The sequence below is a fragment of the Bradyrhizobium sp. Cp5.3 genome (assembly GCF_000426265.1).
Classification (GTDB): domain Bacteria; phylum Pseudomonadota; class Alphaproteobacteria; order Rhizobiales; family Xanthobacteraceae; genus Bradyrhizobium; species Bradyrhizobium neotropicale.
Genome location: NZ_AUFA01000013.1, coordinates 111,149 through 166,712, shown reverse-complemented (window position 1 = coordinate 166,712; position 55,564 = coordinate 111,149). Strand labels below are relative to the sequence as shown.

57 protein-coding genes (2 of these 57 cut by a window edge) are annotated in these 55,564 nt (G+C 64.5%); 28 read left to right on the top strand and 29 right to left on the bottom strand.

The window, feature by feature from the left end; translation table 11 throughout:
* Positions 1-1,341, bottom strand: the 5' portion of a protein-coding gene (locus tag K289_RS0120940) for an outer membrane protein (RefSeq protein WP_156918084.1). The gene continues 117 nt to the left of window position 1, outside the view; only the first 1,341 of its 1,458 coding nucleotides appear in the window; the start codon lies at positions 1,339-1,341; its stop codon lies beyond the left edge, outside the window.
* 344 nt (positions 1,342-1,685) lie between these two features.
* Here K289_RS0120940 and K289_RS0120935 point away from each other — a divergent pair, with 344 nt between their 5' ends.
* The gene (locus tag K289_RS0120935; RefSeq protein ID WP_198024746.1) at positions 1,686-2,630 is read left to right on the top strand and encodes an AraC family transcriptional regulator; all 945 of its coding nucleotides are present in this window, start codon (positions 1,686-1,688) and stop codon (positions 2,628-2,630) included.
* Between the two features lie 14 nt (positions 2,631-2,644).
* Here K289_RS0120935 and K289_RS44790 read toward each other — a convergent pair whose 3' ends face one another.
* The 3 genes from K289_RS44790 to K289_RS50590 all read right to left on the bottom strand — a co-directional run bounded on the left by K289_RS44790 (position 2,645) and on the right by K289_RS50590 (position 5,130).
* Positions 2,645-3,202, bottom strand: coding sequence for an NYN domain-containing protein (locus K289_RS44790; RefSeq protein ID WP_051310702.1), 558 nt, complete (start codon positions 3,200-3,202; stop codon positions 2,645-2,647).
* 93 nt (positions 3,203-3,295) lie between these two features.
* Positions 3,296-3,883: a hypothetical protein gene (locus K289_RS44785; protein ID WP_371260842.1), complete on the bottom strand. Its 588-nt coding sequence runs from the start codon at positions 3,881-3,883 to the stop codon at positions 3,296-3,298.
* Complete coding sequence (locus K289_RS50590) at positions 3,877-5,130, bottom strand: YadA-like family protein (RefSeq protein WP_371260841.1); 1,254 nt, start codon at positions 5,128-5,130, stop codon at positions 3,877-3,879. Before K289_RS50590 ends, K289_RS44785 begins: the two co-directional genes overlap by 7 nt.
* A gap of 379 nt (positions 5,131-5,509) precedes the next feature.
* Here K289_RS50590 and K289_RS44780 point away from each other — a divergent pair, with 379 nt between their 5' ends.
* Positions 5,510-6,484 (top strand): AraC family transcriptional regulator, encoded by a 975-nt coding sequence (locus tag K289_RS44780; RefSeq protein ID WP_051310699.1) that lies wholly within the window; start codon positions 5,510-5,512, stop codon positions 6,482-6,484.
* Positions 6,485-6,604: 120 nt separating this feature from the next.
* Complete coding sequence (locus K289_RS0120910) at positions 6,605-7,753, top strand: M20 family metallopeptidase (protein WP_027553326.1); 1,149 nt, start codon at positions 6,605-6,607, stop codon at positions 7,751-7,753.
* Between the two features lie 102 nt (positions 7,754-7,855).
* Here the strand turns inward: K289_RS0120910 and K289_RS51650 are convergent, their stop codons facing one another.
* The 11 genes from K289_RS51650 to K289_RS0120855 form a co-directional block, all read right to left on the bottom strand.
* Complete coding sequence (locus K289_RS51650) at positions 7,856-8,011, bottom strand: hypothetical protein (protein WP_027553325.1); 156 nt, start codon at positions 8,009-8,011, stop codon at positions 7,856-7,858.
* A gap of 87 nt (positions 8,012-8,098) precedes the next feature.
* Positions 8,099-8,680, bottom strand: a complete 582-nt coding sequence (locus K289_RS0120900; protein ID WP_027553324.1) for a flavin reductase family protein — start codon at positions 8,678-8,680, stop codon at positions 8,099-8,101.
* A 32-nt stretch (positions 8,681-8,712) separates the two neighbouring features.
* On the bottom strand, positions 8,713-9,549 hold the full coding sequence (locus K289_RS0120895) for an ATP-binding cassette domain-containing protein (protein ID WP_027553323.1): 837 nt from the start codon (positions 9,547-9,549) through the stop codon (positions 8,713-8,715).
* A 7-nt stretch (positions 9,550-9,556) separates the two neighbouring features.
* A complete protein-coding gene (ssuC, locus tag K289_RS0120890) occupies positions 9,557-10,363 on the bottom strand; it encodes an aliphatic sulfonate ABC transporter permease SsuC (RefSeq protein WP_027553322.1) in 807 nt (268 codons plus the stop codon).
* Positions 10,360-11,526: an FMNH2-dependent alkanesulfonate monooxygenase gene (gene ssuD / locus K289_RS0120885; RefSeq protein ID WP_027553321.1), complete on the bottom strand. Its 1,167-nt coding sequence runs from the start codon at positions 11,524-11,526 to the stop codon at positions 10,360-10,362. The genes ssuC and ssuD overlap by 4 nt, the downstream gene beginning before the upstream one ends.
* The gene (locus K289_RS0120880) at positions 11,523-12,476 is read right to left on the bottom strand and encodes a sulfonate ABC transporter substrate-binding protein (RefSeq protein WP_027553320.1); all 954 of its coding nucleotides are present in this window, start codon (positions 12,474-12,476) and stop codon (positions 11,523-11,525) included. Before K289_RS0120880 ends, ssuD begins: the two co-directional genes overlap by 4 nt.
* A 38-nt stretch (positions 12,477-12,514) precedes the next feature.
* On the bottom strand, positions 12,515-13,465 hold the full coding sequence (locus tag K289_RS0120875) for a sulfonate ABC transporter substrate-binding protein (protein WP_027553319.1): 951 nt from the start codon (positions 13,463-13,465) through the stop codon (positions 12,515-12,517).
* A gap of 420 nt (positions 13,466-13,885) precedes the next feature.
* Positions 13,886-15,055 carry a cytochrome P450 gene (locus tag K289_RS0120870; protein WP_027553318.1) on the bottom strand — a complete coding sequence of 390 codons (1,170 nt, stop codon included), beginning with the start codon at positions 15,053-15,055 and terminating at the stop codon, positions 13,886-13,888.
* Positions 15,056-15,174: 119 nt separating this feature from the next.
* Complete coding sequence (locus K289_RS0120865; RefSeq protein ID WP_027553317.1) at positions 15,175-16,047, bottom strand: L,D-transpeptidase; 873 nt, start codon at positions 16,045-16,047, stop codon at positions 15,175-15,177.
* Positions 16,048-16,409: 362 nt separating this feature from the next.
* Positions 16,410-17,849 (bottom strand): DUF1254 domain-containing protein, encoded by a 1,440-nt coding sequence (locus K289_RS0120860; RefSeq protein WP_027553316.1) that lies wholly within the window; start codon positions 17,847-17,849, stop codon positions 16,410-16,412.
* Positions 17,850-17,942: 93 nt separating this feature from the next.
* Positions 17,943-19,148, bottom strand: coding sequence for an LLM class flavin-dependent oxidoreductase (locus K289_RS0120855; RefSeq protein ID WP_027553315.1), 1,206 nt, complete (start codon positions 19,146-19,148; stop codon positions 17,943-17,945).
* A 274-nt stretch (positions 19,149-19,422) separates the two neighbouring features.
* Between K289_RS0120855 and napE the strand changes: the two genes are divergently transcribed.
* The 6 genes from napE (at position 19,423) to K289_RS0120825 (ending at position 24,809) form a co-directional block, all read left to right on the top strand.
* Positions 19,423-19,608: a periplasmic nitrate reductase, NapE protein gene (gene napE, locus K289_RS0120850; RefSeq protein WP_027553314.1), complete on the top strand. Its 186-nt coding sequence runs from the start codon at positions 19,423-19,425 to the stop codon at positions 19,606-19,608.
* Positions 19,609-19,633: 25 nt separating this feature from the next.
* Positions 19,634-19,948 (top strand): chaperone NapD, encoded by a 315-nt coding sequence (locus tag K289_RS0120845; protein ID WP_027553313.1) that lies wholly within the window; start codon positions 19,634-19,636, stop codon positions 19,946-19,948.
* Positions 19,949-19,964: 16 nt separating this feature from the next.
* The gene (gene napA, locus K289_RS0120840; RefSeq protein ID WP_027553312.1) at positions 19,965-22,469 is read left to right on the top strand and encodes a nitrate reductase catalytic subunit NapA; all 2,505 of its coding nucleotides are present in this window, start codon (positions 19,965-19,967) and stop codon (positions 22,467-22,469) included.
* A gap of 2 nt (positions 22,470-22,471) precedes the next feature.
* Positions 22,472-22,942 (top strand): nitrate reductase cytochrome c-type subunit, encoded by a 471-nt coding sequence (locus K289_RS0120835; protein WP_027553311.1) that lies wholly within the window; start codon positions 22,472-22,474, stop codon positions 22,940-22,942.
* Entirely contained in the window at positions 22,939-23,592 is a 654-nt protein-coding gene (locus K289_RS0120830; RefSeq protein ID WP_027553310.1) for a NapC/NirT family cytochrome c, read from the top strand. The genes K289_RS0120835 and K289_RS0120830 overlap by 4 nt, the downstream gene beginning before the upstream one ends.
* 101 nt (positions 23,593-23,693) lie before the next feature.
* Positions 23,694-24,809, top strand: coding sequence for an ATP-dependent RecD-like DNA helicase (locus K289_RS0120825; protein WP_027553309.1), 1,116 nt, complete (start codon positions 23,694-23,696; stop codon positions 24,807-24,809).
* 48 nt (positions 24,810-24,857) lie between these two features.
* Here the strand turns inward: K289_RS0120825 and K289_RS0120820 are convergent, their stop codons facing one another.
* Entirely contained in the window at positions 24,858-26,543 is a 1,686-nt protein-coding gene (locus tag K289_RS0120820) for a caspase family protein (protein WP_027553308.1), read from the bottom strand.
* A 249-nt stretch (positions 26,544-26,792) separates the two neighbouring features.
* Between K289_RS0120820 and msrA the strand changes: the two genes are divergently transcribed.
* The 4 genes from msrA to K289_RS0120800 all read left to right on the top strand — a co-directional run bounded on the left by msrA (position 26,793) and on the right by K289_RS0120800 (position 28,742).
* Entirely contained in the window at positions 26,793-27,497 is a 705-nt protein-coding gene (msrA, locus tag K289_RS0120815; RefSeq protein WP_027553307.1) for a peptide-methionine (S)-S-oxide reductase MsrA, read from the top strand.
* Positions 27,498-27,548: 51 nt separating this feature from the next.
* Entirely contained in the window at positions 27,549-27,968 is a 420-nt protein-coding gene (gene msrB, locus K289_RS0120810) for a peptide-methionine (R)-S-oxide reductase MsrB (RefSeq protein WP_027553306.1), read from the top strand.
* A 107-nt stretch (positions 27,969-28,075) separates the two neighbouring features.
* Positions 28,076-28,240 (top strand): DUF3309 family protein, encoded by a 165-nt coding sequence (locus K289_RS44775; protein WP_082907797.1) that lies wholly within the window; start codon positions 28,076-28,078, stop codon positions 28,238-28,240.
* 214 nt (positions 28,241-28,454) lie between these two features.
* A complete protein-coding gene (locus tag K289_RS0120800) occupies positions 28,455-28,742 on the top strand; it encodes a hypothetical protein (RefSeq protein WP_027553305.1) in 288 nt (95 codons plus the stop codon).
* A gap of 75 nt (positions 28,743-28,817) precedes the next feature.
* On the opposite strand, the gene K289_RS0120795 is transcribed toward K289_RS0120800, so the two are convergent.
* Positions 28,818-29,375 carry a DUF4112 domain-containing protein gene (locus tag K289_RS0120795; protein ID WP_027553304.1) on the bottom strand — a complete coding sequence of 186 codons (558 nt, stop codon included), beginning with the start codon at positions 29,373-29,375 and terminating at the stop codon, positions 28,818-28,820.
* Between the two features lie 61 nt (positions 29,376-29,436).
* Complete coding sequence (locus K289_RS0120790) at positions 29,437-29,862, bottom strand: DUF5413 family protein (protein ID WP_027553303.1); 426 nt, start codon at positions 29,860-29,862, stop codon at positions 29,437-29,439.
* Between the two features lie 180 nt (positions 29,863-30,042).
* Here K289_RS0120790 and K289_RS0120785 point away from each other — a divergent pair, with 180 nt between their 5' ends.
* From K289_RS0120785 to K289_RS0120775, 3 genes are all read left to right on the top strand, one after another.
* Entirely contained in the window at positions 30,043-30,285 is a 243-nt protein-coding gene (locus K289_RS0120785) for a hypothetical protein (protein ID WP_027553302.1), read from the top strand.
* A gap of 36 nt (positions 30,286-30,321) precedes the next feature.
* Complete coding sequence (locus tag K289_RS0120780) at positions 30,322-30,552, top strand: hypothetical protein (RefSeq protein WP_027553301.1); 231 nt, start codon at positions 30,322-30,324, stop codon at positions 30,550-30,552.
* A 255-nt stretch (positions 30,553-30,807) separates the two neighbouring features.
* A complete protein-coding gene (locus K289_RS0120775; RefSeq protein ID WP_027553300.1) occupies positions 30,808-31,083 on the top strand; it encodes a hypothetical protein in 276 nt (91 codons plus the stop codon).
* A gap of 79 nt (positions 31,084-31,162) precedes the next feature.
* On the opposite strand, the gene K289_RS0120770 is transcribed toward K289_RS0120775, so the two are convergent.
* Positions 31,163-32,794 carry a hypothetical protein gene (locus K289_RS0120770; RefSeq protein ID WP_027553299.1) on the bottom strand — a complete coding sequence of 544 codons (1,632 nt, stop codon included), beginning with the start codon at positions 32,792-32,794 and terminating at the stop codon, positions 31,163-31,165.
* 37 nt (positions 32,795-32,831) lie between these two features.
* The gene (locus tag K289_RS0120765; protein ID WP_027553298.1) at positions 32,832-34,124 is read right to left on the bottom strand and encodes an adenylosuccinate synthase; all 1,293 of its coding nucleotides are present in this window, start codon (positions 34,122-34,124) and stop codon (positions 32,832-32,834) included.
* 322 nt (positions 34,125-34,446) lie between these two features.
* On the opposite strand from K289_RS0120765, the gene mgtA reads away from it, so the two are divergent.
* Both mgtA and K289_RS0120755 read left to right on the top strand, forming a co-directional pair.
* Positions 34,447-36,945: a magnesium-translocating P-type ATPase gene (mgtA, locus tag K289_RS0120760; RefSeq protein ID WP_027553297.1), complete on the top strand. Its 2,499-nt coding sequence runs from the start codon at positions 34,447-34,449 to the stop codon at positions 36,943-36,945.
* Between the two features lie 161 nt (positions 36,946-37,106).
* On the top strand, positions 37,107-38,039 hold the full coding sequence (locus K289_RS0120755; protein ID WP_027553296.1) for a DMT family transporter: 933 nt from the start codon (positions 37,107-37,109) through the stop codon (positions 38,037-38,039).
* A gap of 49 nt (positions 38,040-38,088) precedes the next feature.
* Here K289_RS0120755 and K289_RS48755 read toward each other — a convergent pair whose 3' ends face one another.
* Positions 38,089-38,283, bottom strand: a complete 195-nt coding sequence (locus tag K289_RS48755) for a DUF3551 domain-containing protein (protein ID WP_245283967.1) — start codon at positions 38,281-38,283, stop codon at positions 38,089-38,091.
* On the opposite strand from K289_RS48755, the gene K289_RS52370 reads away from it, so the two are divergent.
* Entirely contained in the window at positions 38,206-38,394 is a 189-nt protein-coding gene (locus tag K289_RS52370) for a hypothetical protein (protein WP_027553295.1), read from the top strand. The genes K289_RS48755 and K289_RS52370 overlap by 78 nt on opposite strands.
* A gap of 39 nt (positions 38,395-38,433) precedes the next feature.
* Here K289_RS52370 and K289_RS0120745 read toward each other — a convergent pair whose 3' ends face one another.
* Positions 38,434-38,823 (bottom strand): DUF1330 domain-containing protein, encoded by a 390-nt coding sequence (locus tag K289_RS0120745; protein ID WP_145927437.1) that lies wholly within the window; start codon positions 38,821-38,823, stop codon positions 38,434-38,436.
* Between the two features lie 105 nt (positions 38,824-38,928).
* Between K289_RS0120745 and K289_RS0120740 the strand changes: the two genes are divergently transcribed.
* Both K289_RS0120740 and K289_RS0120735 read left to right on the top strand, forming a co-directional pair.
* Positions 38,929-39,864, top strand: coding sequence for a DMT family transporter (locus K289_RS0120740; RefSeq protein ID WP_027553293.1), 936 nt, complete (start codon positions 38,929-38,931; stop codon positions 39,862-39,864).
* Between the two features lie 117 nt (positions 39,865-39,981).
* A complete protein-coding gene (locus K289_RS0120735; protein WP_027553292.1) occupies positions 39,982-40,959 on the top strand; it encodes a tripartite tricarboxylate transporter substrate binding protein in 978 nt (325 codons plus the stop codon).
* A gap of 252 nt (positions 40,960-41,211) precedes the next feature.
* Here the strand turns inward: K289_RS0120735 and K289_RS0120730 are convergent, their stop codons facing one another.
* Entirely contained in the window at positions 41,212-42,897 is a 1,686-nt protein-coding gene (locus K289_RS0120730; RefSeq protein WP_027553291.1) for a methyl-accepting chemotaxis protein, read from the bottom strand.
* 259 nt (positions 42,898-43,156) lie between these two features.
* Between K289_RS0120730 and K289_RS0120725 the strand changes: the two genes are divergently transcribed.
* The 5 genes from K289_RS0120725 to K289_RS0120705 all read left to right on the top strand — a co-directional run bounded on the left by K289_RS0120725 (position 43,157) and on the right by K289_RS0120705 (position 49,038).
* The gene (locus K289_RS0120725; protein ID WP_027553290.1) at positions 43,157-44,200 is read left to right on the top strand and encodes a C-terminal binding protein; all 1,044 of its coding nucleotides are present in this window, start codon (positions 43,157-43,159) and stop codon (positions 44,198-44,200) included.
* A gap of 84 nt (positions 44,201-44,284) precedes the next feature.
* Positions 44,285-45,622 carry an ABC transporter substrate-binding protein gene (locus tag K289_RS0120720; RefSeq protein WP_027553289.1) on the top strand — a complete coding sequence of 446 codons (1,338 nt, stop codon included), beginning with the start codon at positions 44,285-44,287 and terminating at the stop codon, positions 45,620-45,622.
* A gap of 130 nt (positions 45,623-45,752) precedes the next feature.
* On the top strand, positions 45,753-46,709 hold the full coding sequence (locus K289_RS0120715; RefSeq protein WP_027553288.1) for a carbohydrate ABC transporter permease: 957 nt from the start codon (positions 45,753-45,755) through the stop codon (positions 46,707-46,709).
* The gene (locus K289_RS0120710; protein WP_027553287.1) at positions 46,702-47,598 is read left to right on the top strand and encodes a carbohydrate ABC transporter permease; all 897 of its coding nucleotides are present in this window, start codon (positions 46,702-46,704) and stop codon (positions 47,596-47,598) included. Before K289_RS0120715 ends, K289_RS0120710 begins: the two co-directional genes overlap by 8 nt.
* Before the next feature lie 84 nt (positions 47,599-47,682).
* Positions 47,683-49,038 (top strand): esterase-like activity of phytase family protein, encoded by a 1,356-nt coding sequence (locus K289_RS0120705; protein WP_027553286.1) that lies wholly within the window; start codon positions 47,683-47,685, stop codon positions 49,036-49,038.
* A 252-nt stretch (positions 49,039-49,290) separates the two neighbouring features.
* Here K289_RS0120705 and K289_RS0120700 read toward each other — a convergent pair whose 3' ends face one another.
* The 6 genes from K289_RS0120700 to K289_RS0120675 form a co-directional block, all read right to left on the bottom strand.
* On the bottom strand, positions 49,291-50,121 hold the full coding sequence (locus K289_RS0120700; RefSeq protein ID WP_027553285.1) for an energy transducer TonB: 831 nt from the start codon (positions 50,119-50,121) through the stop codon (positions 49,291-49,293).
* Complete coding sequence (gene exbD, locus K289_RS0120695; protein WP_027553284.1) at positions 50,121-50,570, bottom strand: TonB system transport protein ExbD; 450 nt, start codon at positions 50,568-50,570, stop codon at positions 50,121-50,123. The genes K289_RS0120700 and exbD overlap by 1 nt, the downstream gene beginning before the upstream one ends.
* A gap of 3 nt (positions 50,571-50,573) precedes the next feature.
* Positions 50,574-51,356 (bottom strand): tonB-system energizer ExbB, encoded by a 783-nt coding sequence (gene exbB / locus K289_RS0120690; protein WP_027553283.1) that lies wholly within the window; start codon positions 51,354-51,356, stop codon positions 50,574-50,576.
* A 27-nt stretch (positions 51,357-51,383) separates the two neighbouring features.
* Positions 51,384-51,899: a heme utilization cystosolic carrier protein HutX gene (gene hutX, locus K289_RS0120685; RefSeq protein WP_027553282.1), complete on the bottom strand. Its 516-nt coding sequence runs from the start codon at positions 51,897-51,899 to the stop codon at positions 51,384-51,386.
* A 24-nt stretch (positions 51,900-51,923) separates the two neighbouring features.
* Positions 51,924-52,256 (bottom strand): antibiotic biosynthesis monooxygenase, encoded by a 333-nt coding sequence (locus K289_RS0120680; protein ID WP_027553281.1) that lies wholly within the window; start codon positions 52,254-52,256, stop codon positions 51,924-51,926.
* 137 nt (positions 52,257-52,393) lie between these two features.
* Entirely contained in the window at positions 52,394-54,790 is a 2,397-nt protein-coding gene (locus K289_RS0120675; protein WP_027553280.1) for a TonB-dependent hemoglobin/transferrin/lactoferrin family receptor, read from the bottom strand.
* A gap of 251 nt (positions 54,791-55,041) precedes the next feature.
* Here K289_RS0120675 and K289_RS52365 point away from each other — a divergent pair, with 251 nt between their 5' ends.
* Positions 55,042-55,248, top strand: coding sequence for a hemin uptake protein HemP (locus tag K289_RS52365; protein WP_027553279.1), 207 nt, complete (start codon positions 55,042-55,044; stop codon positions 55,246-55,248).
* A gap of 6 nt (positions 55,249-55,254) precedes the next feature.
* Positions 55,255-55,564, top strand: partial view of a hemin ABC transporter substrate-binding protein gene (locus tag K289_RS0120665; protein WP_027553278.1) — the 5' portion only. 644 nt of this gene lie beyond the right edge of the window; the window shows 310 of its 954 coding nt (coding positions 1-310); its start codon is at positions 55,255-55,257; its stop codon lies off the right edge, out of view.

Here is a 55,564-nt window from a genome sequence, read left to right as displayed (position 1 = left end):
AAGATCGAGATAGAGGTATTCGGCTTTCGCCGTCCAGCGGCCTGACAACGCCGCTTCAATACCGGCACCTGCAGTCCAGCCGGATTTGGTATCGCTGAAGTGTCCCGACGCGAGTGCACGACCGAAGAATTCGTCGAGATAGCTGGTGTCCACACGGCCCAACGCAGCACCGCCGGTGCCGTAGATGAGAACCGGGCCCATCGCGTAACCCGCGCGGCCGCGGAATGTGGCAAACCAGAGCAGAGCGGCATCGAAATCGAGCTGCCCAAGGGGATCGCAGAACACGCAGCCGGCCCGACGCTGATCATTGAGCTGGAAGTCTGCCTCGACGCCAAGAACAAGGTTCTCCGCCTGCCAATTCAAGCCAGCCTGAACTCCGCCGTTCAGGGAGCGCGGCGCAAAGGTCGTCTGGTCGGCGTCTTCGCCCCCCTCGCCGTAAGCACCCAGGCCGCTCCCCACCCCAAAGCCGATATTGCCGCCCAGATAGAAACCAGTCCAGCTAGCCGGGGTCGGCGCCATGGCATAAGCGTTTGCAAGGCTGGCATAAGGGCCATGCGGGACGTCGTTCATGAGGTAGTTCAACCCAACGCGGAATACGTGCTCTCGAACGTCGGTTGAGAAATCCCTGGTCGGAGCGGGCGCAGGAGCGGGGTTGGCAAGCGAATAGCTCATCCGACCAAGGTCCGCATAGAGGTACTCGATCCTGGCGCTCCAATGCCCACCGAGAGCCGCTTCCATGCCGCCGCCGGTCGTCCACCCGGCCTTGGTCTCGCTGAAATTGCCTACCACCATTGGAAACGGGTCCAAGGCCGAACTGAGCGATGTCTTGACGCGGGCGAAGGCGGCGCCGCCGGTAGCGTAGAGCAGAGCTGGTCCGAGGCTATAACCCAGACGACCGCGAACGGTGGCCAACCAGGAAAGCTCTTGGGTCGCGAGGAAGATATTGGTCGAACCGCACGTCGAGACGCAAATCGGCGATTGCCTCAACCCACTTGCCTGGATGTCGCCTTCGACCCCCAGGACCCAGCCTCCTGCCTGGAAGTTATAGCCAAGCTGGGCGCCACCCAACGCACCCGCAGACCCAATCACGAGTCGCTGGCTACTACCCGGGAAAGACGACAACTCCATTGGGTCGGACGCGGCGCCATACCCCAGATTCACGCCGGCATAGAACCCGGTCCAATCATAGCCCGGGCTTGGTGCGATCGGCGCCTTCACATAGGGCGTCGGCGCGAGATCGGCAGCCGATGCGGCGGCCATGCCGCCGACGAGGAGGAGCGAGATGCCGAGCCGCAGGCTCGTCGCGAACGATCTCATGAGGGAAAGAAAAGGAGGACGCACCGATGTAAGCTCATTTCACGGAATCGAGCGGATTGCTCATCGCTCACAGAGATAGCCGCTGCCTCCCGGATGCGTTTGATCCCAGGCGAAACGCCGTTTGCACAGGGACGAACAATCCCCTGTTCACCCGCGCAAGATGCATTCCGGCAACACCCGGGCGGACCGAACGCTTGTCCTTAGGCGAACATTGCTTGTCTTATGACGCACAACTTGGCTCTGTGCCCCCGCCTCGAGGCGCCCCCGATATCGCCCGGATCAGATTCAGATGGATTTATCGAACGCTCTTGCGGCACACTGCGACCAGTCGACGCGCGCCTCGCAGAACCGTTCGCATGCAGCAATTGTTGAGATTTTCAACCGACGCGCTCCCGGCGCGTGACCGTCTTGCGGTCTGGAGTGAGGTGTTCGGGCATCATATCGCAAAGACCCAGTTCGAGCCGGTGGATCCCCTTCACTATTCGCAAACGGCGACGCTGCGAAGCGTGGCAGGGTTGTCACTGATTTCGGGAAGTTCGGTCGCGTTCCGCGCGACACGCAATCGGCGATTGGTCGCTGACGGAAATGATGATCTTGCGTTGATCGTCAACACGATGGGTAAGTCAGGGTTTCGTCAGCTTGGTCGCGAGACCGAGATCGGCGCAAACGACGCAGTCCTGATGTCGAACGGCGAGGAGGGAAGTTGCGTCTATCCCGACGCCACCCGGTATGTCGTGATCGGCGTTCCGCGCAATGTCATCTCGGGATTGATGAAAAACGCGGAGTCCGCATTGTGCCGTCGATTGCCATCTTCCGACACGCTACATCTACTGCTCTCGTACATCCGGTCGGTCGATCAACTGGCGCTCGACACCCCCGGCCTCTCTCGAGTCGTCACCACGCACATCCAGGACCTGATGGCACTGGCGATCGGCGCGACCGGTGATGGGGCGGAGCTCGCGCGCGGCCGGAGCCTGCGCGCCGCAAGGCTTGCCGCCATCAAGCTCGACGTCAGGAAGCTCTTCGGCCGCGCCGACCTGTCGGTGGTCACGGTGGCATTGCGCCATGGCGTGACGCCGCGCTACGTGCAAAAACTGTTCGAGAGCGAAGGCACCACCTTCACCGAATACGTCGTCGAACGACGGCTGGCGGAAGCGCGGCGCATGCTTGGCGATCCTCGGTTTTCCGACCACGCCATCGGCGATATCGCACTGCGCTGCGGCTACGGCGACATGCCGCATTTCAGCCGCTCCTTCCGTCGCCGCTTCGGCATGACGCCGACGGACGCAAGGGCGCACCGCGAGCGATCCTGAGCCAACCGGCGGGTCTACGGAGGTTTCAGCCTCGCTGGTGAGCGCGCCGACTGGTCGCGGCCGAGCAACTCTCGCAGCTCCATCAACTCGATGAAGGCGTCGGCCCGGCGGCGTAGCTCCTCCGCGATCATGGGCGGACGACGTGTCGAGACCACGGTGACGCGGACGCCACGCCGCTGCACCGCCTCGACCAGCGAGCGAAGAACGCCGTCGCCCGAGAACAGCACCATCTCGTCGATGTATGCGGCGAGCTCCATCGCGTCGACCGCGAGCTCGACATCCATGCTGCCCTTGATCTTGCGGCGGCCGCTGGCGTCGATGATCTCTCTGGTCGCCTTGGTGACGACGGTGTAGCCGTCATAATTCAACCGATCGATCAGGGGGCGAAGCGGGACATGCTCACGATACTCGGCGATCGCGGTGTAGTAAAATGCGCGCACCAGATTGCCGCTCCGCTTGAATTCGTCGAGCAGGCGTCTGTAGTCGATATCGAAGCCGAGCGCCCTGGCCGTCGCGTGCAGATTGGCGCCATCGATGAAGATCGCGGTCCTATTAACGGGAAACGGCGACACGATTGCGACTCACTCTGCTGGAGGATGCGGCTGAAACAACTCGGACATCGGAACAAACTCCTTGGTGATCCACGCTGCTCCAAGACCTCTTGGCTATTGGGGCCGCGCCGTGGTCGGCACCTGCGCCTTCTGGCCGGCCGCGGGGGCGGTGGACTTGGTCCCGGCAGGCGGATTGGCGGCCGGCAGGTTGGATGCCATGGGCGCGGCGGGCACCGGAGATCCCAGCGAGACCGAGATGCCGAACAGACGCCATTGCCCGTTCACGGGGGCATAGAGCAGCTCGAAGCTGATCTGCTGCGGCACCGATGGAAAGAACCCGGCCATGTGCATCATGCCGCTGGCCTCGATCTGCGGCAGCATGGTGAGCTGCGGATCGATCGCAGTGACGCCTGAGATGTCGAGATGATCGTTGCGCTGCTTTGCAAATATCTCCGCCAGGCGCTCCGGGGTGTTGCTCTGGAAGCCCGGCGCACCGAGCTCGCGCAGCACGGTGTAGTTGCCGGTCTTGTTGGCCTGATCGAGCGCGATCAGCGCGGTGCGGATCAGGATCAAGACGCCGTTGCGATCGATTTGCGCGGGCTTCGGCGCCGGCGTCTCGGCTCGCGCGAGACCACACGAGGCGACTAGCGCCAGCGTCGCGAGCAACCGCGCACAGCGAAAAGGCAGCCTGCGTCTCACCACGCGAAGGTCACGCCTGCCCTGCTGCCGACGCCGCCCTGCGCGAAGCCGGCACCGACGCCGAGGTTGATCACCGCATAGTCGTTGACGCGCATCTGCGCGACGACGCTGCCGGCGTTCTGGCCACGGAAATTGCCCCAATTGGTCGAGATCGCAAAGCGCTTGTCGGAGGGCAATGCGGTGGCCCCCATGGAGATCGCGATCGCGGCGCCTTCGAAGGACTGCTTCATTTGCGATTGCAGCACGCCGACGCTGGATTGCAGCGAATCGACCTGGGACTGCAATCCCGAAACATTCGGAAGCGTGACGTTCGACGCGGCAAGATGCCCTGCCGCGTCCGTCGTCACCACCGAGACCGGGCCGGTCTGCGCAGCAGAGCTTGCCGCCGAGGTGAGGCCCGCTAGCTTGTAGGTGTTCGCCGCCGTGCCGACGGCCACCTGGTTGTTGGCGGACGCGGCGGCGCCATTGCCGATGGCGGTCGAATTCAGGAAGCCCGCCGTCGCGCCGCTACCAATCGCGGTGCCGTTTGTACCGCCGACCGAGGCGTTCGCACCGATCGCCGTACTGTTGCTTGCGCCAGCCGCGGCCCCCACGCCGATGGCGGTCGCGTTCGTGCCTCCGGCGATGGCCTGGTAGCCGTAGGCCGAACTGCTGGCACCGGAGGCGATGCTGTAAGCGCCCATCGCCGACGAATTACCGCCGTTCGACCGGGCCGCCGTTCCGATCGCGACCGTATTGCCGCCGTTGGCGGTCGTAGAGGCGGGCGTCGCCGCGCCATCAACCGTGCCGGAATCCGAGCCGATCGCAATATTACCGCCATTGCCCGTCAATGTGCCGGCCGTCGCATTGGCGCCACTGGCTATATCGCCCGCGGAGAGTGCTGAGCTTCGGTAGCCGTAGGCCGAAGCGCCGGTTCCTGAAGCGTTACTGCTCGAGCCCGTTGCAGTGGAGTTGTTGCCCGCGGCCGAGCTGTGGTCACCCACGGCAATCGAGTCGAGTCCCTGTGCGGAACTAAATACGCCAACCGCGGTCGCTACAGCGCCAGCCGCGCTGGCACGTCCGATTGCCGTCGCTCCAATAGCGGTTGCCTTGCTGCCCGTTCCAACTACAACTTCGTTGTTAAATACATCCTCGGCGCTCGCGGCAGGACTCGTGCCGCCCGGTCCTGTCACCGTCTGCGCCTGCGCCCCCGATGCGGCGACGACGACAAGCGCGGCAGTCGTGGCAATTGCCTTGAGGGACCATTTCATCTGCTCAACCCTTCCTCGCGAGCGACGCCAGGCGTGGCCTAACCCCGTCGCATTCGTACGTGCACGCTCCGCAGCAACGTGACTCGCCACGATTGATCGACAGCTAGCGCAAGTGACGCACATCCGTTTGTCCCGAAGCGAAGCCACGCTTGCACGCACGCGAATTTGCGTCCGTTTGTTGCCGGCGATGCAGTCCCGCAACAGCGTCGCGCCGCCCGAATTGTCGACCTGCGAACAAGTTTTGTCGTGAAGCGAAAGCTTGCTTCGCCGTTGCTGCGAACTCCGGTGCCTTGTGCCAAAGCATTCGAACCGCCGTCGACACTGACGCAACTATTCGACGGGAGGCGGCGATGCCGCCGCACTTGGAAACCGATCTCTCATGCAGAGCTTTCTGAAATTCTCGACCGACGCATTGCCAGAGCGCGACCGCATCGCGATCTGGAGCGACGTGTTCGGGCGCTACATCATCCGCTCGCAGCTCAGGACGGTTGGCAGCGAAGCGTTCTCCCAGCACGCCACGTTGCGGCAGCTCGGAAGCCTGTCGCTGGCGTCGACCGCCTGCAGCGGCTTCTACACGCGGCGCACGAGCGTCGAGATCGCCGACGGCAACGACAACCTGAATCTCATCATCAATCTCACCGGGATCGCGGAGTACCGGCAGCTCGGCCGCGAGACCGTGGTCCAGGCTCGCGAAGCGATCCTGATCTCCAGCGGCGAGGAGGTCGAAGGCCTTTATCCGGGGCCCTCGCGCGCGCTGGTGGTCAGCGCGCCGCGCCAGGCCATCGCAGCGCTCGCCGGCGACCCCGAAGCCGTGTTGTGCCGGCCGCTGCCACAGACCGATGCGCTGCGTCTCTTGATCTCCTACGTCCAATCGGCGGAGACGATCACGCTCGATTCACCCGGCCTCGGCCAGGCCTTCGCCACCCATCTCCAGGATCTGGTGACGCTCGCCATCGGCGGCACGCGCGACGGTGAGCATGTCGCGAGCCGCCGCGGCTTGCGCGCAGCGCGGCTGACCGCGATCAAGGTCGACATCGGCAAGGCGCTCGGTCGCGACGATCTTTCCATCGGCGCGCTGGCGCTGCGTCACGGCGTGACGTCGCGCTACATCCAGAAGCTGTTCGAGAGCGAGGGGACGACGTTCACCGAATATGTCATCGAGCACCGGCTGCTCGATGCGCGACGGATGCTGACCGACCCGGCCTTTGCCGACAACGCCATCGGCGACATCGCGCTGCGCTGCGGTTTCGGCGATCTTCCCTACTTTACCCGCTCGTTCCGCCGCCGCTTCGGGATGACCCCGACGGATGCGAGACAGCAGGCGACGCACGGTCGCGGAGGCGGCACGGGCTGAGTCGGCTCGCGAACAGGCGGTAAGCTCCCCCGCTGCGCTCATGGCCGGCCAGCGTAGCTGCGGCTATGTCAAGATCGGCTCAGGCCCTATAAGCGCGGCAGAGCAACCACGCGAGGGACCATGGCAGAGACCCAAATCACGGAATGGCTGGCGTCGCAGCGGCAGGCGATGATCGATCTGCTCAGCGAGGTCGTGAATATCGACTCCGGATCCTACGACAAGGAAGGCGTCGATGCGGTCGGCGCGCGGTTCGAGCGGCATCTTTCCGAGCACGGCATTTCCGCCTGGCGGGAAGCCCACGGTACGTTCGGCGATGCGATCCATGCAGAGGTCGCCAAGCCCGGCAGCAACGAGAAGCCGGTGCTGTTGATGGGCCATCGCGACACGGTCTTCTCCAAGGGCGAGGCCGGGCGGCGCCCATTCACGATTCGGGACAAGCGCGCCTACGGCCCCGGCGTCGCCGACATGAAGTCCGGCCTCGTCATGAACGTGTTCGTCGCCGCAGCCTTCCAGAAATTCGGCGGCAATCCGCATCCGATCAAGGTGCTGATCACCTCGGACGAGGAGATCGCCTCGCCCTCGTCGCGCCCGGTGATCGAGCGCGAAGGGCGCGCCGCGCGTGCGGTCTACAATTCCGAGCCGGGCCGCCCGACCGGTAACATCGTGACCAGCCGCAAGGGCGGAATCTTCATGCATTTCGGCATCACCGGCAAAGCCGCGCATTCCGGCGCCAATTTCGCCGCCGGCGTCAGCGCGATCGGCGAGCTCGCGCACAAGATCGTGCAGATCCACGCGCTGACCGATCTCACCAAGGGTATCACGCTCAATGTCGGGCTGGTCTCCGGTGGCCAGTCCGTCAACACAACGGCGCCTTACGCGGAAGGCCAGATCGATCTGCGCTACATCAACCCGGCGGATCGTGCCAGCGTGATGGCCGAGATCGAGCGGATCATGGCGACGCCCTACGTGCCCGGCACCAGCGCTGTGCTGACGATCAAGGGCGAATTCCTGCCGGCCGTGCAGAGCGAGGACTCCAAGGCGCTGTTCGAGGGCTACCAGGCAGCGGCAAGAGACGTCGGCCTCACCACGCTGCAGGGCGAGTTCTCTGGCGGCTGCGCCGATTCCGGCTTCACGGCGGCGGTCGGCACGCCGACCATCTGCGGCCTCGGACCGGTGGGCGGGCTTGCGCACACGCCGGAGGAATATCTCGAGCTCGACAGCATCGTCCCGCGCGCGCAGGCGCTCGCGCTGGCGATATTGCGGGGATAGTCCCGTAGGGTGGGCAAAGCGAAGCGTGCCCACCACAGCTATGGCAATTTCCGAGAGATGGTGGGCACGGCGCAAATGCGCCTTTGCCCACCCTACGAGATCTCACGAATAGTTCGGCGCGTCCGGCTTGCGGAAGATGTGGATGGGGTCGCCGGGAATGATGGGCTCGCCGCGGAAGGTTGCATAGGCGTAGAGCGCGAGATAGGCGATCGCCAGCGCGCCGACGGCGTAGAAGGCCCAGGTCGCCACGCGCTTCATCGTTTTGCTCCAATGCCTCCCGGCGGGAAGGCTCAAGGGAGCGCTTCTAGAGCGATGACGGGGAAAAGACCAGCCTCGCTCCGGCGATCAAATGCCGCGCCGGCTGCGCGAGGGAACACTGACGTCCGCGAGCTTTGCCGCGTCTTCGTCCTGATCGACCGCCACATATTGACCGTGCCAATAGGCCAGCGCGGCGCTGCGGGTCGAGCTCCTGATCTGCCGCACCCGGCCGATGACGATGCCGTGCGAGTGACGTTCGAGGATCTCCTCGACCTCGCAATCGAAGGCCGATAGCGCGTCGGCGAGTAGCGGAACGCCCGAGACACCCGTCACCCATTGGGCACCCGCAAAGCGATCGGCTCCCTTCAGGCCACCCTTGCCGGCAAAGCGCTCGGCGATGTCGAGCTGGTCGGCATTGAGGATGCTGACGCCGAAGGCGCCGTGACGCCGGATCAGCGGGAACGAGGATGCGTCGCGATTGATGCTGACGAGCAGCGTCGGTGGATCGACCGTGAGCGAGGTCACCGAGGTCACCGTCATGCCGGTGATGTCCTTGCCCCGTCCGGCGGTGATGACGCTGACGCCGCCGGTGAGGTGGCGCATGGCGCCGCGGAAATCGGCAGACGAGACGACAATTTCAGTCATGAGATCGCGGGGGACTACATTCATGGCGTGCTCCCCGAAGCGGGGTCCTCCCTTATTTAGGTACGATCGTCCGCCGACAAAAGGTGGCTCAGGATCGAGCCTTCGAGGCCCGCAAGCTCGACCGAGCCGCGCTGGCGTGGCCGGGCTGCGTTAACCAAGACATCATGGGCGATACGGCCCTCCTCGATGACCAGCACCCGGTCCGCCAGCGCGACCGCCTCGGCGACGTCGTGGGTGACCAGGATCGCTGTAAAGCCCTGATCGCGCCAGACGCGCTCCAAAAGCCGCTGCATCGAGATGCGGGTGAGCGCATCGAGCGCGCCGAGCGGCTCGTCGAAAGCGAGCACGCGCGGACGCGAGACCAGAGCCCTCGCCAGCGCCACGCGCTGCTTCTGTCCGCCCGAGAGCACCGAGGGCCATTGCTCGCGCTTGTCGGCAAGCCCGACCTCGGCAAGCGCCTTCTCGGCACGCGCGTGCGCGTCACCGGAGGCGCGATCGCGGCCAAGGCCGACCTCGACATTGGCGAGCACGCGCGCCCAGGGCAACAGCCGCGGCTCCTGGAACATCACACGAATGTCCTCGGGCTGGATCTCGCCGCCGAAGCTGATGCTGCCGGCGTCGATCTTTTCCAGGCCCGCGATGAGGCGCAGCAGCGTGCTCTTGCCGCAGCCGCTCTTTCCCACGATCGCGACGAACTGGCCGGCGGGAATGTGCAGGTCGATGCCGCGCAGCACTTCATTGTCGCCGAACGACTTGCGCAGACCCCGAATGCTGAGCGGCGGGCCGCTGGTGTGAACCGGGCGCTCCTCGCGCACAACGCGGGCATGCGGCGCGAAATTGGCGCGGCTTGCGAGCTCGGTTTCGGGAAGGGAAGTGCGAAGAGCCGTTTTCATGTCACTCTCAACGTTTCTGAAAGGCGGGGTGCCATGCGAGCGTCAGGCGCTCCAGCACGCGGGAGGCGCTGTCGGCGAGCTTGCCGAGCAGGGCGTAGATCAGGATCGACAGCACGACGACATCGATCAGCATGAACTCGCGCGCCTGCATCGCCATATAGCCGAGGCCCGAGGAGGCCGCGATGGTCTCGGCGACGATCAGCGTCAGCCACATAATGCCGAGCGCGAAGCGGATGCCGACGAAGATCGAGGGCAGCGCGCCCGGGAAGATCACCCGGCGGAACAATTCGCCGTCGGTCATGCCGTAAATGCGGCCCATCTCGATGAGCTGGGGATCGACGGTGCGGATGCCGTGCAGCGTATTGAGGTAGATCGGGAAGAACACCCCGAGCGCCACGAGAAAGAGCTTCGCGCTCTCGTCGATGCCGAACCAGAGGATGACAAGCGGGATCAGCGCCAGATGCGGCACGTTGCGCACCATCTGCAGCGTGGTGTCGGTGAGCTTTGCCGAGAGCTGCGACAGGCCATTGGCAAGGCCGAAGGCGAAGCCGATGCTGCCGCCGATCAGGAAGCCGATAGAGGCGCGCCAGAACGAGACCCAGATGTTGCGGACGAGCTCGCCGGAAAGCAGCAGCTTCCACCCCGCGAGCACCACGTCGCTCGGCGCCGGCAGCACCCGCGTCGGCACGAAGCCGGTAACGCTCGCGAGCTGCCAGATCGCGATGATGGCGAGCGGCACGATCCACTGGATCAGGCCGTCGACGCGCGGCAGGCGGACGCTGCACGGAAGGGAGATGCTGTCGATAAGGCTCATGATTGCGATGCCTGTTGGTGCGGGCGGTAATCGTTGCCGACGGTCTCGCCGAACGGACCGTTGTTGGGATGAAGCCGCGTCACGTTGCTGCCATGCGCTAGCGAGAGCAGCGGGAAGACCAGCTCGGCGAAACGGTAGGCTTCTTCGAGATGCGGGTAGCCCGACATGATGAAGGTATCGATGCCGATGTCCTGATACTCCCGAATGCGCGCCGCGACCGTCTGGGCGTCACCGACCAGGGCCGTTCCGGCGCCGCCGCGCACGAGACCGACACCGGCCCAGAGGTTGGGACTGATCTCGAGCTTGTCGCGCTTGCCGCCGTGCAGCTGCGCCATGCGCTGCTGGCCGACCGAGTCCATGCGGGCAAAGTTCTTCTGTGCGGCCGCGATGGTCTCGTCGCTGACATGCTTGATCAGCTCGTTGGCGGCTCGCCACGCCGCTTCATTTGTCTCGCGAACGATGACGTGAAGACGGATACCAAAGGACAGCTTGCGACCTCGCGCGGCTGCGACCGCCCTCACCTTCGCGATCTTCTCGGCAACCTGCGCCGGTGGCTCGCCCCAGGTGAGATACTTGTCGACGGTATCGACGGCGACGTCGATGCCGGCATCCGATGAGCCGCCGAAATAGAGCGGCGGCCGCGGCGACTGCACGGGGTGGAACAGCAGCTTACCGTCCTCGATGCGGATGTGCTTGCCTTCGACATTTACCGTCTTGCCCGCGAGCAGGTCGCTGTAGACGTTCAGGAACTCGCGGGTGACCTCGTAGCGCTCGTCATGGCCGAGGAAGATGCCGTCGCCCTTGTTCTCGACGGGATCGCCGCCGGTGACGACGTTGATGAGGAGCCGGCCGTTCGTGATGCGATCGAGCGTCGCCGTCATACGCGCTGCGACGCTCGGCGATTGCAGGCCGGGCCTCACCGCCACGAGATAGCGCAGGCGCTCGGTGAAGGGCGCGACGCTGGAGGCGACGATCCAGGAATCCTCGCAGCTTCGCCCGGTCGGAAGCAGCACGCCGAAATAGCCGAGCTGGTCGGCGGCCTGCGCGATCTGGCGCAAATAGTTGAAGTTGACCTCGCGGCCGCCGGTGGCGGTGCCGAGATAGCGGCCGTCGCCGTGGGTCGGCAGGAACCAGAGGATGTTGGCGTTCGCTTGCTTGCTCATGAACCTGGCCTCCGCGCCACGTCGGAAATCTTGATTGCTTTCGGAATCAGGTTGAGCGCGAAGAACGCGTCGGCAACCTGCTGCTGATCGGCGATCACCGCATCGGTGATCGGCTTGATGCCGTAGGCCTGACGCCTGAGCGCCACCTCGACCACGGGCACCGACAATCCGATCGACGGCGCGAGCTGCTCGGCGACCGCATGGATGTCGCCCTTGGCCCAATCGTCGACCGCGCTCAGCTCGGCGAGCACGGCGTCGACGAGTTTCGGGTTGACCTCGAGAAACTTCTTCGAGGAGAAATAGAACTGGTAGTTCGACACGATGTTACTGCCGTCGGCGAGCGTGCGCGCGCCGGTGGCGGCCTCCGCCGCCGCCTGGAACGGATCCCAGATCACCCAGGCATCGACCGCGCCGCGCTCGAAAGCGGCGCGCGCATCGGCCGGCGCCAGGAACACCGGCTCGATGTCGGAATATTTGACGCCCGCCTGCTTCAGCGCCTTCACCAGAAGATAATGAACGTTCGAGCCCTTGTTCAGCGCGACCTTCCTGCCCCTGAGGTCGGCCACCGATTTCAGCGGACTGTCCTTCGGCACCAGGATCGCCTCGCCCTTCGGCGCCGGCGGCTCATAGGCGACATACTGGATCGGCGCACCGGCGGCCTGCGCGAAGATCGGCGGCGCCTCGCCGGTGTTGCCGAAATCGATAGCGCCGACATTGAGCGCTTCGAGTAGCGGCGGCCCCGACGGGAATTCGGTCCATACCACCTTGTAGCCGTCGGCCGCGAGCTTCGGCTCCAGCGTGCCCTTGCTCTTCAACAGCACCAGCTTGCCGTATTTCTGGTAGCCGATGCGGACGACCTTGTCCTGGCCGTAGGATGTCCCGACCGCGGCCGCGACGATGCCGATCGACAGCACGATGGCCGCGATCACGCGTTGAATGATGCGCCTCATGTTCAAACCTTTTGCAATGGGAAGATTGGTCGGCACGATCAGGTCGCCGTGCTGCGCCAGACGATATCGCGGATGACGATCGGCTTCGGGATCAGGCCGAGCTTGTAGAAGCGGTCGGCGACGCCCTGCTGGGTCGCGACGATGTCGTCGGTGACAGGGCCGACCACGAAGGCCGAGCGGTTCGCGGCGATGGTCTGGATGTCCAAGGGAATGCCGGTGACTGCGGCCAGCGATCTTGCGACCTCGTCGCGGTGCTGTTCGGCCCATCTCGCGGTCGCAGTGGTCACGTCGACGATCTGTTGCAGGATCGGCCCGTGGTTCTTCGCGAAATCGCGGTTGGCGATGTAGAAGGAATTCGTCTTGGTGACCTCGCGCGCGTCGATCAGGATGCGGCCGTTCTGCTTGGTCTCGCCGATCGCGAAATACGGATCCCAGATCGCCCAGGCCTCGATGCTGCCATTGGCAAATGCAGGGCCTGCATCCGGCGGCGTCAGATAAACGGGAGTGATGTCGGCATAGGTGAGGCCGGCCTTCTCCAGCGTCTGCACAACGATGTTGTGGGCGCTGGAGCCCTTGGTGAAGCCGATGCGCTTGCCTTTCAGCTCAGCGATCGAGTGGATCGGCGAATCCTTCGGGACCAGAATGCCCTGGCCGTTGGTGATGGGCTGGCCCGCGGCGTAGACGATCGCGGCGCCCGCGGCCTGGGCGAACACCGGCGGAGAATCGCCGACCGCGCCATAGTCGACGCTGCCGACATTCATCGCCTCCATCATCGGCGGGCCCGAGGAGAATTCGACCCATTTCACCTCGATGCCCTGCGGGGCGAAATGTTTTTCCAGCGCAGCCTGCTGGCGCGTGATGACCAGCACGCCGTTCTTCTGATAGCCGATACGAATTTCCTTCACGGCGCTTTGCGCGAAGCCGCGCGGCGACAGCGCCGTCAGCGCGGCCGCGCCGGCAGAGAGTCTCAAGAAGTCCCGACGTTGCATTCCAAGCTCCCGGCCGCATGCGGCCGTCCATTCATTCCCGTTGCAGGAATGATGGTGCGGCCTGCCGGAGGTGTCGAGACGCGCGGAAAAATAGCGATGCGCGCACTGTCGCGCGTGCGACGCGCATGATTAATCTTTCAAACGGTCAGGCGAATGCAGGGAGATTTTTTCCGCACACAAATGTGACGGTCGCGCGCGTCGCAACAGTGCGTGATGAGCCCACCGAAAATCAGGACGAGCCCGGCTCAGCCCGAGGCTCTCGTCACCCGACGACAAAAATATCGAAAACAACCCCATGCAAAGTAGCCGCTGGCCACCGCGAAGGCCTGCTTATTTTCCGAATCGGCTTGACCCGTCGGGCAAAACAGGGGCACGATGCCATCATGGCCGCGCGTGGAATGGGTAGGACCCTTTCCGGACCTAGCTCAGCCATCTCACCGGCAGATTGAGCAGCCCGCGAAAAGCCCAGCCACCGATCCGCACCGGCTCGTCGTCGACGATCTCGATCCTGCTGGCGCGCGCGAACACGGTCGGCAGCGCGACCTCGGCGATCATGGCGCGCGAGGCCCAGGCGCCGGCGCAGAAATGCGGGCCGGCGCCGAAGGCGACGCTCTTGCTCACATCGCGTCGCACGTCGAACTGGTCGGCGCGCTCAAAATGATTCTCGTCGCGGTTGGCCGAGCCGAACATCAGGAACACGCGCTCATCAAGCTCGAACGAGACGTCGCGGATGGTCCATGGCTTTGCGATCCGCCGCGGCGACATGCCGATCGGCGAGATCCAGCGGGCATATTCCTCGAACGCCTGGAGCCAGGACACCTCGCCCTTGCGCACGAGATCGAGCTGCTCGGGATGGGTCAGAAGCGCCCACAACGTGCCCGCAATGGCCTTGCGCGGCTCGTTCTGGCCGCCCGAGATCGCGAGCTTGACGTTGGCACGCACGCTCTCCATCGGCATGCCGGAGGCGAGGAGGACGCCAAGCAGGCTCTGGTCGGGGTTCTTGCGCATCACCGGCAGCATGTCGTCGATGACAGCATCGATGCCGGCAGTCGCAGCATGGCAGCGCGCCTCAACCGCGGGATCGCCCGCGTAATTGGCGATGCCGTCGATCATGGCTTGCGACCAGGCATCCATCTCGCCGAAGCCGATATTGGTGAGACCGGTGATCGACTTCAGGCATTCGCCCGAGAAGGGCAGCGCGAAGTCACGCATGAAATCGATCCGCGCGCCCGGCTCGATCGTGTCGATGATGCGGTCGGCATGGGCCTGGAACTGCGCTGTCCAGTGCGCCTTCACCGTCCTCGGCGACACCGTCGGAAACGCCGCCCGCCGTTCGACCTGGTGCGCCTCGCCGTCCTTGCGCATCATATTGTGGCCCATGAGCTTGTTCATGAGTCCCTGCGGCTGGTGCGAGGAGAACACGTCGATCTGCTTCTCGGAGATCGAGATATCGTCGCGGCTCGCCAGAAGCGTCGAGCCGAGCTGCGGCACGAAGGCGATCGGCGCTTCCTTCCGCATTTTTGCGAGCATCGGATAGGGATCGGCCCAGAACGAGGGCGGGTCGATGTCGATGCGCGGCGCGGTGCTCAAGACAGCCTCCCCTGATGCTCGTATGCTTCAGGCCAGACTAGCGAACTCCGCAGCCGGCGTCTGTCCCTAGCGATAGGGACGGACGGAATTGGGACGCAGACCAGGCACGGAGCACCGAGTTACTTGACCTCGGCGATCCTCGGTCCGGATGACAGCATCTGCGCGTTCGCTGCCGAGAGCCGGTTCGCCGGCGACGTCGGGTCCGGCGACCGGAAAGCGGCGTCGGACGGCGCTCCCTGGGATGGTCGACGAGCAACGGTTGCCGGAAGCACGATCACCTTCGCCCCGACCTTCACCCGGTCGTAGAGGTCCACGACGTCCTCATTGGTCAGCCGGATACAGCCGGACGAAACCCGCTTCCCGATCGTATCGGGCTTGTTGGTGCCGTGAATTCTATATTCGGTCTCGCCCAGATACATCGCCCGGGCGCCGAGCGGGTTGGTCGGACCGCCCGCCATGAACCGCGGCAGATAAGGCTGACGCACAACCATCTCTGCAGGCGGACGCCAATCCGGCCATTCTGTCTTGCGGGCCACAGTCTGTTCACCGGACCAAGTGAAACCTTCGCGGCCGACACCGATGCCGTAGCGCATCGCTTGCGTGTCGTTCAGGACCAAATAGAGGAATGTGTTCTTGGTATCGATGATCACGGTGCCCGGCGCCTGGTGGCTGGCATAGTCAACCACCTGCCGGACAAGTGCTCCGGGACCGTCAGCGGCTTTTGGTGGTTCGACCAGAGGCGCGGGGGCTGGGATCGCAGCCGGAGCAGGAGCCGGTGCTGCCGCTGCTGCACGAACTGAAGTTGCCACGTAAACCGGCGTTGACGACGCCTGGGCCTGGGGTGCGGACGGCTTCCGTGCCGGTTGCACGCTCGCCGGGTGATCCAGCAAACCGTACCCCGCTGCGGCGACAGCCACGACGCCAAGTGCGACTCTCGCGGTCATTGGTAGTGCGAGCGTCTCCGCCTTTCCACGTTTGGCCCGCTTACCCATACTCTTTCCCCAGGTCGCTATGCCCTGAAGAGGTACCCAGCAAAATTTAAGAAACTTCGAAGCGATGTCGCCCAGGCTGGAGCCGTCAGCGATGGTTAACGCCGAACTCTTGCTCGCCAACATGAAAATGGGACTACCGCTTGATATTTGGGTAGCGACGTGGACAACGCTTTTTATCTCCGGAAAACGGACATCTCGACGTACTAAGCGCGAAGGTCAGAAACGGCCCAGTTGCAGACATTGGCTGCGGCCGACCGAAGGCGGCTTTCAGAGTTCGAATAGCGGGAAGGAGACGACTGTGACCCCGACGGTGAGACACCAGGGGCCACAGCCGAGCCTTCGGGCACAATGACGATAGCGACTTAGCTGGCCGCGACTTTTCGCACCGGCGGGACCGTCCAGGTTCCATTAATGATGGAAGGAGACTTCTCGTTCGGCCAGTACATCCGTAGCATCAATACGAACTTGCCAGCCGGAGCCGGAAGCCAGTTGCTCTCCTTGTCGGGACCTGGCGAGTCCTTCTGGATGTAGAGATCGACGGAGCCGTCGGCGTTTGCCTTCAGGTTCTGACGCGGGCTGATCGAGTACCTATTGATCGGATTCTGCACGAAAAAATAGTCGGCATCGTACATCGTCAAGGACCAGAATCCGCCGACCGGCGGAAGCTGGCCCTTGGCAAAGCTCATCACGTATTTGTTCTTGCCTTCGTAGTCCTGGCCATCGGCATCCTTCAGCGACGTCGGATACACGGCATCCTGGATGCGGTTGGCACCAAGGCCGATTGCGGTCACGAGAGCCCGATTGAGGTAGTCGGTGCCGTAGATCCCGGTTTCGCTGTCGTAGGCCCACCCATTCTTGTTCCGGATCGACTTGCCAATCTTGAACTGGAGCATGATCCGGTCAAACGCGATCTGCGGTATACGCTTGGCGAAAGCGGGGTCGAACTTGCTGGTGTCGAATTCCTTGCCGGGTACGAGGCCGATCTTGGCGAACTTCGCCAGCTCTGGAGCATCTGCTGCCGCGGGAGGGTTTTGCTTCATGAGCTGCGCCAGCAGGGTAAAGTAGGCGACGGCATCCATCGCATTCACCTGCTCACGGACGGCCGTCTTCATGTCGACTGAGGGATCGACCTTGCCCGGCGGGGGGGTATATGGCTTGCCATACGAGCTGAGCGGAACAAGCTTGCACTGATCCTGTAGCGCGTGGACCGCTGCATAATCCTCGGGTGTCCCCGTGCAATAGATGCGTCCCAATATCCAGACGATGCTGGTGGGTGATCTGTACTCCTTCACGCCGGATGGCAGCGTGCCTTTCCAACCCGGGCCGGTGATGACGTAAGTCTGCGCCTTGTCGCCAGTGGTCCTCTTGCCAGGCACCTGGAACACGTTGGTCCACCCGTCCAGCATCGGGAAAAGGAAGTAGCGATCCTTCATGTCGGGAAGGCTGATAACCCAAGGCTCGTCGCCGACATCAACAAATGCCGTTGTGTACAGTGTGTCGGCGTTTGGTGCAGTTACATCGCGAAAGCTGGCGTCCGGGTACTGACGCAATTTGATGAGTTGCCCCATCGGGCCGCGCGTACCGATGGGAGAAGCGACGTTGGTAAAAATGCGCCGGGTCATCTCCATCGTCACCAGCGGGTAGCCGTAGACGTAGGCATCGGTCGACAGCCAGAAGTCGTCGCCGGCCTCCGCAGCCCTCAATAGCGGCCCTTCAAACTCGGCACGGGCCGAGCGGGCAAGAGCGAGGGTGGAGACGGCGGTCGCGAAAGCGGCGAGTGTCTGACGGCGGCTGACGGTCATGGATATTTTCTCCCTGAAAAGAAACCGTCCAGCAACCTGCTATCGCTATCTTAGATAGAACTTGACATGGATCAACACTATCCCGGTTTGGCCCTACCCCGCCGCCACCTTCGCCGGCGCGACGTTGATGGCGAGCTTGCCGTAGCGATCGGTGAAGGCCTCAGTGTCGATCTCCTCAAGCTTGATCGCGCCGCTCATCACGCCCTGCTTCCAGGCGGCCTGCTCGGGGTCGCTCTGGAACTCCGGCATCACCTCGCGGGCGAACAGCTCCAGCGATTCGCAGATGTGCTCATGGCTGTTCTTGCCGGCCTGGTTGAGCAGGATGACCTGGTCGATATGGGAGCTCTGGAAACGCTTGAGCTTCTTGCGGATCGTCTCCGGCGAGCCGATCAGGCCGCCGCGCAGCGCCGCCTCCTGCGCCTCCGGATTGTCGCGCTTCCATTTATTGTACTCGTCCCACATGTTGACGGTGCCGGGCGCGGGACGCTGGCGGTTCTGCGCGGCGCCGTAGAAGCGCAGGGCAAACTGGAAGAAAGTGGCGCCGTCGGCGCGGGCGCGCGCCTCCTCGTCCGTCTTGGCGCACATGAAGAACGACACCAGCGCCATGTTCGGGTTGATCTCGTAGTCGGCGAGCTTGTGCAGCCGCTTGGTCATGGCGTTGTAATAGGCGTGCACCCAGGCATGGGCGGCATCGGCGCTGACGAACTGGAAGCCGAGCGCGCCAAAGCCGTGACGTCCTGCCCGCTCGATGGTCGGCAGTTGCGAGCACGCCATCCACAGCGGCGGATGCGGCTTCTGCACCGGCTTCGGCACGACGTTGCGCAAGGGAATGTCGAAGTACTTGCCGTGATGCTCGCTGCCACCATCCCGAAACATCGGGAAGATCGCGCGCACGGCCTCCTCGAACACCTCCTTCTTGGTCTCCATGTCGCGGCCGAACGGCTCGAGCTCGGTGATGGAGGCGCTCTCGCCCATGCCGAATTCGCAGCGGCCGTTCGAGAGCAGATCGAGCACCGCGACGCGCTCGGCGACGCGTGCGGGATGGTTAGTGGTGAGCTGGAGGATGCCGTGACCGAGCCTGATCTTCTGCGTGCGCTGGCTGGCAGCGGCGAGGAAGGATTCCGGCGACGGGGAGTGGGAGTATTCCTCGAGGAAGTGATGCTCAACGACCCAGGCATGGTCGTAGCCGAGGCGGTCTGCGAGTTCCATCTGCGAGAGTGCGTTCCGATAGAGCCTGAGCTCGTCGCCCGCCACCCAGGGCCGCGGCAGTTGCAGCTCGTAGAAGATGCCGAACTTCATGACGCCGCTCTCCCAAGAATTGTTTTTGTTGCCGGCATTCTAAGGAACGGACGAGCGCTGTCCATGCCGGCCCAATTCCACCGCGCGGGAGGTCCGCACTGCCCGATCCAGCCTGACAACTTCAAGTGAAGCGCGAGATGTCGCAAAGGCTTAGGTCGTTCGATCAGCCTTGATCCATGTCAAGGTCAACACCGCCCGGGATACCTATCATGGAACTCTACAAGGCAGCGGCCCGGATGCCGTCCAGAACTCACTACTGCAAGAGAGACCGAATATGTCGGCCCCTGGCGACGACACGACTGGGCGTTTGCGCCGTCGGCGCATGGAGATCTTTGCGTTCCTGTTCCTGACCGCGGTCGTGATGCCCGTCCTCGCAGTGGGGACGGTCGGCTCCTACGGGCTCGCGGTCTGGATCTACCAGATGTTCGCGGGTCCCCCCGGTCCGCCTCCTCCGCATTGAGTCCCCCGAAGCGAAAGACAGGCATATGGCCCACACCACACTCAACCGCCGCGCATTGATCACCGGCCGGGTGATCACTGCCGAGCGCATCGTGCCGCCGCCGGGCGGCGAGATCGCCAGCATTTTGGTGCAGGCGCGCCCCGACCACCTCGCCGAGCTCGAAGCCGCCATCACGGCGCTGCCCGGCTGCGAGATTCATGGCCGCGATGCGCGCGGCAAGCTCGTCGTCGTGACCGAAGCGCCCGACGCGGGCAGCCTCGGCACGCTGCTGAACACCATCCAATCGCTGCCGCACGTCTATTCCGCAGCGCTCGTCTTTCACGCCATCGAAACGGCTTAAGGCCGGGAGAGCCATCATGACGTCACCCAAGCTCGACCGCCGCCAGATGCTGAAGCTGGAAGCCGCCGCGATCGCGGCGGCCGCCGCCGGCATGCCGGCACCGGCGCTCGCCGCCAATCTCGTCTCCGAGCGCGACGCATCCGAACTGAAATGGGACAAGGCCGCCTGCCGCTTCTGCGGTACCGGCTGCTCCGTGATGGTCGCGACCAAGGACAACCGCGTCGTCGCCACTCACGGCGACATCAAGGCCGAGGTCAATCGCGGCCTCAACTGCGTCAAGGGGTACTTCCTCTCCAAGATCATGTACGGCCATGACCGGCTGACGCAGCCGATGCTGCGCAAGACGAACGGCAAGTACGACAAGAACGGCGACTTCACGCCGGTGTCGTGGGACGAAGCCTTCGACATCATGACGGAGAAGTGGAAGGACGCGCTGAAGAAGCGCGGCCCGAGCGGCGTCGGCATGTTCGGCTCCGGCCAGTGGACGATCTGGGAAGGCTATGCCGCCTCGAAACTGTACAAGGCCGGCTTCCGCACCAACAACATCGATCCCAATGCGCGCCACTGCATGGCCTCGGCGGTTGCCGGCATGATGCGCACGTTCGGCATCGACGAGCCGGCCGGCTGCTACGACGACATCGAAGCCACCGATGCATTCGTGCTGTGGGGCTCCAACATGGCGGAGATGCACCCCATTCTGTGGACGCGCGTGGCCGACCGTCGGCTCTCCGCGCCGCATGTCCGCGTCGCCGTGCTCTCGACCTTCGAGCACCGCTCGTTCGACCTCGCCGACATCGGCATGGTGTTCGTGCCGCAGACCGATCTCTACATCCTCAACGCGATCGCCAACCACATCATCAAGACCGGCCGCGTCAACAAGGATTTCGTCACGGCGCATACCGTGTTCAGGCGCGGTCAGACCGACATCGGCTATGGCCTGCGGCCCGATCATCCCCTTCAGAAGAAGGCGACCGGCGCGGCGAAGGCCAACGACTCCACCGACATGAGCTACGACGAATACGTCAAGTTCGTCTCGGACTACACGCTGGAGAAGGCGGCAAAGATGTCCGGCGTGCCGCTCAATCGGCTGGAGCAGCTCGCCGAGCTCTATGCCGATCCCAAGACCAAGGTCGTCTCATTCTGGACGATGGGCTTCAACCAGCACACCCGCGGCGTCTGGTGCAACAACCTCGTCTACAACATCCATCTATTGACCGGAAAAATCTCCTCGCCCGGCAACAGCCCGTTCTCGCTGACCGGGCAGCCATCGGCCTGCGGCACCGCGCGCGAGGTCGGCACCTTCTCGCACCGCCTGCCGGCCGACATGGTCGTGACCAACAAGGAGCACCGCGACAAGGCCGAGCACATCTGGAAGCTGCCCGAGGGCACCATTCCCGACAAGCCCGGCTATCACGCCGTGCTGCAGAGCCGGATGCTCCGCGACGGCTTGCTCAACGCCTACTGGGTGCAGGTCAACAACAATTTGCAGGCCGGTCCCAACGCCAATGAGGAAACCTATCCGGGTTTCCGCAACCCCGACAATTTCATCGTGGTCTCGGATGCCTATCCGTCGGTCACCGCACTCGCCGCCGACCTCATCCTGCCCACGGCGATGTGGGTGGAGAAGGAAGGCGCCTACGGCAATGCCGAGCGCCGCACACAGTTCTGGCACCAGCTCGTGACCGCGCCGGGCGAGGCGAAGTCCGATCTCTGGCAGCTGATGGAATTCTCCAAGCGCTTCAAGATCGAGGAGGTGTGGCCGGAGGAGCTGATCGCCAAGAAGCCGGAGTATCGCGGCAAGACGCTGTTCGACGTGCTGTACAAGAACGGGCAGATCGATAAATTCCCGACCTCGGAGATCGAGGAGGGCTACGCCAACGAGGAATCCAAGGCGTTCGGCTTCTACGTGCAGAAAGGCCTGTTCGAGGAATATGCCTCGTTTGGCCGCGGCCACGGCCACGACCTCGCGCCGTTCGAAAGCTATCATCGCGAGCGCGGCTTGCGCTGGCCCGTCGTCAACGGCCAGGAGACGAAGTGGCGCTTCCGCGAGGGCAGCGACCCCTACGTCAAGCAGGGCACCGACGTGCAATTCTATGGCTATCCCGACGGCAAGGCGCGCATCTTCGCGCTTCCTTTCGAGCCGGCGGCGGAATCGCCCGACAATGAATACCCCTACTGGCTCTCAACCGGCCGCGTGCTGGAGCACTGGCATTCCGGCACCATGACGCGCCGCGTGCCCGAGCTCTACAAGGCGTTTCCGGAGGCCGTCTGCTTCATGCATCCCGACGACGCACAGGACGCAAAGCTCCGGCGCGGCGACGAGGTGAAGGTGGTCTCGCGTCGCGGCTATATCCGCGCCCGCGTCGAGACGCGCGGCCGCGACCGGCCGCCGCGCGGGCTGGTGTTCGTGCCGTGGTTCGACGAGTCCAAGCTGATCAACAAGGTGACGCTGGACGCCACCGATCCGATCTCGTTGCAAACCGACTACAAGAAATGCGCCGTGCGCATCGAGCGGGTGTGACCATGCTGAAGCGAAGTGGAATTATCCTGCTGGCGTTCGCGATTGCCGCGGCCACGGGCTCGCTGACCGCACAGACGGTGAGCTCCGGGCTGCGCGGCCCGGCGCCGCTCAACGACGAAGGCCCGGCCCCGCCGATGCTGCCGAACCGCAACACCTCCGAAAAGGAGGCGCGCAACTATCCGGAGCAGCCGCCGGTGATCCCGCACACGATCGACGGCTACCAGATCGACCTCAACAGCAACAAATGCCTGTCCTGCCACGCACGCTCGCGCACGTCGGAATCGCAGGCGCCGATGGTCTCGATCACGCACTTCATGGATCGTGACGGCCAGTTCCTGGCCTCGATCTCGCCGCGGCGCTTCTTCTGCACGGAATGCCACGTGCCGCAGAACACCGCCACGCCGCCCGTCAGCAATGACTTCACCGACATCGACACGCTGCTGTCGCGCGCAAGCCCCGGTGGCCGCCGATGACGACGGCCGCTGACGAACCCAACGTAAAGCCGGAGACAAAGCGCAGCTTCCTGGCGCGGAGCTGGGATTTTGCGCTCGAGCTCTGGCAGGTGCTGATCCGGCCGAGCTCGGTGTTCGGGCTCGGCGTCCTCGTGCTCGCGGGCTTTGCCGCGGGCGTGATCTTCTGGGGCGGCTTCAACACCGCACTGGAACTGACCAACACCGAGAAGTTCTGCACCGGTTGTCATGAGATGAAGGACAACGTCTACGCCGAGCTGAAGTCGACGATCCACTTCACCAACCGCTCCGGCGTGCGTGCGACCTGCCCGGATTGTCATGTCCCGCACAACTGGACCGACAAGATCGCGCGCAAGATGCAGGCCTCCAAGGAGGTCTGGGGCAAGATCTTCGGCACGATCGACACCCGCGAGAAATTCCTCGACCATCGGCTCGAGCTTGCGGCGCATGAATGGGCGCGCTTCAAGGCCAACGATTCCCTGGAATGCCGCAACTGCCACAGCGCCGATTCCATGGACATCACCAAGCAGTCGCCGCGGGCTTCGGTGGCGCACCAGCGCTTCCTGTTCACGGGCGAGAAGACCTGCATCGACTGCCACAAGGGCATCGCCCACCACCTGCCCGACATGCGCGGCGTTCCCGGCTGGCAATAGGGCCGCCGGAAGCCGGATTTCCGCCGCTTGAACCGGCGGGGCGAATGGTTAGTTTTGGGGGACGGCGAATCGCTTCGATTTCGCCCTCCCTCAAGACAGATATGCCGAGTTTCACCCCGCATCAGGATGCCGCGCTCAAGGCCGTCGGCGATTGGCTCAAGGCCAAGCCAGGCCGAGGCGGCACGCCGCCGATCTTCCGCCTGTTCGGCTTTGCCGGCACCGGCAAAACCACGCTGGCGCGGCACATCGCCGACGGTGTCGACGGCGAGGTGAAGTTCGCCGCCTTCACCGGCAAGGCCGCCCTCGTCATGCGCAACAAGGGCTGTGACAACGCCTCCACCATCCATTCGCTGATCTACCGCGCCCGCGAATCCGGCGAGGAGCAGCCGAGCTTTGAGCTCTGGGACGATGCGCCGGCCTCCAAAGCCAAGCTGATCGTGATCGACGAATGCTCGATGGTCGACGCTGAACTGGGCCGCGACCTGATGTCGTTCGACTGTCCGCTGCTCGTGCTCGGCGACCCGGCGCAGCTCCCGCCGATCCAGGGCGGCGGCTTCTTCACCAACACCGAGCCCGACGCGATGCTGACCGAGGTGCACCGCCAGGCGCAGGACGATCCGATCGTGCGGATGTCGATGGATGTCCGCGAGGGCCGCGAGCTCGAGATCGGCCGCCATGGCGAGAGCGAGGTGGTGTCGCGCAAGGAGCTCGATCCCGACCGCGTCATGAGCGCCGACCAGATCCTGGTCGGCCGCAACAACACCCGCCGCGCCTACAACATGCGGGTGCGGCAGCGGCAGAACATCGAGGACCAGTTTCCGGTTGCCGGCGACAAGCTGGTGTGCCTGCGCAACAACCGCAAGAAGGGCCTGTTCAACGGCGGCCTGTGGCGGGTGAAGTCACGCAACACCTCGCGTTCCAAGTCGCGCATCCTCAGCATGCGGCTGTCGCCGGACGAGGATTTTGGGCACAAGGTGACGAAGGTCTCGGTGCGCGCCGACTGTTTCGAGGGCGGCATCGAGCAGATCGCCTGGGAACAGCGCAAGCCCTACGACGAGTTCGACTACGGCTACGTGCTGACCGTGCACAAGTCGCAGGGCTCGCAATGGGACGACGTCGTGCTGTTCGACGAGAGCTTCGCGTTTCAGGACTCCAGGGCGCGGTGGCTGTACACCGGGATCACGCGGGCGGCGAAGCGGCTCAGTGTGGTGGTGTGACGCTGCCGTAGGGTGGTTAGCCGAAGGCGTAACAGACCCTACGATCTTTCACTTCCCCGCCACGAAGTAAAAATCCTCACGCCCCGGCGGCGAGCCGTACGTGAACGGCTGCTGCAGGTGCTTGGTTGCGGTCCAGACGTCGTCGCGGACGATGTCGAACAGTTTCCTGATCTCGACGCGCGGCTCCCGGAGGTCCCGGGCGAGCGCGGTGGCGAACGGGCTGTCGGGCGTGCCATCGCCGTCCATCGCGGTCTCGCCGTGCTTGGCGGCGTAGACCACCATGAAGCCGGCGCCGGGCTCGATGTTGGAAAAGCCCTTGTCGACCAGCTTCAGCGACAACGTTCGCTTCATGGTCGGCGCGAACGGATTGTCGCGGCAGGCATCGAGAATGACGAGACGCAGCTTGCGCGCGCCGCCGACCGCGGCGATCACCTGCTCGAGCGCGACGGCTTCGGTCTCGGCATCCTTGTCGGCGGCAAGCCTGGTGTCGACCGGCACGAGATAGTTCACCCCGCCGATCTCGAAGCCGTGGCCGGCGTAGTAGACCACGGCCCAATCCGCCTTCTCCGCCTCCGCGGCGAACGCCCGCAGCGTCTCGAAGAACTTGTCGCGGGTCAGGTCGTTGGCAACCATCACGGTCTGGAAGCCGACGTCGCGCAGCGCGCCGGCGATCAGCTTGGAATCGCGCGGCGGGTTCGTCAGCGCATGGACGTTCTTGTAGGCGCCGTTGCCGATCACGAGCGCGACACGGCGTGCGTTCGGCGCAGCGCTCTCCTGCGGAGTGAGCGCGGCGAGCCGCGCCTGTGCCGTGGTCCGGGCCCGCGCGACCTCCAGCTCGTCGAACGGCGCCAGCGCATAGGCCGCCGAGCGATAGTCGGCGCGCGCCTGGGCGAGATCGTGCCTGCGCTCGAACACCTGGCCGCGACCGGAATGGGCGCGAACACTGTTCGGATAGGCCTCGAGGACCGAGTTGTAGTCCTTCAGCGCGGCATCGAGGTCGCCCTTCATCAGGTAAACGTCACCGCGGTTGATGATGTAGAACTGGTTCTTCGGCTGCTTCTGGATCATGTTGTTGCAGTCGGCGAATGCCTCGTCGAACCTGCCCATCATACCGTAGGTGATGCAGCGATTGCCGGCGATCTGCGTCGCGTTGGGATCGATCTTCTCAGCTTCCGCAAAGTCCGCCAGCGCGCCGTTGAAATCCTTGTTGAATGTGCGCACGCGGGCGCGATTGGTGTAGCCGAGCAGGAATTTCGGCGCGTACTTGATCGACAGATTGAAGTCGTCGAGCGCGCTTTGCAGCGCGCCATGGCGGAGATGGACAGTGCCGCGGTTGTTGTAGGGGGCGCCGAAGGTCGGCCGCTTCTGGATCGCAAGGTTGTAGTCGGCCATCGCGAGATCGTCCTTGCCCTTGCGCTCGTAGGCGATACCACGCAGGTTGACGATCCCGACATTTTCCGGATCCAGATCGATGGCGGATGACAGAGCCTCGATCGCCTTGTCGTAGTCACGCTTGTTGATCAGCGCGTTGCCGTGGACGCCCAGCGCGGTCGCCTTGTCCTTGCCGGTGACGCGATCGGCGTTGAGCAGGTTCTCGCAGGCCTGCGTCCGCGCCTGCGTCTCCGCCTGGCGGTCGCGGCAGGTGGCAAGATCGTCGCTCGCCTGCGGCTCCGCCGCGGCGGTCGCGGCACCAAAGACCAGGATGACGAGGGTCAGGGAAACGACGCGCAGCATGTTTGTCAGTTGAGTTCCAGCCACCATCTTCTAAGTCGATCATCGATCGCGCGGGTTCATCAAGGCCCAACGGGCCGGCTCCAACAGCCCTCCTTGTCCTATCCGGTCAATTTCACAGACTCGTGTCCGCGACGGGGTAACAAACGCCGGGCCCGCCCGTATCTTCGGTGACCGAAAACGCCGCCGGGCCCGCTGTTCGCCCGGCGCCGGCCGCCCTAGACTGTCAGACCTTCCGCAAGAGGATACGCCATGCGCCGACCCGCCCTCCTGTCCCTGCTCGCCGCCACCACCGCGCTGACGCTGGCCTTCGCCGTGCCGTCCAGGGCCGCCGAGGACGCGGTCGTGATCCCTGCCCCCACCATGGACGCGCCACCCGCGAGCGGCATCCAGACCGCCGTGGTCGCCGGCGGCTGCTTCTGGGGCGTGCAGGGCGTATTCCAGCACACCGCAGGGGTCGTCAACGCCGTCTCCGGCTATGCCGGCGGCAGCAAGGCGACCGCCGACTACCAGACCGTCTCGACCGGCACGACCGGCCACGCGGAATCGGTCGAGATCAAGTACGACCCGAAGAAGATCTCCTACGGCAAGATCCTCCAGATCTACTTCTCGGTGGTGCACGACCCGACCCAGCTCAACCGCCAGGGCCCCGATGTCGGCACGCAATATCGCTCGGCGATCTTCACGACCTCCGGCGAGCAGAAGAAGGTCGCGGACGCCTATATCGCCCAGCTCAACGACGCCAAGGTCTTCAGGAAGCCGATCGTGACCAAGGTCGGCGCGCTGGAGGCGTTCTACCCGGCGGAAGCCTACCACCAGGACTATCTGACGCTGCACCCGACCCAGCCCTACATCGCCTATAACGATATCCCGAAGGTCGAGAACCTGAAAAAGCTGTTCGCGGATAACTATATCGAGAAGCCGACGCTGGTGAATTCCAGCAAGGCCACCAACTGATCGCCCGATCGCTTAACGAACAATCATCGCTTAACGAGTAACGGGAGAGCCATGCCCGACACCAAGACGAAAACCACAGAAGACAAAGTCACCAAGAGCGAGGAGCAGTGGCGGCGCGAATTGTCGCCGATGCAGTATGCCGTCCTACGAGAGAAGGCGACCGAGCGTCCCTTCTCCGGCGAGTATGAGCACGAGCATCGTCCCGGCACCTATGTCTGCGCCGGTTGCGGCAACGTGCTGTTCGAGTCCGATGCCAAGTTCGACTCCGGCTGCGGTTGGCCGAGCTTCACCCAGCCGGCCGTCGAGAGCCATATCGACGAGGAGACGGACGTGAGCCACGGCATGGTCCGCACCGAGGTGCTGTGCTCCAAGTGCGCCGGCCATCTCGGCCATGTCTTCACCGACGGGCCGGCGCCGACCGGCCTGCGCTACTGCATCAACTCCGCGGCGCTGAAGCTCAAGCCGCGGTAAGGCCTTCCGCGCCGGGTTCCGTGATGGAACCCAATGGCGGGAATGTGCTTTTCTCTCCTGGCGGTGCAGCCGATCATCGCAGTTCGGCGGCCGTCAGGGAGGATGCCATGACGCTTGGGACCATCCTGATCATCCTGGTGCTTATCTATCTCGTCGGCGGCCTGTCGGGCCGGATCGGCGGTTATGGCTACGGCATGGGCCATTCCGGCATGGGGATCGGCGGCGTGGTACTGGTGGTGCTGGTTGTGCTGCTGCTTCTTGGCAAGATATGAACCATATAAATATTTGATATTATTGCGTTTATTTCTCTCGCGGGGCTGCCATGCGCGGATTCATCATCTCCGTTCGCAGGGGTCGCAATTCTGTCAAATCGGCTTATATTAGTGGCTGAGAATGACATGCACGGCGGGCTCGCCCAATTGTGGCCTTCGCCCTCCCAAACCCCACGCGCTTAAAGCCCCAGAGAAGATCACGAGGTCTTTGACCATGCGTCCAATGCGTCCGTTCAACTTCAACACCTCCGCCGAACTCTTCCCCGCCGCGATTCGCAAGAAGAAGCGCGCGGGCTTCACCTATCGGCGGTTCGGCACCGCGGCCGAAGCGGTGCAGTTCGCGATGGAGCAGTTGCCGACGGATTCGCTGAACGGCGCCTATCTTCAGGTCGAGGAAGCGCGCTTCGACCAGAACGGCATCCGCTCGCTCTATGAGAGCGAGGCCTTCCCGCTGCCGCGCCGCCGCAAGCCGGCCGCGAACACCGACGCCGACGCGGCGTAAGTTTTTTCGCAAGCCTTTCGATGTGCGCTGAAAGCGCGATGGCCAAAGGCCGTCGCGCTTTTTGCGTTGTTCGCGTCAGATGCGCGGCTGCTTGTCGAGCCAGCGGCGCAGCAGGCGCACGTTGCGCATGTTGGCGCGGAACATGACGTCGAAGGCATCCCCCGCGAACGGGACCATGCCGACCACGCCGTCGACCGCGACATTGCCGAGCATACGCGCGGTGATGTACCAGGGCGCACCCAGCGCGCGGGCTTCGCGCACAAGCCACAGCGAGATCGCTGTCGTGATGATGTCGCCGACCACGGGGATCAGCCCGATCAGACCGTCGATGCCGTAACGAATGTTGGTGCCGGGCAGAATGAAGGCAACGTCGAGCAGCTTTGCGATCGCCTCGAGCCGCGCCAGCCGCTGCTCCCGTGTCAGATTGCCGAACGGGCTGCCGGCGAATGGATTGTCTTTGCCGAATTCGGATCGAAACTCGCGAAATCCCTGCTCGAGAGTCTCGGGCGGGATCTCGTGGCCCTCCTGGTCGATGATCGGCCCGCGCGCCTCGGCGCCCGAGAAGGTCGCGCGCGACGTCCGCCCCGAACGGGACCTGTGCCTTGCAAGAATCTCATCGTCGGGCATGGTCATCGTCTGAGGGAAACGCGCTCACGCGGCGAGGGTTGCGGCGGCGCGAACGAAGGTCGCATGCTCAGGTCGACGCGGCCGCCGGCTGCGTCTCCTCGACAAATCTGTGCACGAGCCAGGACGACACCACCGCCGGCACGAAGCCGACCATACCGTACAGGATGAACTGCACGACGCCCGAATCCGGTCCGCGCGAGCTGTAGGTCAGCGAGGCCAGGATGAAGGCGAACAAGCCAACCAGCAGCATGCGCAGCACCGGGCCGATCCGCCTGATGTGGATCAGGATGTCGTCCACCGCGCCGATCATCAGCGACGGCAGGAAGCCGAACAGATAGCTGTATTGCAGGGTCTTGAAGAACACCACGAACAGCTTGCCGACCTCGCTGAGACTGGTCTGCGCCCAGTAGCCGGACTGATAGGTCGTCGTCAGCAACAGCAGGAACCCGCCCAGGAACGGACCGACAAGCGCAAAGATCAGATAGCGTTTCATCAAATACCCCCTCACTCTCCGCAGCTTTATACCAGCGGGGCGGCGAGCTTGGATAGCGCCGTCGGAAGGTGCGCCCGGTGCCTGCCGGCCCGCGGCGCCGGGAAAGGGGGAACAACTGGCAAGCGGACGAGTTCTGACAGGACCTGAAATTCGCGCCTCCTGGCAGATTGGGATCCGCCGATGCCCCGGAAACTCCTCCTGACGATAATTGCGACGATGGCGCTGAGCACCCTGCCGGGCGCACCGGTGCGCGCGCAAGGTCATGCCGGCACGCCGCAGGAGCAGAACGCCTGCTCGCGCGACGCCTCGCGCTTGTGCCGCAAGGACCTTGGCAACGACAGTGCAGTGCAGAGCTGCCTGCAGGCCAACCGGGCCAGGCTGTCGAAGACGTGCCGCAAGGTCTTCGAGAGCCACGGCATGTGAGGATCAAGACCTTCCCGGAGAGCGGAGACTTCAGCCATGCTGCGCGACGAACAGCTCTCGATCCTGCGGGACATCAGCCATTCCGTCGCCTTTGCCGACGACAGACAGGGCAAGATCGGACAATTGATCGCCGATGGCTATGTGATGAAGGACGGCGATCTGTTCGAGCTCACCGCGAAAGGCGTCACCGCGGTTGAGGAACACGCCGCCGCTCTCTCGGAGAACGAAGTGGAGCAAACTTCCGCGCCATCCTACCGCCTCGTCTGACACCGCGAGAAGCTTTTTGCGTGACGGACGCGCAACAATTGCGAATTCCTTTTCGTCCGCCATTGCAGCCTCGTGACAATCGCGCATACTTCGCTCGGGCGGCGCAGCACTTTCGATTCGAACATCAGAAGTAATCGAGCAACCACATGCAGGGTTGAGTTCCCTGCGTGACGGCTGTGACGTGCGGCAGATCAAACCGCGTGCGGCGCCCCAAAAACAAGCAATCAACGCCTGAACTTTGGGGACGCATCTGACATGACACGCTACCGATCGATCGCCACGCTCGTGGCCGTCGCCACCACTGCCATCACACTCCAGACCTTACCCAGCCTCGCCTTCTCGCCCGAAGCGCAACAGATGTGCTCGGGCGACGCCATGCGGCTGTGTTCCAGCGAGATACCGGACATCCCGCGGATCACCGCCTGCATGGTGCGGAACAAGTCGCATGTCAGCCCCGGCTGTCGCGCCGTGATGGACCGTGAGCACGCGGCCGCCGCGGCGGCGCGCAAGCGGGAAGCAGCCGCGCAATAGGCCGGATCGATTTCGATTGGACTCTGCTAGCGAGAACGGGCCTTCACCTCTCCCGCAGGAAAGGTGAAGGCGCGGCTTGCTACTCGCCCCACTGCGCGAACGCGTCGTTGAAGGCGCGCTCGCCCGGAGCCCCCTTCTCGATCGCGATGATGGCGCGGCGCTGGTTGGCGTAGACGAGCGGCACGTCGAACCAGGAGCGCTCCTTCAGGAGCTGGATGTTGCGCGCGCGGTCGGCGTCGACATTGGAGAGGCCGACCAGGAAGAAGCCGTCGGTGACCTTGACCGCCAGCCCCGCGAGCGGCGTGCCGCGCGCCTGCTCGTTCGACTTCATCAGGATGCCGGGCACGTTGGAGACGCTGCCGCCCGGGAAATCCGGCGGCAGGATGAAGGTCAGTTCCGCGGTGTGGCTCGCCGGCAGCGATGAATCGGTGTTGCGTCGGAACGACATCGTCATCTTGAACTTGCGGTCGGGAATCTCGATGTCGGCGCGCACGGCGACGTCGGCCTTCTGGTTGCCCGACGCCTTGATCGGCTCGAGCCGCCACACCACCGAGCCGACATATTGCTTGCCCTTGGGATCGGACGGATCCTCGTCGTAGAGCACGACCTTCTGCGCCACCGGCGCGACCGGCTGATCGCTGGCCGAGGGCTGGCCGACGCGATCCGGAATCTTCGGCTTGCTCTGCGGCTGGGCGGTATCCTTCGGCGCCTCCACGACCTGGGTGGGCGACGACTTGAACAGGCCGCTTGCGGTCTGGACCAGCGACTTGCCCCAGAGAATGCCGGCGCCGACCAGGATCAGCACGATGCCGACCGCGATCGCGCTCTTGAACGGGAACTTGGAGCCCGAACGGGCCCGCTTCTTGGCATCGCGGTCGAGGACGGGGATGTGTGGACGCCCCGACTGCGGCCGTGGCGTGTAGCGCTCGGCCTCCTCGATCGACTCGTCATAGGAATAGGGCGCGTCCTGCTCGCCGGCGCGGTTTTCCAGGTTCGGCTCGAGCCGGTCGAATTCCGGCGAGGGCGAGGGCACGTTGGCGTAGGTGCGTCGCGCGGCGCGGTTGGCCTGCGCGGCGGCGCCGCCGAGATCGTTGGCGTCCGCGGTGATGTCGCGGAAGCCGCGCACGCCCGGCGATTGCGGCAGCGGCGGCGGAGGCCCGATTTCCGGCGCGCGGCGCGCGGCGGGCCGATCGCGCCCGGCCGGCGGAGGCGGCGGTTCCGGCATCGGCGGGGACGGTGGAGCGGGCTGGCGCGGCGCATCGAAACGCGGGGCGCGCGGCTGGCGCTGGGTGTCGCGGTCGCCCTGGTCGTCGTCGCCGAATGATGGGCGCTCGTTGCGCGGCGGCGGCGCGGCCGGACGGGCGCGCGGCGGGCCGGCCGGTGAAGCCGCAGGCGGGGTTCCCTCGGCAGCGCGGGCACTGGCGCGGCGGAAGGCATCGCCGCTGCCGCCGCGCCCACTGCCACTGCCGCCGCCGGGGCGGGAGGCCTCACGGGCGCGCTGGGCGGCCTCGGATTCGACCTTGCGGACAGCCTCTTCCAGCGACAGCCGTTCGCGGGTGATCTCGGATTCGGAGAGCGGCGGCTGCACGCTGCGCAGCTGCGCGATCAGCGCCGTACGCGCGCGCTCATAGAGCGCGCGACGGCTTTCGCCGGGAGCGTTGGGATCCAAGGCGGCAATAGCGCGGGCGATCAGCGGATAGTAATCAGCCATTTCAACTCAACTATACGCGCCCCCCGGTAAGATATCGTTAAGCCTCAAACGGATTTTGCACCAGGATAGTATCTTCGCGTTCGGGGCTCGTGGAAAGCAGCGCCACCGGGCACCCCACCAATTCCTCGATCCGGCGGACATATTTGATGGCCTGGGCCGGCAGGTCAGCCCAGGACCGTGCATTGGCGGTCGGCTCCTTCCAGCCTTCGATGGTCTCGTAGATCGGCTCGACCCGCGCCTGGGCGCCCTCGCCCGCGGGCAGATGGTCGATCTCCTTGCCGTCGAGCCGATAACCGGTGCAGACCTCGATCGAATCGAAGCCGTCGAGAATGTCGAGCTTGGTCAGCGCCAGGCCGTTGATGCCACAGGTCCGCACGGTCTGGCGAACCAGGACGGCGTCGAACCAGCCGCAGCGGCGCTTGCGCCCGGTATTGACCCCGAACTCGCGGCCACGACGGCCGATCTCCTCGCCGATCTCGTTCAGGAGCTCGGTCGGGAACGGCCCCTGGCCGACCCTGGTCGTGTAGGCCTTGCAGATGCCGAGCACGTAGCCGACCCCGTTCGGACCGAGGCCCGTTCCGGTCGCGGCCTGCGCCGCCACCGTGTTCGACGAGGTGACGTAGGGATAGGTGCCGTGGTCGACGTCGAGCAGCGCTCCTTGCGCGCCCTCGAACAGGATGCGCTTGCCCGCGCGCCGCTCCTGATCGAGCAGTCGCCACACGGTCTCGGCATAGGGCAGCAGCTGCGGCGCCAGCGCCGTCAGATCGCGCAGGATGGACGCCGCGTCGAATTCCTCCAGATTGAGGCCACGGCGCAGTGCATTGTGATGTGCCAGCAGACGGTCGACCTTGTGCGGAAGCGTGTCGAGGTCGGCGAGGTCCATCAGTCGGATGGCGCGGCGGCCGACCTTGTCCTCATAGGCGGGGCCGATGCCGCGACGCGTGGTGCCGATCGCGGTCGCCGTATTGGCGCTCTCGCGCAAGGCATCGAGCTCGCGATGCAACGGCAGGATCAGGGTGACGTTCTCCGCGACGCGCAGATTCTCGGGACCGACCGCCACGCCCTGCCCACGGAGCTTGGCAACCTCGTCGAGGAAGGCCTGCGGATCGAACACCACACCGTTGCCGATCACCGACAGCTTCGACGAGCGCAGCACGCCGGAGGGCAACAGCGCGAGCTTGTAGGTCTCGCCATTGATGACCAGCGTATGGCCGGCATTATGGCCGCCCTGGAAGCGCGCGACGATGTCGGCCTGCTCCGACAACCAGTCGACGATCTTGCCTTTTCCCTCGTCGCCCCACTGGGCGCCGACGACGACAACATTGGCCATTCGCGGGTAATCCCTATGCAATCTATTTAGATGCGCCCAGCCCAATCCACGGCCGGGGGCCGCTCGCACGCGAGGCAGCCAACCGGATAAAGGAAGCAGCGCTTCTAGGCAAGCAAGAACGGGGCTTTTTCGGGGCTCAAAGCACGATACAAGCCTTTGATATCCCCTTAAAATTCGGAAACCTTCGGGCCCGTCCCGGCAAGTTCCCCGGCGGCAAAATTGACGAGCATCAACCGCCCCGTCCGCCGAATGGGCCAAGGGATGGTTGTCACCTCCACCCCTTACCGTGCGCCGGGCACCAGACCTTCTTTTTGGACATGCCGTGACCGAACCATCGGGAAACCCAGCCAGCCATTTCTGGCGTCTGTCGGCCGACGCCCTCTGCAAGCAGCTCGGTTGCGGATTGCAGGGCCTCGTCACAACCGAGGCCGCCGCGCGGCTCGCCCAATACGGCCGGAACAGCGACGTGCCGCCCCGCATCGAGGGCGCGATGCGCGCGATCCTGCGGCGGCTGCTCGAGCCCTTGTCGCTGATCCTGCTGGTTGCCGGCGTCATCTCGATGCTGACCGGCGACGACATCGGCGGGCTGATCATCGTCCTGATCCTGACGCTGTCGATCGGGCTCGACACCGTCCAGGAGGGGCATGCGGTGCGGGCTGCCGACATCCTGCGCCGATCGGTGGCGCTGAAGGCCGAGGTCAGGCGCAACGGCGCCTTTTGCCAGATCGACGTCGAAGAGGTCGTGCCCGGCGATATCCTGCGCATCCGCGCCGGTGACATCATCCCGGCTGACGCGCTGATCCTCGAGAGCACGGCGTTCACCGCCGGGGAAGCGGCGCTCACCGGCGAGCCCTATCCGGTACAAAAACGCGCAGGCGCAGCCGACTGTTTCGACGATACCTCGAATGCGCTGTTCCGCGGCGCGGTGGCGCAGACCGGCGAGGCGATCGCGCTCGCCGTGCGTACCGGCCGCGACACGGTGTTCGGCGCCGCGGCATCTGCGCTCGCGGAGGCGCAGGCACCCTCGCCGTTCGAGCGCGATCTGCGCGAGTTCGGCTTCGTCATCGCGCGGGCGACGCTGGCGCTGGTGCTGGTCGTGCTGACCATCCGCGTGGTGTTCGGCCGCCCCGTTCTGGACTCGCTGCTGTTTGCCGTGGCGCTCGCGGTCGGGCTGACGCCGGAACTGTTGCCGATGATCACCACGGTCACGTTGTCGCGCGGCGCGCTGCGCATGGCGGGCCGCAAGGTGATCGTGAAGCGCCTCGCCGCGATCCACGATCTCGGCGCCATGACGGTCCTGTGCACCGACAAGACGGGCACGCTGACCTCGGCGGAGATCCGGCTTGCGAAGAGCCTCGATGCCGGTGGCGAGGATGATGCGCGTGCCGCGCGGCTGGGCGCGATTGCAGCCGCGCTCGGCGGCGACCGTGGCTCGCTCGATGCGGCACTGATCGCAGGCTGCACGGACGCAGCGCAGGGCTGGACACTTGCAGGACGTCAGGCCTTCGATTTTTCGCGGCGGCTGGGATCGGTGCTGGCGAACGGCCCGGAAGGTACCCTCCTGATCGTCAAGGGCGCGCCGGAGGCCGTGCTTGAACTGTGCACGATGGACGATGGCACGCGCAGCGCCGCGATGGCGCGCGTACGTCAGCTCGCGACCGAGGGCCTGCGGACCGTCGCCATCGCCTCACGCGCGTGGCGCGGCGCAACGCGCGAGGTCGAGACCGAAGACGAGACCGATCTCACCTTCGAGGGCTATTGCGCCTTCGCCGATCCGCCGAAGCCGACCGCGGCGGCCGCGATTGCCCGGCTCGCCTCCGGCGGCATCAAGCTCAAGATCCTGTCGGGCGACGATCCCGTGGTCGTGAAGCGGTTGGCCGACCTTGTCGGGCTCAACGCCGGGCGCGTGCTATCGGGGCCGGACATCGCTGAGCTCAGCGACGAGGCACTGGCCGTGCGGGTACAATCGGCCGACGCCTTCGGCCGGCTCGCACCCGACCAGAAGTCGCGTATCGTGAAGGCGCTTCAGGCAAGCGGCGAGGTCGTCGGCTTCCTCGGCGACGGCATCAACGACGCGCCGGCGCTGAAGGCCGCCGATATCGGTCTGTCGGTCGAAGGCGCCACGGGTGTGGCGCAGGCCGCCGCCGACATGATCCTGCTCGCCTCCGACCTCGAAGTCGTCGCCGACGGCGTCGAGGAGGGCCGGCGCACCTTCGCGAACATTCTCAAATATGTCCGCATGGGCGCGAGCTCGAATTTCGGCAACATGCTGTCGATGGCGATCGCCTCCATCGCGCTTCCGTTCCTGCCGATGCTGCCGACACAGATCCTGCTCAACAATCTGCTCTACGATCTCTCCGAGCTCGGCATTCCCTTCGACCGCGTCTCCAAGCAGGCCACCGCGCAGCCGCAAGTGTGGAGCATGTCGCACCTCGTCCGCTTCGCGGCGATCATGGGGCCCTTGTCCTCGGTCTTCGATTTCCTGACCTTTGGCGCCCTGCTCGTCCTGTTCAAGGCCTCACCCGACGAATTCCGCACCGCCTGGTTCATCGAATCCATGGCGACGCAGATCCTCGTGATCTTCATCATCCGAACCAATGGACGTCCCTGGCGCAACTGGCCCGATCCCGTGCTGTCGGCCTCCTCCCTGATCGCTCTGCTGGTCGCGATGGTCACGCCGTTCACGCCGGTCGGCGCGTGGTTCGGCTTCGTCGTGCCACCGCCGCTGATGCTGGCCGGCATCGCGGCCCTGGTCGTCATCTATCTCGCCTGTGCCGAGTTGTTGAAGCCGCTTGCGATCCGCGCCGGGCGGGACGGCTGAATGCAGTTCCCGCCGCGTCGTGCCTTGCGCATGGACGCGATGCGTCGCGCCCCATTGATATCAGGCCGATTTCCGTGTCTGTGGGCGGGCCGGGCTCGAGCCGGCTCGGATACCGCCGGGCCGGCGACCTCGGTACATCACGCGGGGCCATAACAATCACAATGTCCGCCACCGGCCAGACCACGGGCACCGAGACGTCCGGCCACAGCTGGATCGCCAACCAGCCTTACCTGCTGCTCAGCATCACCGCGCTGTGCTGGGCCGGCAATGCCATTGTCGGGCGGCTCGCCGCCGGCCACATCCCGCCGGTGACGCTCTCCTTCCTGCGCTGGTTCTTCGCCTTCCTCCTGGTGCTGCCGTTCGCCTGGAAACATCTGGTGCAGGACTGGCCCGCGATTCGGAGCAAGCTCGGGCTGATGATCGTGCTGTCGGTCACCGGCATCGGCGCCTTCAACACGCTGCAATATTGGGCGCTGGTGCATACCCAGGCCCTCAATACGCTGCTGTTGCAATCGGCGGCACCGCTGGTCGTGGCGCTGTGGTCGCTGATCATCCTCGGCGTCCGCCTTACCGCCGCGCAAGCCTTCGGCGTGCTGCTCTCGATGTGCGGCGTGCTGACGATCCTGCTGCAAGGCGACTTCACCACGCTGTCGAACATCGCGTTCAACAAGGGCGACCTCATCTTCATCGTCGCGCTGATCATCTTCGCGCTCTATTCGGTGCTGACGCTGAAGCGGCCGCCGATCCACGGCCTGTCGTTCCTCGCCTTCACCTTCGGCGCCGGCGCCGCCTGCCTCATCCCGCTGGAGATCTGGGAGCTGTTCGCACGCCCGGTGATGAAGCTCGACGGGCCGAACCTGCTCACGCTGTTCTACGTCGCGGTGTTCCCATCGACGCTCGCCTATCTCTGCTTCAACCGCGGGGTGCGGCTGATCGGCGCCAACCGTGCCGCGCCGTTCTTCCATGTGGTGCCGGTGTTCGGCTCGATCATGGCGATGGCCTTCCTCGGCGAGCAGCCGCAGGCCTTCCACTTCATCGGCTTCGCGCTGGTGCTGTCGGGCGTGTTCGTGGCGTCGCGGAAGCAGGCCAGCTGAGCCGGGCTGCAGACGGCCCGATCGGCGTCGCAGCGCCGTCATCAATGAATTATCTTCGATTTTGGCCCGCATAGCGCGGATTGACGCCGCAATGGGCACGCGTACCGGACGCTGATGCCAGGCATTGGCTGCGGGTCGAGAAGGCGCAGTTGCCCGGAAAGCCCCAATGGTGCCCCTGAAGGCAGTAGCGCGCCGCGTGGGCCGAATCGGATCCGATGACGCAGAGCGGGGCAAGGGCGAGCAAGATGACCAGGAAAAGACGATGCATGGGATCCTCCCGATTGCACTCGTAACGTTTGTTTTCGCAAGCCGCCTGGACGGGGTTTTGATCAAGATCAAGTTTCACGGCCTTTGAGTTTCAAGTTCCGCGCGGCATCAATCCCGGCATCGTGCGTCAGTCCACCTTGAATTTGCCGTACGCCTCGCTGGTCGCGATGATCACGTGCTCGGCGCAGCCGTTGACGCGATGCGGATCAGCCTCCCGCTCGTAGGCCTCCGACGTCATCATATCGAGGAAGGCCGCGACGGACGGATAATAGACGAGAGCGACGAAATCCCAGCCGTTGCCCTGGTGCGGGCCGAGCGCGATGGCTTTGGCCTTGCCGGTCCAGAGCAGCGTGCCGCCGCGCGCCTTGATCATCGGCACCGTGATCGCGCTGTAGCGCAAATAGGCGTCCCAGCCGGACCCGTCGCCGTCGCGCGAGCGCGCGTTGAAGCGCATCAGGTTCAGCATCACCACTGGCGAATCCTGATCGAGCCTCTCCAGGCCGTCGATGTTCAACATATTCACCGCCAATGACACCTCCTCAGCTCATGCTTGCATTGTAGCATTGCGGCCACGTGACTTGTGCCGCAACGAGAATCCGGCGCAAGCTCGCATCAAACGCCAATGACGATTGCTTCGCCCGCGCCACCGGCCTCGAATCCGGCCAGTTGGCTCAATAACCAGCCTTATCTGCTGCTCAGCCTGAGCTCGCTGTTCTGGGCCGGCAACATCGTGCTCGCGCGCCATGTCGGCGCGCGTGTGCCGCCGCTGACGGTGACCACGATCCGCTGGTTCGGCGTGTTCCTGATCCTGCTGCCGTTCGCCTGGCCGCATCTGAAGCGTGACTGGCCGGCTCTGCGCAAGAGCCTGCGGCTGATGCTGTTCCTGTCGCTGGTCGGATTCGCCTTCAACAACGCGATCTCCTACTGGGCCATGCAATATACGGAGGCGCTGAACGCGCTGCTGATCCAGTCGGCCGGACCGCTGTTCGTGGCGCTGTGGTCACTGGTGCTGTTCGGCGTGCGGCTGACCGGTGCACAGCTTGCCGGCATCGCGATATCGCTTGCGGGTGTGCTGATCATCATCCTGCGCGGCGACCTTGCGGCCCTCACTAGCATCAGCTTCAACCGCGGCGACATCATGTTCGCGTTGTCGCTGGTGGCCTTCGGGATCTACTCCGCCTTCATCCCGCGCCGGCCCAAGGTTCATCAGCTCTCCTTCCTGTCGTTCACCACCTGCTGCGGCGCGATGATGCTGCTGCCCACGGCGGTCTGGGAGGCCTGGAGCGGCAACGTGCTGCAATTCGATACACTGACGCTGTCGACACTCGCCTACATCCTGATCTTCCCCTCGACCCTCGCCTATCTCTTCTTCAACCGCGGCGTAGCGCTGATCGGCCCGAACCGCGCCGCGCCATTCTTCCATCTGGTGCCGGTGTTCGGCTCGGCGATGGCCATCCTCCTGCTCGGCGAGAAGCTCCAGCCGTTTCATCTGATCGGCTATGCGCTGGTGCTTGCGGGCGTCGTGATCGCGTCACGGCAGGGCTCGGCGGTGAAGTAATTCCACGCCGCGGCGCGGGCGACATCTCGTCTCGAAAGCGGGCGACAAGACGCGCCTTCCTCTTTGCCTCCTGAGCAGCTAGGTTCCCGGCCAACGATAAAGAGGGAACGTCCAAACATGCTTTCATTGCTGATCCGGGTCGTACGCATTGCCGGCGCGGCCGCGCTGTGGCTTGCCGCCGCATCCGCTGCTCAGGCCGACAATTATCCAAGCCGCAATATCACGCTGGTCTTGCCGTTCGCGGCCGGCAGCGGCACCGATACGACCACGCGGCTGATCTCGCAGCATTTGTCGCAGGCGCTCGGCGTCGGCATCGTCATCGAGAACAAGGCGGGCGCCAACGGCATGATCGCCGCGACCTATGTCGCGCGCGCCGCACCCGACGGCTACACGCTGCTGGTGACCACCAACACCACGCATTCGGCCAATCCCTTCCTGCTCAAGAGCCTGACCTACGATCCCGTCAAGGATTTCACCCCGATCGCGCGTACCGGCGACCTGCCTTTCATGCTGGTCGTTCACCCGGACGTGCCAGCCAAGACGGTTGGCGAGCTCGTCGCCTATGGCAAGGCCAATCCGGGCAAGCTGAGCTACGCCTCGGGCTCGTCCTCGGCGATCGTGTCGGGCGCGACCTTTGCGCACAATGCCGGACTCGACCTGTTGCACGTGCCCTACAAGAGCTCGCCGCCGGCGCTCAACGACGTCATGGGCGGCCGCGTCTCGATGATGTTCGTGGACATCCTGACCGGCCTGCCGCACGTCAACGGCAACGCGCTCAAGGCGCTCGCCGTCACCACCAAGGACCGCTCCCCGCTGGTGCCGAACCTGCCCTCGATGCAGGAGGCCGGCGTGCCGGACTTCGACATCTCCTCATGGCAGGGCTATTTCGGCCCCGCCGGCATGCCGAAGGAGATCGTGACGCGGCTCAACGCCGAGATCAGGAAGATCGTCGAGAAGCCGGAGATCAAGGCCCAGCTTGCGACGCTCGGCATGGACGCCTTCTCCGGCACGCCGGAAGAGCTCGGCACCTTTGTGGGCGAGCAGCTCGTGCTGTGGGAGAGGCTGATCAAGAACGCGGGGATCGAGAAGCAGTAGGGGATGCTGTCATCGTCCGCGAAAGCGGACGATCCAGTATTCCAGAGACAGCGAGGCTAGGACCGAGAGGCCGCGGCGTACTGGATGCCCCGCCTTCGCGGGGCATGACAGCCGCGGGGTGGGCAAGCGCTTTGACAGTCTCGTAGGGTGGGCAAAGCGTAGTGTGCCCACCGACGCCTCGACGAACCCAAAAGAAAAGGTGGGCACGGCGCTCGTGCGCCTTTGCCCACCCTACGAATTCACGGCCGAGCCTTACGCCGCGCGGACCTTGGCGAGGAAGCCGTCGACCGCGCTGCGCAGCGCGCCCGACTGGTTGTCCAGCTCGCGGGCGTTGGTGAGCACGTCGCCTGCCGCGCTGCCCGTCGCCTCCGCAGCCGAAGTGACGCTGCCGATATGCGCGTTGATCTCGCTCGAGCCGGCCGCGACCGACTGGATGTTGCGCGCGATCTCGCGGGTTGCCTCGCCCTGCTGCTCGATCGATGCGGAAATGCCGGCGGTGATCTCGCTCATCTCGGCGATGGTCTGGGTGATGCCGGCGATGGCCGCGACCGCGTCGCTGGTCGACGTCTGCATCGCCGCGACCTGGGCGGAGATTTCCTCGGTCGCCTTGGCAGTCTGGTTGGCGAGCGCCTTGACCTCGGAGGCGACGACGGCGAAGCCGCGGCCGGATTCGCCGGCGCGCGCCGCCTCGATGGTGGCGTTGAGCGCCAGCAGGTTGGTCTGCGCCGCGATCGAATGGATCAGCTTGACCACCTCGCCGATCTTCTCGGCGCCCGAAGAGAGCACCTGCACGGTGGTGTTGGTGCGCTCGGCATCGCTGACGGCGCGGCTCGCGACCTCGGTCGAGCGCGTCACCTGACGGGAGATTTCCGCAACCGAGCTCGACAGCTCCTCGGCGGCGGCCGCAACCGTGCCGACATTGCCGGACGCCTTTTGCGAGGCGGCGCCGACGGTCGCGGCGCGCGCGCTGGCGTCGCTCGCGGTCGCGGTCATCGACTGCGCCGTGGTCTGCATGCCGGCCGCGGCCGAGGAGACCGAGCGGACGATGCCGTTGACGCTGCGTTCGAAATCGTTGGCGATGCCTTCCATCGCGCTGCGGCGTTCCGCCGCGGCACGTTCCTTGGCCTCGGCCTCGGTCGTCTCGAGATCGCGAATGCGGACTGCATTGTCCTTGAAGATCTGGACGGTCGCCGCCATCGCGCCGACTTCATCGCCGCGGCCGACGCCGGGGATGTCGCCCTCGAGCTTGCCGTCGGCAAGCTCCTTCATGCGGGTGCCGAGCAGCGCCAGCGGACGGCTGATGCTGCGGCCAAGCAGCCAGGCGACACTGCCGGCGACGATCACGATGCCGAGCATGGCGAGGCCGAGCAGCCAGTAGACCGGACCCATCTTCTCGTCGATGTCCTCGAGATAGGCGCCCGTGCCGAGATACATGTCGAAGCCGGGGATGGCGACGGAATAGCCGAGCTTGCGGATCGGCTTCTCCTGGCCGGGCTTCACATATTCATAGAAGAGCAGGATTTCGCCCTTGGCCTTGACGCCATCCATGATCTCACGGGAGAGCTTCCGCCCATTGGTCTCGACATCCATGCGGTTGGTGCCGATCTGCTTCGGATCGGGCGCGAGCTGCGTGATGCCGTCATAGCTGGTGCCGAACAGATAGCCCGAGCCCTTGTCGTAGGTCATCGCGTTGCCGTAGCGGCGAAGGTCCGCGAGCGCGGCATCCTTGGTCATTTCACCGGCGTTGACGCGCTTCACCAGCGTGGCCGCGTAGTTGCGTGCCAGATCGACGATCGCCTTGGTCTGATCGATGCGCGCGTCCACCATCGCGCGCTTCATCAGATAGCCGGCGAGGACCCCGGAGATGCACAGGCCGAACAAGGTGACGCCGACAAGAATGCCGAGCTTGGGCGCGATCTTCAGATTGCTCAACTTCACGGGAAGGCTCCGAGGCAAAAGGGATACGGCACGCGAGTGAATCGATAGAAATTGAATCAACTTTTAGTGCGCGATCCATTAGCAACCTGTTACGACGCATCCGTAGAAGCCCGGACGCCGCGCCAAAACCCGCAAATAATCTCCGCCACCGGCAACCGACGATTGTACGCGACCGCGCCGATTTCGCGTAGAAGACGCAAAGGCCCGCCACAGGTGCGGGTCACAACAAGAACCGACAAACCAAATCGGGAGCCAGGGAATGCCGAAATACAGGGTGGTGACGCCGAAGGGCGCAAGCTTCACGGTCGCCGGCAGCGACTATTCATACGAGCGCGAGGCGCTCGATCCGATCGACGCCGAGATCGTCGAGGCGCCGGCCAATGAGGCCGAGTTCATCGCCGCCGCGAGAACCGCCGACGCCATCTACGCCAAGGGCATCCCGATCACCAAGACCATCATCGACGCACTGGAGAACTGCAAGGTCATCACGCTCGGCTCGGTCGGCGTCGACAGCGTCGACGTCAAAGCCGCCACGGAACGCGGCATTCCCGTCACCAACATCCCCGACACCTTCATCGAAGAGGTCGCCGACCACGCCATGATGCTGCTGCTGGCCGGCTTCCGCCGCCTGGTCGAGCAGGACCGGATGGTGCGCACCGGCCGCTGGGCCGAGGGCCGGCCGGCGCTGCTCAAGATTCCGCGGCTGATGGGCCAGACGCTCGGCTTCATCTCCTTCGGCCGCGTGGCGCGTGCAGTTGCGAAACGCGCCGCTCCCTTCGGCCTGCGCATGATGGCCTACGATCCCTTCATCCAGGAAACGCTGATGTACGATCACGGCGTGTTGCCGGCGACGCTGAACGAGGTGCTGTCGCAATCCGACTTCGTGTCGATGCACGCGCCCGCCCGGCCCGAGGTGCATCACATGCTGACCGAGAAGCATTTTCGCCAGATGAAGAAGGGCTCGATCTTCATCAATACGGGGCGCGGCGCCACGGTCGACGAGGAGAGCCTGATCAAGGCGCTGCAAGAGGGGTGGATCGCGCACGCCGCCCTCGACGTGCTGGAGAAGGAACCCCCGTCGCACAACAATCCCCTGCTCGGTATGGAGAACGTGACCCTGACCGCTCATGTCGCCTCGGCCTCGGCACGGTTCGACGAAGCGCGCAAGCGCCGCGTGGGCTACGAATTGTCACTGGTGCTTCAGGGCATGTGGCCGGTAAGCTGTGTCAATCCGTCGGTGCTGCAGAAAACCGCGCTCCGCCGCTGGCAGCCCGTCAGCATGGATCGCGGACCGAACAGCTAGGCGGCCGGCGCAAAACGCGCCGAAAGACCGGAAGGCCCTTCACCGGCGATCAACGGCGGGAAGGGAGACAACAGGGAGGAACTGATGAGGAACGACCTCACGCGTCGTGACGCCTTGGCGCTGGGCCTGTCCGCTGCTGCACTCGCCGCAACCGGTGCCGCGGCGCAAACACCATCTCCAATCAAGGCCGCCGATGTTCCGGCGCCGAAACTGCCGATCGAGAAGGGCGCATTCTTGCGCATGCTGCGGCCGGTCCGCTTCGTCCAGCCGGACGAGGACGTGTTCCGCGCCAACGCCAAGCGCTTCACTGACGCGACCGGTGTCGAGGTGAAGGTCGACTTCGTCGGCTGGGAAGACATCGCCCAGCAGACCGCGGTGACAGCCAACTCCGGCGCCGGCCCGGACATCATCATTGGCTTCTCCGACGCGCCGCATATCTATGTCGACAAGCTGATTGAACTCACCGACGTCGCCGACTACCTCGGCAAGCGCTATGGCGGCTGGCTGCCGCTGGCGCAGAAGTACGGCATGAAGAGCAAGACCGAATCCTGGATCGGGCTGCCGTTCGGCGCCACCGCGGGTCCCCTGATCTACCGCAAGTCGATCCTGCAATCGGTCGGCTTCGACAAGGTTCCGGAAGATCACGCCGGCGTCGTCGACCTGTGCCGCAAGCTGCACAAGGCCGGCAAGCCGGCCGGCTTCGCGCTCGGCAATGCCAAAGGCGACGGCAACGGCTTCGCCAATTGGGCGCTGTGGTCGCACAATGCGTCGCTGCTCGACGAGGACGGCAATGTCGTCATCAACAGCAAGGAGACGATCGCCGCGCTGAACTGGGTCAAGGAGCTGTATCCGACCTTCATTGCCGGCACGCCGTCATGGAACGATGTGAGCAACAACCGCGCATATTCCTCGCAGGAGATCTCGCTGACGGCCAACGGCGTCTCGCTGTACTTCTCGCTGAAGAACGATCCTGCCACCCGCGCCATCGCGGAGGACAGCGAGCATCAACTGCTGCCGAAGGGCAATGCGAAGATCTCGCCGATGGCCGGCCTGACGCTGAATGCGATGGTGTTCAAGCACAGCCCGTATCCGAACGCCGCGAAGGCGTTCCTGCAATACATGCTTGAGAAGGACCAGTACGAGCCGTGGCTCAACGCCAACTCCGGCTATTGGGCCCAGCCGCTGGCGGCCTATGCCGAGGCCAAGGTGTGGGGCGAGGATCCCAAGGTCGCGATCTTCAAGAACACGATGAACAGCACCTATTACGACGGCTACAAGGGGCCGATCTCCTCGGCGACCGGGGCCGTCAGCGCCGATTACGTGCTGGTGCAGATGTGTGCTGCGGTCGCGACCGGTGCAGCGACGCCGGAGGAGGCCGCCGCCGAAGCGGAGCGCCGGTGCAAGCGGTACTTCCGGCGGTGACAGCAGACGCCGTCATTGCGAGGAGCGAAGCGACGAAGCAATCCAGACCGTGACCGCGGAGATAGACTGGATTGCTTCGCTTCGTTCGCAATGACAGTGTGGTGACAATCAAAATCAGGACAACAACCCGATGTCCGTGACCACACTCTCTTCTCACGCCCTGGCGCTGCGACAGCCGTCGTGGCTGGTGCGGCTGTTCGACTACAGGCCGTTCCTGATCGTGATGTGCCTCGCGCCCGCGCTCGGGCTGCTCGCCGTCTTCCTCACCTATCCGCTCGGCCTCGGCATCTGGCTCGCCTTCACCGACACCACGATCGGGCGGCGCGGCGTCTATGTCGGTCTTGAGAATTTCCAGTACCTGCTCACCGATCCCCTGTGGTGGGGCGCGGTGTTCTACAGCGTGTTCTATACGGCGATTGCGACCTTCGGGAAGTTTGCGCTCGGCTTCTGGCTGGCGCTGCTGCTCAACAACCATTTTCCGTTCAAGAGCGTGCTCCGCGCCATCGTGCTGTTGCCCTGGATCGTACCGACCGTGCTTTCGGCGCTGGCGTTCTGGTGGATCTACGATCCGCAGTTCTCGATCATCTCCTACCTTCTGGTCGACGTGCTGCATTGGCGCACGACCAACATCGACTTCCTCGGCTCGGCCTGGCCGGCGCGGTTCTCGCTGATCGCCGCCAACATCTGGCGCGGCATGCCCTTCGTCGCGATCTCGCTGCTCGCGGGGCTGCAGACCATCTCGCCTTCGCTCTACGAGGCCGCGATGCTCGATGGCGCCAGTTCCTGGCAGCGCTTCCGCTACATCACCTTCCCGATGATGATGCCGATCCTCGCCATCGTCATGACCTTCTCGATCATCTTCACCTTCACCGACTTCCAGCTTGTCTACGCCATCACTCGCGGTGGTCCCGTCAACTCGACGCACCTCTTGGCCACCCTCGCCTTCCAGCGCGGCATTGCCGGCGGCGAGCTCGGCGAGGGCGCTGCCATCGCCGTGTCGATGATCCCGTTCCTGGTGTTCGCGACGCTGTTCTCCTATTTCGGTCTCGCGCGCCGCAAATGGCAGCAAGGAGAGGGCAATGACTGAGACCGTCGCGAAAGCGGCCGCCGTCGCCAACACCGCGCCCGACACCATGGCCTGGGATTCCGGGCTGCGGCGGCTGATGATGATCTACCTGCCACTCGGCTGCTTCGTGCTGATCCTGCTGTTTCCGTTCTACTGGATGGCAATCACCTCGTTCAAACCGAATGCGGAGCTGATGAACTACAAGGATCACAACCCGTTCTGGATCTCCTCGCCGACGCTCGCCCACATCAAGCATCTCTTGTTCGAGACCGCCTATCCGCGCTGGCTGAAGACGACGATGCTGGTCGCGATCGGCTCGACCACGCTGTCGCTGATCGCCAGCACGCTCGCGGCCTACGCCATCGAGCGGTTGCGCTTCCGCGGCGGCCCCTATGTCGGCCTCGGTATCTATCTTGCCTATCTCGTGCCGCCGTCGATCCTGTTCATTCCGCTCGCCACCGTCGTGGTTCAGTTCGGCCTGTTCGATAGTCCGATGGCTCTGATCCTGGTCTATCCGACCTTCCTGGTGCCGTTCTGCACCTGGCTCCTGATCGGCTATTTCAAGTCGATCCCCTACGAGCTCGAGGAATGTGCGCTGGTCGATGGCGCGACGCGGCTGCAGATCCTGCGGCGGATCACACTGCCGCTCGCCGTGCCCGGCCTGATCTCGGCCGGCATCTTCTCCTTCACGCTGTCCTGGAACGAGTTCATCTACGCGCTCGCCTTCATCCAGAGCGGCGCCAACAAGACCGTGCCGGTCGCGATCCTCACCGAGCTCGTCACCGGCGACGTCTATCAGTGGGGCGCGTTGATGGCGGGATCGCTGCTCGGCTCGCTGCCGGTTGCGATCTTCTACTCGCTGTTTGTGGATTACTACGTGTCCTCACTCACCGGCGCGGTAAAGGAGTAGCAAGCGGCTGCGGCGTTTGGTCCGCTTTCACAAAACTGCAATACGCGATCCGCATAAGACGGCCTCCCCCAACAGGAGACGCACATGCGCGCGACCTTCCTCGCTTCCGTCGCAACCGTCCTTCTCACCGCGAGCGTCGCGCTCGCGCAGAATGAAGGCGAATTCCCCGCCAAGCTCGCCGGCCACGTCGTGATGCCGGCCGAGTCCTTCATCGACGCGCCGGCGGACGCGCCCGTCGATCTCAAGACCTCGGGCAAATACACCACGGGCAAGCGCGTCGACGCGCTCGGCACCGTGATGGGCAAGTCCGCCGAGCGGCCGACCGGCGTCTCGCTGCCGTTCAAGGGGCAGCCGCTGCAGGGCCATTCCGGCATCAAGTCGATGGGCGACGGCACCTTCTGGGTGATCACCGACAACGGCATGGGCGCGCGCGCCAACTCGCCGGATTCGATGCTGTACCTGAACCACTACAGGATGGATTGGGCCAGCGGCAAGATCGAGCGGCTGGAGACTATCTTCCTGCACGATCCCGACAGACGCGTGCCGTTCCGCATCGTGCATGAGGATACGCAGAAGCGCTATCTCACCGGCTCCGACTTCGACACCGAAGGTTTCCAGATCGTCGGCGACGTATTCTGGATCGGCGACGAGTTCGGCCCCTACATCCTGAAAGCCGACAAGACCGGCAAGATCCTCGCCGTGTTCGAGACGGTGGCCGACGGCAAGCCGGTGCGCTCCCCGGATCATTGGGCGGTGACGACGCCGGGCGCGCCGGGCGCGACCTACACCAACGTCAACCTGCGCCGATCCAAGGGGTATGAGGGCTTTGCCTCGTCGAAGGACGGCAAGTTCCTCTACGGCTTGCTCGAGGGCCCGCTGTGGGATGCCGACAAGAAGGACTGGGAAAAGGTCGACGGCAAGGAAGCCTCCCGCATCCTCGAATTCGACGTTGCCGCGGAGAAGTTCACCGGCCGCTACTGGCAGTATGTGTTCGAGCAGAACGGCAATGCCATCGGCGACTTCAACATGATCGATCCGACCAGCGGCCTCATCATCGAGCGCGACAACGGCGAAGGCACGCCCGACAAGGCCTGCCCGCAGGGCGTGCGCGGCGAGAACTGCTTCCCCGACGTCGCCAAGTTCAAGCGCATCTACAAGATCGAGCTGTCGGACGCCAATGTCGGCAAGCCCGTCCGCAAGATCGGCTATATCGACCTGTTGAAGATCCAGGACCCCGACAAGAAGGCGCGCAAGCCGCTCAATGACGGCGTCTACACCTTCCCGTTCTTCACCATCGAGAACGTCGACCGGGTCGACGAGAGCCACATCATCGTCGGCAACGACAACAATCTGCCGTTCTCGTCGAGCCGCGATCCCAACAAGGCCGATGACGACGAGTTCATGCTGCTCGAAGCCGCCGACTTCCTGAAGGCGAAGTAAGGCTCCGCTCTCTCCTCCCCCTCTCCCCGCCCTTGCGGGGAGAGGGTTGGGGTGAGGGGCAGCTTCCGCGGTCAAAGTGAGACACGGACTCTCGGAGAGTCCCCCTCACCCGGATTGCATCTTCGATGCAACATAGCCGGAGCTCCGCTTCGGCGTTCTTAGACGGCCACCAAAGGTGGCCTATGCCTCTCTCCGCATCCGCCTTCGCCAAGGCTTCGGCGGAGAAGAGCGGGGCGAGGTGAAGAGGCCGCGCTATCTCACCGTGAACTCCACCGGGATCGTAAAGCTCATGGAGCCGTTCTTGATCTCGGGCGGGACCGGCGGAAACGGCGAGGCCTGACGGATCATTGACATGGCCTGGGCATCGAAGGCGGCGACGCCGGACGAGCCGCCGAGACGGCTCGATGTGACTTGCCCGCTGCGGCTGAGCGTGAAGCTCAGCCTGGCAACGCCGCGTTGACCGCCAGCACCGGACGGATATTGGTGGAAGCGCATCAGATGCGCGCGGACGCGTTGATTGTAGGACGCGATCACGGATGCCACCGCGCCTGCGCTCATCGCGGATGCCATCGGCGCCTCGCGCTCGGCGCGCGGCGGCGCGCTGGTGCGCGGCGCGGGCGTCGCCTCCGATGGCTTTTTCGTCTCGCGCCGAACCACCTTCGGCTTCGCCGGCGCGGGCTTTTCGAACGGCACCATCTTCGCGGGCTCGGGTTTGGCCAGCGCCGGCTCGAGCTTATGCTCCGGCGGCGCCACGACCTCCGGCTTCTCCTGCGGCGGTGTCGGCGCGATGGTCTCCTCGACGGCCTGCTGCAGCAGAGGCTCCGGCGGCGAGGCATCGGCCTCCTGCATCACAGGTCCAGGCGCGACATCGTCCTGCATCGATTGCGGCGCCGAGGTCACCGATGCCATATCGACCATGATCGCCGGCAGGTTGATGCCCTGCTCGGGCGGACGGTTCAGCCAATTGAGTGCCAGCGCAACGACACCGACATGCAGTGCCATGATCACCACCGCCGACACGCTCCATCGCGCCGCCTCGCGGTCGCGAAGCGGCTCATGCAGGGCGAAGGCGTTCGCGCTCATCAATTGCCTCTGTCGAGGCCGACCAGGGCGACCTTGAGATAGCCGGCATTGCGCATGATGTTCATCACCTCCATCAGGTCGCCGTAAGAGACGGCCTTGTCGGCGCGCAGATAGATGCGCTCGTCCTTGCGGCCCTTGGTTGCGGTATCGAGCGAAAGGCTGAGCGCATCGCGCGCAATCGTCTCCTCACCGACGGCGATCGCGAGATCCGCCTTTACAGTGACGAAGACCGGCTTGTCTGGTCGCGGTTGCGGCTCGGCGGCGGTTGCGGGCAGATCGACGCCGATGTCGACGGTGGCCAGGGGAGCCGCCACCATGAAGATGATCAGCAGCACCAGCATCACGTCGATGAACGGCGTGACGTTGATCTCATGGGTGACGTCGAGATCGCTCGCCTCGCCACGCGACCCGAGCGCAGAGAGCGAGCGTCCGCCGAGCTTCGCGGCCATGGCCTACTCCGCCGCCCGCGCCAGGCGGAAGTCGCGATGGTCGCGCTGGCGGCTGACGATCAGCATCAATTGCGCCGAGGCATCGCCGAGCAACGCGCGATAATTGGCAATGCCGCGGACGAGATGATTGTAGATCACGACGGCGGGAATTGCGGCAACGAGGCCGAGCGCAGTGGCGAGTAGCGCCTCGGCGATTCCGGGCGCGACCACCGCAAGGCTCGTGGTGTGGCTCTCGGAGATGCCGATGAAGGAGTTCATGATGCCCCAGACCGTGCCGAACAGGCCGACGAATGGCGCCGTGGCGCCGATGGTCGCGAGCACACCGGTGCCGCGCGCGATCTGCCGGGACATCGCGGCCTCGACCCGCTCGAGCCGCAGCGCCACGCGCGCCTGGAGCCCGTCGTCGTGGACGCCGCCGGAGAGCTCGGCCTCCCTGGCGCAGGACTGAATGAGCTGAGCCACCGCATCATGCGCGTCGCCGGCCCGTTCTGCCGCCTCGGCCAACTTCATGTTGCCTTCGAGCGCGCGCGTTCGCTGCCGGGCAAGCGCGCTCTTGCGGCGCAGCTCGACGCTCTTGGCAAGCCATACCGTCCACGTTACAAGCGAAGCGCAGGCAAGGCCGATCATCACCGCCTTCACCACGATGTCCGCGCTGACGAACATGCCCCAGGGCGACAGGTTGCGCGGCAGCAGCGCCGCGTCGGTCGCGGCGAAGGCCGATGCCGGCGCAAGCGCCGGCAGCGCGATTGATACGATCATGTGCCGAAACCTGGAAGTGCTCTGCATCCTGATCTCCCGACAGAACGAAAGTCGTTACGCCATGGGCTGCGCCGCGATCCGGTCGGCAAGCTGCCGGAACCGCAGCAGTTGGTCCGCGCGCAGCGCCCTGGTCTCGTCGCGGCCGACAAAGACCTTGAACATGATGCCGCTGTCGGCGTTGACGAAGGCGACGAAGGCCGAAATCTTGCCCATGAAGGGACGCTCGACGAAGGCGACCGCAGTGCAGCGCTCGTGGCGAAGGTGGCCGTGCAGGCCCTTCGGCTGCACTAGGTTGAAATAGCCGCGGCCGACCTCTCCGGCAGGGACCGCGCCGGTGAACTCGAAGATCGCATCTTCGGTGTGCACGATCAGCGTGACCTCGCCCCACTCCGCGATGTCCTGCATGGCGGCGGCGAAATGCTCGCCGCCGCTCATACGCGCCATGGATGACGGCAGCGCCTCGATCACCGCGCGCGGCGAGACCTTGCGCTCGCGCGCGACGTCTTCGATCACCGCGCCGGGATTGTCGGCCATATACGCTTTGAGATCGGCGAGATCCGTGCTCAGCATGTCCGGCTCCTTTCGTGCTCCGCCTCAGGCGGCCGCGGCCTTGCGCTCGCTCTGGATCACCTCAAAGCCCTCGAACTTGGGGTGGCCGAGATAGAGGCTCTCGCCGGTCCTGTTGTCGGCGCGCGCATGGGCGCGGCGGAATTCCTCCGAGCGCGTCCAGGCCTCGAACGCCGCCTTGTCGACCCAGGTGGTATGCGACGAATAGAGCGTGTGGTCCTCGGCCTCCGGGCCCTTCAGCAGATAAAACTCGACGAAACCCGGCATGCTGCCGAGATAGGATTCGCGCGTAGCCCAGACGGTTTCGAACGCGGTCTCCGCGCCCTTCTTCACCTGAAACCGGTTCATGGCGATGAACATTCGACTTTTCTCCTCTCAGTCGTGCTGATCGGCAAATGCCGATCGGATATTTCAGAATGCACCGAAGCCACGCTGGGACATCAGCGTGGCTCCGGAGGTCAATACGGCGGTCCTGCACAGGATCGCCGGCCTACTCCCTAGGTGCCGCCAAAGTGGTACTTGAGGCCTCCTTTGATCACGAGACCCGCGCCAGCGCTCGCCCACTTCACGTCGTTTTGCGTGTCGCCTGTGCTGCCGACCGGAATGGCGTAGGGCCGGTAATACTGGTTGAGAAGATTTTCGACCGAGAAGTTGAGCGTGAGATCCTGCGTCGGCTGATACTGGACGTAGAGGTTCACGAGATCGAACGACGTTGCCGGCGTATAGGTCGGCGGGATGTCGTAATTCGCGATCGCCGACGTCCACATCACCGAGAGGATCAGCGTCCTGTCGAGCAGGCGCACGCCGGCCGTCGTCGTGATTTTCTGCGGAGGAATGCTGTACAGGCCATATCCCGTCTGCAGGTTCTTGCCGTTCTGGAAGCTGCCGGAAAGGCCGAAGAACCAGAGGTTTGCGTCATACATCGCCTCGGCCTCGACGCCCTGGATGCGCGCGGCCGCAACGTTCTGATATTGCAGGAACGGCAGCACTGTGATGCTGGGCGCCGGCGGCGGGCCCGTCGGAACCACGAGCGGGTTTCCATAAGCGACCTGATCGATGAAGTCGGTGATGTCGTTGCGGAACACGTTGATCTTGCCGCGCAGCGTATCGCCCGCGGTGAACAGGTCGTTCTTCTTGATGTTGAAGCCGATTTCCTTGTTCTTGCCGACCTCGGGCCGCAGGTTGGGATTCGGTACGAAGCAGAACGTCGAATCCGCACCCGGCCCGGGCGTGCCCGACGGACAGCGGAAGAACGAATCGTTGATCGTGGCGCCGGAATGCGGCCCGCTGACCAGCGTCTCCGTGACCGACGGCGCCCGATAGCCTTCGGCGTAGCTGACATAGGGCGTCACGACCGCCGCAGGAACGAGGCCGACCGTGATCTTCGGCGACAGACGGTCGCCGCTGGACGACGAGGATGCCGAGGAAAGCTGATAGTTGTCGTAACGAAGCGCGCCGATCACCTCGAGCATCGAGGTGTAGTTCGCCTTCCACTGCACGAAGCCGCCGGACAGCGTACGCTGGCCACCAGGCGTCGTGACCTCCGATGTACCAGTCGTATCCCGCGACGACACCTTGTCCTGGAAGGCGTCCAGGCCGTAGGTTACCGCGTGACGCCAGCTTCCGGTCTCGAATCGCGTCGTGTTGTACGCGTCGACGCCGATCGTATCGAGCAGATATCCGCGGTTGCTGCCGATACAGCCGGACACGGCATTGCCGGGCACCCCGCCGCAATAGACCGACGGCGTCGTGCTGGTATGTGCGGTCTTGATCTGATCGTTCTCGGTGCGGTTCCAGTAGACCTTCGCATCCCAATCGAACCATTGATCGTCCGGCTGCGAGTATTTCCAGCCGAGGGTCGTGGTGTAGTTCTTGACGTTGGACGCATAGATCGAGGTACCGCTCAGGTTGTTGGTGCCGTTCGCGTTGGTCGAGTTGGGGTCACCGGCGCGTCGTGGCGGCTGGCCAACGCTGTAGATGTCTTCCTGGAAGATGGTGCCGAGCTTGACCTCGTGACCGTCCGCGGGCCGCACCGTCAACTTGGCGATGCCGCTGGTGAGCCGGTTGCCGGTGTTGGCGACCTCGAAGCCGGTGCCGTCCTTGTAGTTCTCCTGCGTGCTGTAGGTGCCTCCCGCGAACACGTCCACATTCGGGTTGACGTGAACACCGCCGAAGGCCGAGCCGAGCGCGCGTCCATAGTTGCTGCCAAGGATGGTCTTGACGTCGACGCCCCAGCGCTCGCCCGCGCGGACGACGTCCTCGATATCCTTGGTGCGGAACGACGCCACGCCGCCGATCGCACCAGAGCCATAGATATTGGCGGTCGGACCACGGACGATGTCGATGCCGCTGATCAGTTCGGGATTGAGAAAGAACGAGCCGTTGGCGAAATGACCCGTGCGTTGATAGTTCTGCCGCGCTCCGTCGACAACGACGGCGACGCGGCCGAAATCCTGCAAGCCGCGAATGTTGATCGAGGTCGACGGCTCATCGCCACGATTCTGAACCCAGGCGCCCGGCACGTTATAGATGAGACCACCGACGGTGCTGGCCTGGCGCGCCTCGATCTCCGCCGAAGTCACGACACTGACAGGCGCGAGCGCATCAATCGCACGCTCCTCGGTCTTGGAGGCCGCAACCGTAATCGCGTCGAGCGTCTGAACCGGCGCAGCGCCGCCTGCCTGCGCGCGGGCGTTCATTACTTCGGGCGCCGCCTGCTGCGCGACTTGCGGCTTGGCCTGCTTGCGCTTGGCCAGCTTGGGCCGATCCGCCGACGCGCGTTCGGCCTGCGGCTCGGCCGTCTGCGCAAGACCGCTCTGCGTCATCAATGCCGCGATTGAAACCACCGACGCGCCCAAAATCAGGGCGCGCGAATACCTAGCCCCGTCAGCCATACCAGCCCCAGCCTGCATTTCAATTTGTTGGTTGGCTGGCGTGCGCCGCACGAGGCGAGCGACTGGCTGGCTAGTTGTCTAAGACGCGGACACGCTGTCCGCTCTCATGATTGGTTACGTGGCAACACCCTGACGGTCAATGACATCAGGTTGCAATTTATATCGATTGTAAATCGCTGCCGTTGGAATGCGCGTCGCGCCGCTTATACAAACAGGCAGCATCTCAATTTCAAAAGCGCATCACGGCAACAATGTCCGCAACTTCGGGAGACAACATCGGCGGTGCGGCAGGGCCGGCAGAAAGCCCTTCTGCAACAACGAGAACCCTGACCATGCGAGGGAGCAGGATCGACAGCCGGGAGCTCTTTGCAGCGGAGCGCGAGATCATCATCGCGCATGGCGAGGACAGCTATCGCCTCCGCCTGACCTCGCAGAACAAGCTGATCCTGACGAAGTAACCTCGAATGACATTTTGTCGCACCATCATCCAACTCCTTCTGACCGGCACGGTCGCACTCACCTCGGCCGCGCACGCCGCCGGCATCACAGTGCATGACGCGCGCAATCGCGACGTCGCGGTCACAGACTTCGCACGCACGGTCTCGATCGGCGGCGCCATCACCGAGATCCTCTACGCGCTCGGGCTCGAGAACCGGCTCGTCGGCGTCGACACCACGAGCCTCTATCCGGCGGCGGCGCTGCACGACAAACCCAATGTCGGCTACATGCGTCAGATTTCGGCCGAGGGCGTGCTGGGCCTCAATCCTACGTTGA

What these genes read in the sequence shown, in the direction of transcription:
- K289_RS50590 (WP_371260841.1), bottom strand. Translation starts at nt 5,130, where the DNA reads ATGAAATGGTCCCTCAAGGCAATTGCCACGACTGCCGCGCTTGTCGTC.
- K289_RS44780 (WP_051310699.1), top strand. Translation starts at nt 5,510, where the DNA reads ATGCAGAGCTTTCTGAAATTCTCGACCGACGCATTGCCAGAGCGCGAC.
- K289_RS0120910 (WP_027553326.1), top strand. Translation starts at nt 6,605, where the DNA reads ATGGCAGAGACCCAAATCACGGAATGGCTGGCGTCGCAGCGGCAGGCG.
- K289_RS51650 (WP_027553325.1), bottom strand. Translation starts at nt 8,011, where the DNA reads ATGAAGCGCGTGGCGACCTGGGCCTTCTACGCCGTCGGCGCGCTGGCG.
- K289_RS0120900 (WP_027553324.1), bottom strand. Translation starts at nt 8,680, where the DNA reads ATGAATGTAGTCCCCCGCGATCTCATGACTGAAATTGTCGTCTCGTCT.
- K289_RS0120895 (WP_027553323.1), bottom strand. Translation starts at nt 9,549, where the DNA reads ATGAAAACGGCTCTTCGCACTTCCCTTCCCGAAACCGAGCTCGCAAGC.
- ssuC (WP_027553322.1), bottom strand. Translation starts at nt 10,363, where the DNA reads ATGAGCCTTATCGACAGCATCTCCCTTCCGTGCAGCGTCCGCCTGCCG.
- ssuD (WP_027553321.1), bottom strand. Translation starts at nt 11,526, where the DNA reads ATGAGCAAGCAAGCGAACGCCAACATCCTCTGGTTCCTGCCGACCCAC.
- K289_RS0120880 (WP_027553320.1), bottom strand. Translation starts at nt 12,476, where the DNA reads ATGAGGCGCATCATTCAACGCGTGATCGCGGCCATCGTGCTGTCGATC.
- K289_RS0120875 (WP_027553319.1), bottom strand. Translation starts at nt 13,465, where the DNA reads ATGCAACGTCGGGACTTCTTGAGACTCTCTGCCGGCGCGGCCGCGCTG.
- K289_RS0120865 (WP_027553317.1), bottom strand. Translation starts at nt 16,047, where the DNA reads ATGGGTAAGCGGGCCAAACGTGGAAAGGCGGAGACGCTCGCACTACCA.
- K289_RS0120860 (WP_027553316.1), bottom strand. Translation starts at nt 17,849, where the DNA reads ATGACCGTCAGCCGCCGTCAGACACTCGCCGCTTTCGCGACCGCCGTC.
- K289_RS0120855 (WP_027553315.1), bottom strand. Translation starts at nt 19,148, where the DNA reads ATGAAGTTCGGCATCTTCTACGAGCTGCAACTGCCGCGGCCCTGGGTG.
- napE (WP_027553314.1), top strand. Translation starts at nt 19,423, where the DNA reads ATGTCGGCCCCTGGCGACGACACGACTGGGCGTTTGCGCCGTCGGCGC.
- K289_RS0120845 (WP_027553313.1), top strand. Translation starts at nt 19,634, where the DNA reads ATGGCCCACACCACACTCAACCGCCGCGCATTGATCACCGGCCGGGTG.
- napA (WP_027553312.1), top strand. Translation starts at nt 19,965, where the DNA reads ATGACGTCACCCAAGCTCGACCGCCGCCAGATGCTGAAGCTGGAAGCC.
- K289_RS0120835 (WP_027553311.1), top strand. Translation starts at nt 22,472, where the DNA reads ATGCTGAAGCGAAGTGGAATTATCCTGCTGGCGTTCGCGATTGCCGCG.
- K289_RS0120830 (WP_027553310.1), top strand. Translation starts at nt 22,939, where the DNA reads ATGACGACGGCCGCTGACGAACCCAACGTAAAGCCGGAGACAAAGCGC.
- K289_RS0120825 (WP_027553309.1), top strand. Translation starts at nt 23,694, where the DNA reads ATGCCGAGTTTCACCCCGCATCAGGATGCCGCGCTCAAGGCCGTCGGC.
- K289_RS0120820 (WP_027553308.1), bottom strand. Translation starts at nt 26,543, where the DNA reads ATGCTGCGCGTCGTTTCCCTGACCCTCGTCATCCTGGTCTTTGGTGCC.
- msrA (WP_027553307.1), top strand. Translation starts at nt 26,793, where the DNA reads ATGCGCCGACCCGCCCTCCTGTCCCTGCTCGCCGCCACCACCGCGCTG.
- msrB (WP_027553306.1), top strand. Translation starts at nt 27,549, where the DNA reads ATGCCCGACACCAAGACGAAAACCACAGAAGACAAAGTCACCAAGAGC.
- K289_RS44775 (WP_082907797.1), top strand. Translation starts at nt 28,076, where the DNA reads ATGACGCTTGGGACCATCCTGATCATCCTGGTGCTTATCTATCTCGTC.
- K289_RS0120800 (WP_027553305.1), top strand. Translation starts at nt 28,455, where the DNA reads ATGCGTCCAATGCGTCCGTTCAACTTCAACACCTCCGCCGAACTCTTC.
- K289_RS0120795 (WP_027553304.1), bottom strand. Translation starts at nt 29,375, where the DNA reads ATGACCATGCCCGACGATGAGATTCTTGCAAGGCACAGGTCCCGTTCG.
- K289_RS0120790 (WP_027553303.1), bottom strand. Translation starts at nt 29,862, where the DNA reads ATGAAACGCTATCTGATCTTTGCGCTTGTCGGTCCGTTCCTGGGCGGG.
- K289_RS0120785 (WP_027553302.1), top strand. Translation starts at nt 30,043, where the DNA reads ATGCCCCGGAAACTCCTCCTGACGATAATTGCGACGATGGCGCTGAGC.
- K289_RS0120780 (WP_027553301.1), top strand. Translation starts at nt 30,322, where the DNA reads ATGCTGCGCGACGAACAGCTCTCGATCCTGCGGGACATCAGCCATTCC.
- K289_RS0120775 (WP_027553300.1), top strand. Translation starts at nt 30,808, where the DNA reads ATGACACGCTACCGATCGATCGCCACGCTCGTGGCCGTCGCCACCACT.
- K289_RS0120770 (WP_027553299.1), bottom strand. Translation starts at nt 32,794, where the DNA reads ATGGCTGATTACTATCCGCTGATCGCCCGCGCTATTGCCGCCTTGGAT.
- K289_RS0120765 (WP_027553298.1), bottom strand. Translation starts at nt 34,124, where the DNA reads ATGGCCAATGTTGTCGTCGTCGGCGCCCAGTGGGGCGACGAGGGAAAA.
- K289_RS0120755 (WP_027553296.1), top strand. Translation starts at nt 37,107, where the DNA reads ATGTCCGCCACCGGCCAGACCACGGGCACCGAGACGTCCGGCCACAGC.
- K289_RS52370 (WP_027553295.1), top strand. Translation starts at nt 38,206, where the DNA reads ATGGTGCCCCTGAAGGCAGTAGCGCGCCGCGTGGGCCGAATCGGATCC.
- K289_RS0120745 (WP_145927437.1), bottom strand. Translation starts at nt 38,823, where the DNA reads ATGTTGAACATCGACGGCCTGGAGAGGCTCGATCAGGATTCGCCAGTG.
- K289_RS0120740 (WP_027553293.1), top strand. Translation starts at nt 38,929, where the DNA reads ATGACGATTGCTTCGCCCGCGCCACCGGCCTCGAATCCGGCCAGTTGG.
- K289_RS0120735 (WP_027553292.1), top strand. Translation starts at nt 39,982, where the DNA reads ATGCTTTCATTGCTGATCCGGGTCGTACGCATTGCCGGCGCGGCCGCG.
- K289_RS0120725 (WP_027553290.1), top strand. Translation starts at nt 43,157, where the DNA reads ATGCCGAAATACAGGGTGGTGACGCCGAAGGGCGCAAGCTTCACGGTC.
- K289_RS0120720 (WP_027553289.1), top strand. Translation starts at nt 44,285, where the DNA reads ATGAGGAACGACCTCACGCGTCGTGACGCCTTGGCGCTGGGCCTGTCC.
- K289_RS0120715 (WP_027553288.1), top strand. Translation starts at nt 45,753, where the DNA reads ATGTCCGTGACCACACTCTCTTCTCACGCCCTGGCGCTGCGACAGCCG.
- K289_RS0120710 (WP_027553287.1), top strand. Translation starts at nt 46,702, where the DNA reads ATGACTGAGACCGTCGCGAAAGCGGCCGCCGTCGCCAACACCGCGCCC.
- K289_RS0120705 (WP_027553286.1), top strand. Translation starts at nt 47,683, where the DNA reads ATGCGCGCGACCTTCCTCGCTTCCGTCGCAACCGTCCTTCTCACCGCG.
- K289_RS0120700 (WP_027553285.1), bottom strand. Translation starts at nt 50,121, where the DNA reads ATGAGCGCGAACGCCTTCGCCCTGCATGAGCCGCTTCGCGACCGCGAG.
- exbD (WP_027553284.1), bottom strand. Translation starts at nt 50,570, where the DNA reads ATGGCCGCGAAGCTCGGCGGACGCTCGCTCTCTGCGCTCGGGTCGCGT.
- exbB (WP_027553283.1), bottom strand. Translation starts at nt 51,356, where the DNA reads ATGCAGAGCACTTCCAGGTTTCGGCACATGATCGTATCAATCGCGCTG.
- hutX (WP_027553282.1), bottom strand. Translation starts at nt 51,899, where the DNA reads ATGCTGAGCACGGATCTCGCCGATCTCAAAGCGTATATGGCCGACAAT.
- K289_RS0120680 (WP_027553281.1), bottom strand. Translation starts at nt 52,256, where the DNA reads ATGTTCATCGCCATGAACCGGTTTCAGGTGAAGAAGGGCGCGGAGACC.
- K289_RS0120675 (WP_027553280.1), bottom strand. Translation starts at nt 54,790, where the DNA reads ATGGCTGACGGGGCTAGGTATTCGCGCGCCCTGATTTTGGGCGCGTCG.
- K289_RS52365 (WP_027553279.1), top strand. Translation starts at nt 55,042, where the DNA reads ATGTCCGCAACTTCGGGAGACAACATCGGCGGTGCGGCAGGGCCGGCA.